We start from the raw sequence: 57,671 nt of genomic DNA, 5'->3' as shown, positions 1-57,671 counted from the left end.
ACCCCTAAGGCGAGGCCGAAAGGCGTAGTCGATGGGAAACAGGTTAATATTCCTGTACTTGGTGTTACTGCGAAGGGGGGACGGAGAAGGCTATGTCGGCCGGGCGACGGTTGTCCCGGTTTAAGCGTGTAGGTGTGTGTTCCAGGTAAATCCGGTTCACTCTAACACTGAGGCGTGATGACGAGGCACTACGGTGCTGAAGTGACAAATGCCCTGCTTCCAGGAAAAGCCTCTAAGCATCAGGTAACACGAAATCGTACCCCAAACCGACACAGGTGGTCAGGTAGAGAATACCAAGGCGCTTGAGAGAACTCGGGTGAAGGAACTAGGCAAAATGGTGCCGTAACTTCGGGAGAAGGCACGCTGGTGCGTAGGTGAAGTGACTTGCTCACGGAGCTGAAACCAGTCGAAGATACCAGCTGGCTGCAACTGTTTATTAAAAACACAGCACTGTGCAAACACGAAAGTGGACGTATACGGTGTGACGCCTGCCCGGTGCCGGAAGGTTAATTGATGGGGTCAACCGCAAGGTGAAGCTCTTGATCGAAGCCCCGGTAAACGGCGGCCGTAACTATAACGGTCCTAAGGTAGCGAAATTCCTTGTCGGGTAAGTTCCGACCTGCACGAATGGCGTAATGATGGCCAGGCTGTCTCCACCCGAGACTCAGTGAAATTGAACTCGCTGTGAAGATGCAGTGTACCCGCGGCAAGACGGAAAGACCCCGTGAACCTTTACTATAGCTTGACACTGAACATTGAGCCTTGATGTGTAGGATAGGTGGGAGGCTTTGAAGCGTGGACGCCAGTCTGCGTGGAGCCAACCTTGAAATACCACCCTTTAATGTTTGATGTTCTAACGTGGACCCGTGATCCGGGTTGCGGACAGTGTCTGGTGGGTAGTTTGACTGGGGCGGTCTCCTCCTAAAGCGTAACGGAGGAGCACGAAGGTCAGCTAATCCTGGTCGGACATCAGGAGGTTAGTGCAATGGCATAAGCTGGCTTGACTGCGAGCGTGACGGCGCGAGCAGGTGCGAAAGCAGGTCATAGTGATCCGGTGGTTCTGAATGGAAGGGCCATCGCTCAACGGATAAAAGGTACTCCGGGGATAACAGGCTGATACCGCCCAAGAGTTCATATCGACGGCGGTGTTTGGCACCTCGATGTCGGCTCATCACATCCTGGGGCTGAAGTAGGTCCCAAGGGTATGGCTGTTCGCCATTTAAAGTGGTACGCGAGCTGGGTTTAGAACGTCGTGAGACAGTTCGGTCCCTATCTGCCGTGGGCGCTGGAGAATTGAGGGGGGCTGCTCCTAGTACGAGAGGACCGGAGTGGACGCATCACTGGTGTTCGGGTTGTCATGCCAATGGCACTGCCCGGTAGCTAAATGCGGAAGAGATAAGTGCTGAAAGCATCTAAGCACGAAACTTGCCCCGAGATGAGTTCTCCCTGAGACTTTAAGTCTCCTGAAGGAACGTTGAAGACGACGACGTTGATAGGCCGGGTGTGTAAGCGCAGCGATGCGTTGAGCTAACCGGTACTAATGAACCGTGAGGCTTAACCTTACAACGCCGAAGATGTTTTGGCGTGAGAGAAGATTTTCAGCTGATACCAGATTAGATGTTAAGTCCGAAGGATTTTACGCAGCAGCAAGGCGGCAACTGAGACGAGACGACAGGAGCATACTGAAGTATGTGACTGTTGCGAGCGAAGGCAGCCAACGCAGAAGCGGCGTAAAAGACACAGGACGGAGCACAAAGAATTTGCCTGGCGGCAACAGCGCGGTGGTCCCACCTGACCCCATGCCGAACTCAGAAGTGAAACGCCGTAGCGCCGATGGTAGTGTGGGGTCTCCCCATGCGAGAGTAGGGAACTGCCAGGCATCAAACAAAGCGAAAGCCTCATGCGAAAGCATGAGGCTTTTTGCTATTCTTTTTCCCTATCGCCTGGCTTGCTGAAAGCATTGTTAATCCCTTAGCTTATAAGCCCGCCGCCGTAATGTATCACTATAAATTTGTCCGCCTGGTCATAATCTTAATTACTTACCTCCCTGGGCCAAAATGCGAGATCTATCACCTTTTGGACATAACAAAGATGTAACATCGCACTCTTTTGTCCACATTGAGCAGGGACGTTCGCTCTAAAAATAATACCTATTGTAAGCAGGAGTTACATTCTAATGGCTGAAAACAGCAAGAAAAACAGTGAATCGCTAACCAGCAGCGATACGCGTCGCCGGGTATGGGCTATCGTCGGCGCCTCTTCGGGGAATCTGGTAGAGTGGTTCGATTTTTACGTCTATTCTTTTTGCTCCCTCTATTTCGCGCACATCTTTTTTCCGCAAGGTAACCCTACCACCCAACTTCTTCAGACTGCCGGTGTCTTTGCCGCGGGTTTTTTGATGCGTCCTATCGGTGGCTGGTTATTCGGTCGTATTGCCGATCGGCACGGGCGTAAAAGATCGATGCTGATCTCCGTCTGCATGATGTGTTTAGGCTCATTGGTGATCGCGTGCTTACCGGGATATGAAACCATCGGAACTTGGGCGCCAGCATTGCTGCTGTTGGCTCGTCTCTTCCAGGGGCTGTCGGTCGGTGGTGAGTACGGCACAAGCGCGACCTATATGAGTGAGGTGGCAATAGAAGGGCGCAAAGGGTTTTATGCGTCATTTCAGTACGTTACCCTGATTGGCGGACAACTGCTGGCATTACTGGTTGTAGTGATCCTGCAGCAGGTGATGGAGGACTCGGAGCTTAGGGCCTGGGGATGGCGTATACCTTTCGCTCTGGGCGCTGCGCTGGCTATTGTCGCGCTCTGGTTACGCCGCCAGCTTGATGAAACCTCCCAGCATGACGTGCGTTCCCTGAAAGAAGCTGGTTCCATGAAAGGATTGTGGCGCAACCGCAAAGCATTTCTAATGGTGCTTGGCTTCACGGCCGGCGGCTCGCTCACCTTCTACACCTTTACCACCTACATGCAGAAATACCTGGTCAACACAGCTGGCATGCATGCGAACGTCGCCAGTGTCATCATGACCGCCGCGCTGTTCGTTTTTATGCTGATCCAGCCGATTATTGGTGCCTTGTCCGATCGTATCGGCCGTCGTACATCCATGCTGTTATTTGGTGGGCTGGCGACCGTCTGTACGGTACCGATCCTGACAGCACTGCACAGCGTCACCTCACCCTATGCCGCTTTCGCGCTTGTTATGCTTGCGCTGGTGATTGCCAGTTTCTACACCTCAATCAGTGGGATATTGAAAGCGGAGATGTTCCCGGCGCAGGTGCGCGCCCTGGGCGTTGGCTTATCTTACGCCGTGGCCAATGCGGTGTTTGGTGGCTCGGCCGAATACGTGGCGCTGTCGTTAAAATCAGTCGGTTTCGAAACGGCTTTCTTCTGGTATGTTACCGCTATGGGCGCAGTGGCATTTCTGGTATCGCTGATGCTACATCGCAAAGGGAAGGGCATACGGCTTTAACGTTCAGCCAGCTGCCACACGGCATAGCCCGTTGTGGCACCGGCAACATCCCAGGCGAAATCCTTCCAGCTCCAGCCGCTCCCCGCCGGGCGGCTGTCCCAAAGCTCCTTCGACGCACCAAGGCTTACCGAAAACATCACACCAAAAAGGGCACTGCGATCGCGGCTGATGCCCTGATGCTGCGCATACTCATTGCCTGCGGCTGAGAGCATCGCCGAGGCGAGAAAGTGCTGCGCTTTATCCTGGCCGCTCCAGCCATCGTTCGCCATATGGCTACAGCCGGTGAGTAAAAGGGTGCTTAACAGAAGGGCTTTGTTCATACACAGGGGCCTGAAAAAAAGCCCCGTCACAGGACAGGGCTTCAAGATTAGAGGATGCGGCTGATCAGTTTATCAATGCGGATACGGCGCAAGCGACGAATAAGCTTACGCACTTTCACCGGGTACTCGGCGATGCTTTGCAGATCGCGATAGTGATTCACCACCGTCGTATGGGTGCGGATAAGTTCCAGCTCTTTATCGCGCTGGGCCGCCAGCTGCTGTTTCGGATCGTGTATCAACACTGCGTTTTCCAGATCCAGACGCCATGCGCGCGGGTTGAGGTTATTCCCCGTCAGCAGCATCCACTCATCGTCGACCCACATCCCTTTAAGGTGATAACTGTTATCTCCATCTTTCCACAGGCGAACCACAAGCTGATCGGTATTAACGTAGTATTGCAGGCGGCTCAGGAAGCGGCGCAGGTTAATCTCATAGAGATAGGGCAGCGCGCCGATGATTTTAAACGGCTCATCTTCCGGTATAAAAAAGTCGTTCGCCGTTTTATCGCCAACAATAATCTCCACCTTTTTCCCGTCGCGCAGCAGCTGGATAATGTTACGAACCAGCACCGCCGGCAGGTTGAAGTAGGGAGTACAGATGGTCAGTTTCTGCTCGGCACAGGGCATAAGATGGAAAATGGTTTTATTAAGCAGGCTTGATTTTCCGAGACCGACCAGCGGCGTAACCGCAAGTTCATCGTTGCTGGCATTGCCTTCAAAATGGAACGAGGCATCGCGCAACGCCTGGCGGAACTGGCGAATATCGTTTTTAATTTCCGGGCTTTTTGGCCGCTCTGGATCGTCAAGACGATTAACGCCGCGCCCGTGGATCAGGTTGGACTCCAGCCAGCCGCGCATCACTTCCGCCATCTGCGTATTGCGGATCAGCTGATAGCGGTCATAGCGGTATTTATCATGCTGATGGAGGTAAACATCATTGAGGCTCGCGCCGCTATAAAGCACCGCGTCATCAATAATAAAGCCTTTAAAATGGAGAACGCCGAGAGCTTCGCGCGTATTGACCGGCACGCCATAAACAGGAACATCAACGCCGGGATTCTCCTGTGCCAGGCGGCAGTACCAGTCAGCGTTGGTGTTCGACGCCGCAGCGCCAATGCGGCCACGCTGAGCGCGATGCCAGTCAACTAGCACACGCACATCCAGCTCCGGACGCTGACGTTTTGCTTCATACAGCGCGTTCATCACGCCTTTCCCGCCATCGTCCTGTTCCAGATAGAGAGCGATGATATAGATTTGACGCGTCGCGCTCGCTATCCGGGCAAGCAACGTCTCCCTGAAATCGGCCGGTGAGTAGAAGAACTCTACCTCATCAACTGACTGAGAAAGCTTGGGGAGTTGGGCAAGGTGTTGTTGATGTTTATTACGCTTAAATTTTGACAACATCACAGTGCGTTTCTTCTCTGTTTATTGAAGGGTCTTCTGTACCATGCAGACGACATAAGCGGGCAATAATAACACCGTGTCCACTAAAGTGGTCAACATTTCCAGTACCTTACTCAGGATTGCGCCGTCGGTATCAGAGGAAGCGAAAGCCCTACAATCCCGTCTTCCAGCTGGATATCGACATCAAATCCCAGTTTACGCGCCAGCGTCACCATCCCGCGATTGTTGGGCATAGTAATACCATTCAAATGTTTAAGTCCGTGATCTCGCGTATAGGCGATGAGTTTTTCCAACAGACGCCGCCCAAGCCCGAGACCTTTTAAATCAGAACGCACCAACACAGAAAATTCGGCATCAACGTTATCAGGATCGGATATCGCACGGGTTACGCCGAGGATCTCTTCACCCTGCTCCGTGCGGCGTACTGCGACAAATGCCATTTCCCGATCGTAGTCGATTTGCGTCATATTCGCTAAATCATCATGGGTAAATTCATTGATCTCACTAAAGTAACGGTAATAAAGATCCTCTTTGGTCACCCGTGAGATAAATTGCTGCAGCAAAGGCTCATCCTCCGGCAGAATCGGGCGGAACAGGCAGTGCTCGCCGTTTTTCATCGTCACGTGCTCTTCGAGATATTGCGGATAGGGGCGGATCGCCAGCCGCGCTTCGCCATTTTCTCTGGCCGCTTCTAACGTCATTGAGACATCCAGCGCCGTGAATTCGCTGCCGGATGCCAGAAGAGGGTGGATATCGAGGCGCGCAATCTCCGGGCAATCAATAATCAGATTGGAGACCTGTACTAAAAACTGGCTCAGCCCGGCAATATCCAGCGAGCGCAAGGCGCTGCGGCCACGGATCTTTTTACGCTTAATAGCCTGAATCACCAGGTAGCGGGCGAGATTCATATTGAGCGGCGGTAATGCCACCGCAGCCTGGTCTTCCGCACGCCACTCGACACCGCCTTCACCCAGCATAATCAACGGGCCGAACACCGGATCGTGCTCCACCACTACACGCAACTCCTGCGCACCTGCGCGGTTCGCCATGCTCTGCACCTGCAAACCCTGAATACGCGCCTGCGGCCAGTTGAGCTTAACGCGCTCAATAATCGCATCCGCCGCCTGCTGCACCTCTTTGGCGGTGCGTAGATAGAGCATTACCCCCTGAACTTCAGATTTATGCGGGATATCCGGCGAGCGCAGCTTTAGCGCGACGGGGTAGCCAATCTGCTCGGCAATATGCACCGCTTCGGCACTGTCGCCCGCAATCCAGGTTGGCAGCGTTTGCAGCCCCCAGGCGCGCAAAATAGGCTGAACTTCATGGGTGTCGAGCGTCGTTGCGCCCTCGGCCAGCGCCTGTTGCAGCAGGCGCCGCGCATCGGCGGTATCTGCAGTCAGGCGCAGTGAAAGCGCCGGGGTTTCACGCAGCTGCTTCTGGTTACGCCGGTACTCAACCATATGCATAAAAGCGGTGATGGTTCCTTCCGGGGTACGGTAAGTCGGCAGCCCCGCTTCGCTAAAGAGCCGACGCGCCTCCTGCGATGAGAACTCGCCGCACCAGTTTGTTAGCACGGTGACATATTTACCGCGCGGGTGTTTTTTCAACACCTCTATCAATGACAGCGCACTTTCGCTACCTGGAGCCGCGGCGCTGGGCGCGTGAATTACCATCAACGCATCGTAATCGTGGCTATCGAGCAGGATGTTGAGCGCGGCGGCGTAACGTTCACTACTGGCATCATCGCGCAGATCGAGCGGGTTTCCGGCGGCGACAGACTCCGGTAGTGCAGCAGAGAGTTGCGCCAGCGTCTCTTCGCTCAGTGTCGCCAGCTTGCCATTGCGTGACCAGAGCTGATCCAGCGCCAGCGCTGCGGGCGCCGCACCGTTGCTGATAATCATCAGCCGCTCGCCGCGTAGCGGGCGCATATGGCTCAGCGTCTCAACGGCGGAGAAGAGTTCATGAGTATCCTGTACGCGCAGTAAACCGGCGCGCTGGATTGCCGCGTCCCAGGCGGGATCGAGCCCGGCATGGGCATGCAGCAAGCGCTGCGCTTCGGGGCTGCGGCCACTCTTGATCACCAGAATCGGTTTATTGCGCGACGCGCTGCGGGCGGCGGAGACAAAACGGCGCGCATCGCTGAGGTGCTCTAGATAGAGCAGGATAGCGCTGGTCTTGCTGTCGCGGGCCAGGAAATCGAGCAGCTCATCAACATCAATATCCAGGCTATCGCCGAGCGCAATAAAGTAGGAGAAACCCATCTCGCGCTGCTGTGCCCAGTCAAGAATGGTATTGGAGACGGCGGCGGACTGGGAAATAAATGCCAGCTTGCCGCGCGTGATCGGCACCGGTGAGAAACTGGCGTTCAGCCCCTGCCACGGCGCGAGTAGGCCTAAGCTGTTTGGCCCGAGCAGGCGCATCTGATAGCGGCCTGCGCAGGCGAGGAGATCGGCATGTTGTTCCGGCGGGGCAGAGAGAATAATGCAGGTTTTACACCCCTTTTCACCAAGCGCCTCCAGTAGCGCGAGGTTGCGTTTCGCATGGGTGCAGAGCACTGCGAGGTCGGGGGTAAAGGGGAGGCTTGCGACATCTGGCCAGGCAAGCACGCCCTGCACGGCTTTATAGGCGGGCGTGACCGGCAGTACCGGCCCGGCAAAGCCGCCGGCGAGAAGGTTGCGCATCATCAGAAAACCGGCGCGTTCCGGTTTCATGGATGCACCAATAACCGCAATCGAACGGGGACGTAATAACGCTTCCAACCCTCGCTGGCTCATACCGGCCTCCACAAATGAGTGACCCGATGATTTTAAACGCTTTCTTCCGCTTTTGCTGTGACGGTGGACGAATGATGCGGTTTCCCGGCCAGATAACGCTCACGAAACAGTGTGAAATGATCGCCCAACGCCTGCGCAGCGGCGTTATCACCCGCCAGATCAAGTAGCGCAATCGCCACTTCCGCCGTGCAATATTGATCCTCGGCGTGCGCTTCCCGCAGGCGATAGGCCGAAACCCGCGACAGATCGACGGAGATAACCGGCAAGGCATCAAGATAGGGGCTTTTGCGAAACATCTTGCGCGCCTCGGTCCAGGTGCCGTCGAGCATAATAAACAGCGGCGGTTTTCCCGCAGGAGGTGCGCTCAGTACCTGTCGTTCACTGCCAGCATAAGAAGCAGGGAAAACCACCATCGGTTGATAGGCATCGCTGGTGCATAAATCGATAAGATCCTGCGGCGGTTCGGTGCGCGACCACTGAAACGCCAGCGTATCGGGCAGGACATCGGCGATTAAACGCCCGGTATTACTCGGCTTCATCGGCTCGGTATCGAACATCACCAGGCAGAAGCGGCTGTTGGCAGCGGTTGGCTTTAAGGTCGCGCACAGGCAGTTGCGCAGCGGCAGCAGGCAGCGCTGACAGCGGCGGATGCGGTTACCGCGCGCGAGAAAAGGGCGGGTCGAGCGGGCAAGGCGCTCAGCGCGGAGTTTGAGAACGGCGTTATCAGTCATGGCGGTCGCACAGGAAAAACGCCATTGTCGCAGAGGTAAAAACGGGGCACAAGATGCGCCCCGATAGGATCAGAGAGATTCGTTCAGCCAGCTGTCGAACGGCGCTTTCGGCACCGCGCCGCTCAGCATGTCCACCACTTCGCCATTTTTAAACAGCATGATGGTTGGAATGCTGCGAATGCGAAAACGCGCGCTCAGTTCACGTTCCGCTTCGGTATTCACCTTCACAAAACGCACCTGGCCACTGCGCTCTTCCGCGACATCTTCAAAGATCGGCGCAAAGTTACGGCACGGGCCGCACCACGGCGCCCAGAAATCGACGACCACCGGCAGATCGTCTTTCAGGAGTTTATCGAGCGTTTCGCCGGTGGCGTTGATCACGTCGCCATCGAACAGCTCGTGCCCGCAACGCCCACATTTTGCAGCGTCATGCATGCGTTCTTGTGGGATACGGTTCAACGCCTGGCAGCTTGCACATACGGTATTCATAACTAACCTCAGGGAAGCGGTGGTACACAGCGGCATGATGCCGTTATGTTTCTACAATGTTACGTATTATTGATGTACAGGTTTTAAACAACAACGTGGTTTATTCGATGAGTACAATAGTCGCTGGCTTTTGAATGAATTAATGGCGAAGCGTCGGCACATCAGGTAATCTGCGCGCTTCGCGCAGCGCTGGTGGAGAAAAGCATGAACGATGAGTTAAAGAATAAGAGCGGCAAGGTCAAAGTGATGTATGTCCGCAGTGATGATGATTCCGATAAACGAGGTCATAACCCGCGTACCGGGAAAGGGCCTGCACGTACCGGAAACGCTTCCCGCAATGACAGAAGTCGCCCGGGCCGTGACGACAAGGGTCGTTCTGCACGTGATGACAAAGGTGGTCGTCCGCAACGCGATGAGAGAAGCCGCGCACCGCGTGACGACTACAGCGCGCGTGGTGATTCACCGTGGCGCACCATATCACGCGCACCTGGCGATGAAACGCCGGAGAAGCCGGACCACGGCGGTATTAGCGGTAAAAGCTATATCGATCCTGAAGTATTGCGCCGTCAGCGCGCAGAAGAGACGCGCGTGTATGGTGAAAACGCCTGCCAGGCGCTGTTCAGCAGCCGTCCGGATTGCATCGTGCGCGCCTGGTTTGTTCAGAGCGTCACGCCGCGCTTTAAAGAAGCGCTGCGCTGGATGGCGGCTAACCGCAAGGCCTACCACGTGGTCGATGAGCAGGAGCTGGCAAAAGCGTCCGGCACCGAACACCACGGCGGCGTCTGCTTCCTGATCAAAAAACGCAACGGTCTGAGCGTTGAGAAATGGGTGGCTAGCGCAGGTGATGAAGATTGCGTACTGGCGCTGGAAGATGTCGGCAACCCGCACAACCTTGGCGCGATCATGCGTAGCTGCGCGCACTTTGGCGTGAAAGGTGTGGTGTTGCAGGACGCGGCAGTGATCGAATCCGGCGCTGCGGTACGTACGGCAGAAGGCGGGGCGGAACACGTTCAGGCGATTACCGGCGAAAGCTTTGTCAGCGCGCTGGAAGCATTCCGTCAGGCGGGCTACGCGCTGGTGACAACATCCAGCCATAACGGCACGCCGCTGTTTAAAGCCGAGCTGCCGAAGAAGATGGTGCTGGTGTTAGGCCAGGAGCGTGATGGTATTTCTGATGAAACGCTGTCGCGCGCCGATCTGAGCGTCTCTATTGAGGGCACCGGCAACGTTGAAAGCCTCAACGTTTCGGTCGCAACCGGCGTGTTGCTCGCCGAGTGGTGGCGTCAGAATAAGGCGTAAGGCATGAAGGTCGGGCGGCGCGTGCCTTTACCCGACCTTACCTACATCTTAATCTAAACTACCCGCACTATTTCGTAGGCCGGATAAGGCGCAGCCGCCATCCGGCGCTTTCCCCCGCATACCCTTATTCGCTTTCCGAGGGCAGTTCCGGCATCCAGTTAATCGGCTTTTCGCCATGCTGCTCCAGCCACTCATTCGCCAGCACAAAATGATTACAGCCAAAAAAGCCGCGATGCGCCGAAAGCGGTGACGGGTGCGGTGCGGTCAGCACATGGTGGCGTTTTCTGTCGATAATCGCCCCCTTCTTCTGTGCATGCGATCCCCACAGCAAAAAGACCACGCCTTCACGGTGCTCGTTAATGAGGCTAATGACTTTATCGGTAAAGGTTTCCCAGCCGAGGCTGGCGTGGGAGTGCGCCTGCCCGGCGCGCACGGTGAGCACAGTATTAAGCAACAACACGCCCTGGCGCGCCCAGCTCTCAAGATAACCATGATTAGGGCGGGTAAAGCCCGGCACGGTTTTCTCTAACTCTTTATACATATTTAATAAAGAAGGGGGAACGGCGACGCCGGGCCGCACAGAAAAGGCCAGCCCGTGCGCCTGGCCGGGGCCATGATAGGGATCCTGCCCCAGGATGACGACTTTCACATCGCCGAGTTCGGTAAAACGAAAGGCGTTGAAGACATCTTTCTGCGGTGGATAGATCGTCGCGCCGGACTGGCGCTCAGCGGCCACGGTGTTAAGAGTGTTCACAAAGTAGGGCTGCTGTTTCTCTTCTGCCAGTACGTCATGCCATGTCAATGAAGTCGTCATCCCGATCTCCTGCAAAGTTGGTTTGCCGTAGCTTAACTGCTTCTTTCTCCAGAACAAAATCAGCCACGCTGGATTGCGCATCATGGCTAAAAAATAGTTGAATATTTACGTAAATTTTTAACATGGCGGATCGGCATAAATTGATATAAAACAAGAACAAACCCTAATAGCCATTTTTGCTGTATGGTTTTTATTGACTAAAATCAAAGAATGGCCCGGTACAGGCTGGTATATAAACAACCAGACAACAATGGTTTTACCAATTGGCCGGCCTGCGTCCGGTCAATCACCTAATCTGCCCAAGGGAGGCTATTCATGATTACTGGTATCCAGATTACGAAAGCGGCTAATGACGATCTGTTGAACTCATTCTGGCTGCTTGATAGCGAAAAGGGCGAAGCACGCTGCGTCTGCGCTAAAGCTGGCTTTGCTGAAGATGACGTTGTTGCGGTAAGTAAACTGGGCGACATCGAATACCGCGAAATTCCGATGGAAGTACAGCCGGAAGTGCGTGTTGAAGGAGGACAGCATCTGAATGTTAACGTGCTGCGTCGTGAAACGCTGATGGACGCCGTTGAGCATCCGGAAAAGTACCCGCAGCTGACAATTCGTGTTTCCGGTTACGCTGTGCGTTTCAACTCGCTGACGCCGGAACAGCAGCGCGACGTTATTGCCCGTACCTTTACTGAAAGCCTGTAAGCACAGGCAGCAATAAAAACGCCGGGTCTCCCCGGCGTTTTTTTTACTCTTCGCTCTTCTGCTGTTCGCTGCCTGCCGTGCTCGGCTTGCGGCGTTTACCAATATTTTTGGTATCGCGGTGGCGTTTCTTCACGCGCGGTTTCTCTTTATCTTTCTCTTTTTTCTTCTCTTCACGCTTCGCTAAGGCTTTCTTCGACGGCTTGCCGTTCAGCTTTTCACTTGGCGGACGGCTTGTCGGGCGCAGCTCATCGATGACGCGCGCTTTTAGCGGCTCTTCAACGTAACGGCCAATTTTGCCCAGCAGCAGGTGATCGTGCGCTTCAACCAGGGAAATGGCGATGCCTTTGCGCCCTGCGCGACCGGTACGGCCGATACGGTGCAGGTAGGTGTCACCGCTGCGCGGCATATCGAAGTTAATCACGTGGCTGACATCGGGAATATCAATCCCGCGCGCGGCAACGTCGGTTGCTACCAGCACGTTAACGCGGCCATCGGTCAGGCGTTTGATCGCTTCGTTACGCTTTATTTGCACCATCTCGCCTTCGAGATAGCAGTTATTAATGCCCGCTTCGCGCAGCCAGGTTGCCAGCTCATGCACACGCTCACGCTTGCGCACAAAGACGATAGTGCGGGTGGCTTCAGGCTGTTTCAGGAGATGTACCAGCAGGGCGGTTTTGTGTTGCACATCATCGGCACGGTAGTACCACTGATGGATCTTCTTACGTTCGCGGGTCGAAGGGGTTGCGGAGACTTCAACCGGATCTTCCAGCAGACGCTCGGCAAAATCTTTGATTGCGTCGCCTTCCAGCGTCGCAGAGAAGAGCATCGTCTGCTTGCGCCAGCGCGTTTCACCGGCAATGGTCTCGATATCCTGCGCAAAGCCCATGTCCAGCATGCGGTCCGCTTCATCAAGAATCAGCGTCTCGACCGCGCGGCAGTCGAAGTTCTCTTCTTTTATATACTGCAGCAGGCGGCCAGTGGTGGCGACCACGATATCCTGGTTTTCGCTGAACACTTCGGCGTGGTTCATATACGCCACGCCGCCGGTAATGGTGGCGATATCAAGATGGGTGTTAACCGCCAGTTCACGCGCGTGGTCGGCAACCTGCATTGCCAGCTCGCGGGTTGGCGTCAGGATCAGGATACGCGGCGGGCCGGATTTCTTACGCGGAAAGTCCAGAAGGTGTTGCAACGCCGGCAGCAAATAGGCTGCGGTTTTACCTGTCCCGGTGGGCGCAGAACCGAGGACATCACGCCCTTCAAGCGCAGGCGGAATGGCAGCTGCCTGGATAGCGGTTGGGCGTGTAAAGCCTTTATTCTGGAGCGCGTCCAGAAGGCTGTCGTCAAGTTCAAGTTCGGAAAAAGTCGTTACAGTCATGTTCTACCTCTGTGTGGGGCGCTGATTATAGACGTTACGGCTGCAATCTTCATCTGTTGTCTGCTTATCACTTTTCTGACGCTACGCTTTCCCCTATGCTACTGCGGTTTTCCGTTTTGAGGTTGTAAAGATGTCTCAGCCAAAGGCTCAGCTTCGCCGCGATGGCTTCACATTTAAATCTTTTTTTATCGCGCATGACCGCTGTGCCATGAAAGTGGGTACCGATGGCGTGATGTTAGGTGCCTGGGCCCCGGTCTCCCGTGCCCGTCATATTCTTGATATCGGTAGCGGCAGCGGCCTACTGGCGCTAATGCTGGCGCAGCGTACCGCAGCCGATGTCACTCTTGATGCGGTTGAGCTGGATGAGCAGGCGGCAGGACAGGCGCAGGAGAACGTGCAGGCATCGCCGTGGGCCGATCGCATTCGCGTCCACTGCGCCGATATTCACGCCTGGAGCCAGCAGAACACCGCACGTTTTGATCTGATTGTCAGCAATCCGCCCTATTTTGAAGAGGGGGTTAAGTGCGCCACGCCTGAGCGCGACCGCGCGCGTTACACCACCACCCTCGATCACCAGACGCTGCTGGAGATCGCTGCCACGCTTATCACCGAAGAGGGCTTTTTCTGTGTGGTGCTGCCGGTGGAGATCTGCGAAGGCTTTAGCGAGAAAGCGCAACAGCTCGGCTGGCATTTGCGTCTGCGCACCGATGTCGCAGAAACGGAAGGGCGCTTGCCGCACCGCGTGCTGCTGGCCTTCTCGCCGCGACAGGGCGAGCTGTTTGCCGACAGGCTGGTGATCCGCGGCGCGGATCAGCGCTATTCAGAAAGCTACAGCGCGCTGACCCAGGCTTTCTATCTCTTTATGTAGCTTTGCGGTGAGAGCACCGTCGGCCCCGATTCCGGCAGCTGATGCGGGTAATCGAGCGTGTAGTGCAGGCCACGGCTCTCTTTACGCATCATGGCGCAGCGCACAATCAGCTCCGCCACCTGCACCAGATTGCGCACTTCAAGCAGATTATTTGACACGCGGAAGTGCGCGTAATACTCGTCAATCTCCTGCTGCAACAAGTTAATGCGGCGTAACGCCCGCTCAAGGCGTTTGGTGGTGCGCACGATCCCGACGTAATCCCACATAAATAGCCGCAGCTCATGCCAGTTATGTTGCAGGATCACCCGCTCATCGGCATCGTCGACGCGGCTCTCATCCCACGCCGGTAGCTCGGGCACCCTTTCAACGTCTGGCATCCGGCAGACAATATCTTCAGCGGCCGACCAGCCATAGACCAGACACTCCAGCAGTGAGTTAGAGGCCATGCGATTAGCGCCGTGCAGCCCGCTGTAGCTCACTTCGCCCACCGCATAGAGACCATCCACATCGGTGCGTCCACGATCGTCAATCATCACCCCGCCACAGGTGTAGTGCGCCGCAGGCACAATTGGCACCGGCTCTTTGGTCAGATCGATGCCGAGGCCAAGCAGCTTCTCGTAAATCATCGGAAAGTGGTGGCGCACAAATTCAGGCGGTTTGTGGCTGATATCAAGATACATACACTCGACGCCGAGGCGTTTCATTTCATGGTCGATGGCGCGCGCCACGACATCGCGCGGGGCGAGGTCGCCGCGCGGGTCGAAGTCCGGCATAAAGCGCGTGCCGTCCGGGCGCTTCAGGTGAGCACCTTCACCGCGTAGCGCTTCGGTCAGCAGGAAGTTGCGTGCCTGTGGATGAAACAGCGCGGTGGGGTGAAACTGATTAAACTCCAGATTCGCCACCCGGCAGCCCGCGCGCCAGGCCATAGCGATGCCGTCGCCGGAGGCGATATCGGGATTAGTGGTGTATTGATAGACCTTCGATGCGCCGCCTGTGGCCAGTACTACCGCCTTTGCGCGACAGGTCTCCACCCGCTCTTTATTGCGGTTCCACACCCAGGCACCCACTACCCGGCGCGTACCAGGCAGGCCAATTTTGTCGGAGATGATCAGATCAACCGCATTGGTCCGTTCAAGCAGGCGAATGTTCGGATGGCTCATCGCCTGGCTTACCAGCGTGTTCTCCACCGCTTTGCCGGTGGCATCAGCGGCATGAAGAATGCGGCGATGGCTGTGCCCGCCTTCGCGTGTGAGGTGATAGCTGGCATCGCCGCTTTCACTCAGTTCCGTATCAAACATCACGCCCTGATCGATAAGCCACTGCACGCAGTTCCGCGCGTGGCTGGCAACAAACTCCGCCGCGTGGCGATCGACAATGCCAGCGCCGGCAATCAGGGTATCTTCAACATGGGAGGCGATGCTGTCAGTTTTATCAAACACCGCCGCAATACCGCCCTGCGCATAAAGTGTGGAGCCTTCGCTAACTGGCCCTTTGCTTAAAACAATAACGGAGTGCCGTGCCGCCAGACGCAGCGCAACAGACAGGCCCGCCGCACCGCTGCCTATCACCAACACATCACAGGAGAGTTCAGAAGTTGTTTGCATAGTGTGTTTAATTTACTAAACAGGTGTCGCCCGAGAATAGCACCACCCGTGCAGCAAATGCACATTTTTTTGTTTTGCGTATTAAGCACTAAACACGAGAGTTCTTATTGCCTATAGGCAAGCGATTAAAACCAGGAAAAAGCTGTTTGTTTACTAAGGTGTATTAAGGATGAAAAAAAAGCATTAGTGCGGTAATCTCTGGCGATCTTAAGGTCTTTTCTTTGAGAACAGGGTGCATCTGGTCGGCAGACTTATAATGAGTGATAACGAAAGTTCTGCGTAACTATGCACAAAAACAAAGGCGTGACGGAACTTTCTTACCGGTCTGCTCTCTAATTGGCTGCTTGCTCATAATGCAGTTTTGGAGTGGCGTTCTGGCTACGCGTGGAAATGGGTTTTGGGGAGACTTTACCTCGGATGAGCGAGCAGTTAACGGATCAGATTCTTGTTGAGAGGGTCCAGAAGGGAGATCAGAAAGCCTTTAACTTACTGGTGGTGCGCTACCAGCATAAAGTGGCGAGCCTGGTCTCTCGTTATGTCCCTTCAGGCGATGTGCCTGACGTAGCGCAAGAGTCCTTTATTAAAGCCTATCGCGCGCTTGATTCTTTCAGGGGCGATAGCGCTTTTTATACCTGGCTCTACCGTATTGCTGTGAATACAGCGAAAAATTACCTGGTTGCTCAGGGGCGCAGGCCGCCATCCAGCGATGTGGATGCAAATGAAGCGGAAAACTTCGAAAGCGGCGGCGCGCTGAAAGAAATTTCGAACCCTGAGAACTTAATGTTGTCAGAAGAACTGCGACAAATCGTTTTCCGCACTATTGAGTCGCTCCCGGAAGATTTACGTATGGCAATTACGTTACGGGAGCTGGATGGCCTAAGCTATGAAGAGATAGCCGTCATCATGGATTGCCCGGTGGGTACTGTTCGTTCTCGTATCTTCCGTGCGCGGGAAGCCATTGATAATAAAGTTCAACCGCTTATCAGGCGTTGACGATAGCGGGATACTGGAAAAGGTATTAGGCATGCAGAAAGAAAAACTTTCCGCTTTAATGGATGGTGAGACGCTGGATAACGAACTGCTCGGTGAGCTGTCCCGTGATCCAGAAATGCAGCGAACCTGGGAGAGTTATCACCTCATCCGGGATTCAATGCGTGGTGATACTGCCGACCTGCTGCATTTCGATATCTCTGATCGGGTCATGGCCGCGATTGAGAGTGACGCCGTGCAGTCTGCGACGCCGCTCATTCCTGAAGCGCAGCCGGCTCCGCATCAATGGCAGAATATGCCGTTCTGGCACAAAGTGCGTCCGTGGGCGAGCCAGCTTACCCAGATGGGCGTTGCGGCATGCGTATCGTTAGCGGTCATTGTTGGTGTTCAGCATTATAATGGCCAGGCTGAATCCCCCCAGCAGCCCGAAGCGCCAGTGTTTAACACGCTGCCGATGATGGGCAAAGCCAGCCCGGTTAGCCTGGGCGTTCCGGCTGATGCGACGGCAAGCGCCGGACAGCAGCAGCAGGTTCAGGAACAGCGTCGTCGCATTAATGCGATGCTGCAGGATTATGAACTGCAACGCCGCCTGCACGCTGAGCAGCTTCAGTTTGAACAGGCGCAGACTCAGCAGGCCGCTGTCCAGGTGCCAGGAAACCAAACCTTAGGAACGCAATCGCAGTAATGAAGCAACTTTGGTGTGCCCTCTCTTTTGTGGCTGCTGGTCTACTTTGCTCAACTAACGCCTCGGCTGATGTTTCATCCGGGGCGTTGTTACAGCAGATGAATGTAGCGAGCCAGTCCCTCAACTACGAACTCTCCTTTATCAGCATCAACAAACAGGGTGTCGAATCGCTGCGTTATCGTCATGCGCGTCTCGACAACCAGGCGCTTGCGCAGCTGCTGCAGATGGATGGCCCGCGCCGCGAAGTGGTGCAGCGCGGGAATGAGATCAGCTACTTTGAACCCGGGCTCGAGCCCTTCACGCTCAACGGTAACTACATCGTTGATTCGCTGCCGTCGCTGGTCTATACCGACTTCAAACGTCTTTCGCCTTACTACGACTTTATCTCCGTCGGGCGCACGCGCATTGCTGACAGGCTGTGTGAGGTGATCCGCGTCGTGGCGCGTGACGGTACGCGTTATAGCTACATTGTCTGGATGGATGAAGAGAGCCGGCTGCCGATGCGCGTCGATCTGCTCGATCGCGATGGTGAAACCCTTGAGCAGTTCCGGGTGATTGCCTTTAACGTCAATGGTCAGGTGAGCGATAGCATGCAAACGTTGGCGAAAGCGAGCCTGCCGCCGCTGCTCTCCGTGCCGACGGGCGACAAAGTGAACTTCAACTGGGTACCGTCATGGCTGCCGCAGGGCTTCACTGAAGTGGCCAGCAGCCGCCGTCAGCTGCCGACCGTCGATGTGCCCGTCGAGTCGCGTCTCTATTCTGACGGATTGTTCAGCTTCTCGGTCAACATCAACCGTGCGAATCAGAACAGCAGCGATCAGATGCTGCGCACTGGTCGACGCACCGTCAGCACGACCGTGCGTGACAACGCCGAAATTACCATCGTTGGTGAGCTGCCGCCGCAAACGGCAAAACGCATTGCCGATAACGTCAAATTCAGGGCTGCACAATGATTAAAGAGTGGGCAACTGTGGTCTCCTGGCAACAGGGTCAGGCGCTGGTCGAATGTGACGTGAAAGCCTCCTGCAGCAGCTGCGCCTCGCGCGCCGGCTGCGGCAGCCGCGTGCTCAACAAGCTTGGTCCGCAAACTACGCACACCATCGCCGTGCCCTGCGCTGAGCAGCTGGAGCCGGGGCAGAAAGTGGAGCTGGGCATTGCGGAAAGCAGCCTGCTTGGCTCCGCGGTTTTAGTCTATATGACGCCGCTGCTTGGCCTGTTTGTGATGGGCGCGGTGTTCCAGACGTTGTTTGATAACGATATGGCGGCTTTTTGCGGTGCCGTGCTGGGCGGTATTGGCGGTTTTCTGCTGGCGCGCGGTCTCTCACCGAAGCTTGCTACCCGTAGCGAATGGCAGCCAATTATCCTTAGCGTCGGCCTGCCGCCGAACCTTATTCGCGTCGATGACGCATCCACTGAAAGCCGCCCCTGATCCCGCCTGTTACCGCTTACAAAGTGTGGGCGGTTTGAGCATTTCCCCGCGTTGTGGTTGTAGTGTAGAATGCGGCGTTTCAGTACATTGACGTCAGGCGCGAACAGGCCTCTTAGTTACTCGTAAGGCATAAAATCTCACTCTATGAAGAATATTCGTAACTTTTCGATCATCGCTCACATCGACCACGGTAAATCGACGCTGTCTGACCGTATTATTCAGATTTGCGGTGGTCTCTCCGATCGCGAAATGGCAGCCCAGGTGCTGGACTCCATGGATCTTGAGCGCGAACGCGGCATTACCATCAAAGCCCAGAGCGTGACGCTGGATTACAAAGCCAGCGATGGCGAAACCTATCAGCTGAACTTTATCGATACCCCGGGCCACGTTGACTTCTCCTACGAAGTTTCCCGCTCGCTGGCCGCCTGTGAAGGCGCGCTGCTGGTGGTTGACGCGGGCCAGGGCGTGGAAGCGCAGACGCTGGCGAACTGCTATACCGCGATGGAGATGGATCTGGAAGTGGTGCCGGTGTTAAACAAAATCGACCTGCCGGCGGCCGATCCTGAGCGCGTGGCGGAAGAGATTGAAGATATCGTTGGCATCGACGCTACCGATGCGGTGCGCTGCTCGGCGAAAACCGGCGTGGGCGTACCGGACGTGCTGGAGCGTCTCGTACGCGACATCCCGCCGCCGGAAGGCGATCCGGATGCTCCGCTGCAGGCGCTGATCATCGACTCCTGGTTCGATAACTACCTCGGTGTCGTCTCGCTGGTGCGTATCAAAAACGGCACCATGCGCAAAGGTGAAAAAATCAAAGTGATGAGCACCGGCCAGGTCTATAACGCTGACCGTCTCGGTATCTTCACGCCGAAGCAGATTGACCGTACAGAGCTGAAGTGCGGCGAAGTAGGCTGGTTAGTTTGCGCCATAAAAGATATTCTCGGCGCGCCGGTAGGGGATACCCTGACCGCTGCCCGCAATCCGGCAGACAAAGCGCTGCCCGGCTTTAAAAAGGTGAAACCACAGGTTTACGCTGGCCTCTTCCCGGTTAGTTCCGATGATTACGAGAACTTCCGTGATGCACTCGGCAAGCTGAGCCTTAACGATGCCTCCCTGTTCTACGAACCGGAAAGCTCCACCGCGCTCGGCTTCGGCTTCCGCTGCGGCTTCCTTGGTCTGCTGCATATGGAGATCATCCAGGAGCGTCTGGAGCGTGAATACGATCTCGACCTCATCACCACAGCGCCGACCGTTGTGTATGAAGTGCAGACCACCAACAAAGAGGTGATCTACGTCGACAGCCCTTCCAAGCTGCCGCCGCTGAACAATATCGAAGAGTTGCGCGAGCCGATCGCCGAGTGTCATATGCTGCTGCCGCAGGAGTTCCTCGGTAACGTCATCACCCTCTGCATCGAGAAACGCGGTGTACAGACCAACATGGTTTACCACGGTAAACAGGTGGCGCTGACTTACGAAATCCCAATGGCGGAAGTGGTGCTCGACTTCTTCGATCGTCTGAAGTCTACCTCGCGCGGCTACGCTTCACTGGATTACAACTTCAAACGCTTCCAGGCCTCCAACATGGTGCGCGTTGATGTGTTGATCAACGGCGAGCGCGTCGATGCGCTGGCGCTGATCACCCACAACGATAACGCGCCGTATCGTGGGCGCGAACTGGTCGAGAAGATGAAAGAGCTCATCCCACGTCAGCAGTTTGATATCGCGATTCAGGCGGCGATTGGCAACCACATTATTGCCCGCTCGACCGTGAAACAGCTGCGTAAAAACGTGCTGGCGAAGTGCTACGGTGGCGACGTCAGCCGTAAGAAAAAGCTGTTGCAGAAACAGAAAGAGGGTAAGAAACGCATGAAGCAGGTCGGTAACGTTGAGCTGCCGCAGGAAGCGTTCCTCGCCATTCTCCATGTTGGCAAAGAGAGCAAATAACCTAAAGGAGTTGGCATGGCGAACATGTTTGCCCTGATCCTGGTGATCGCGACGCTGGTGACGGGTTTTTTATGGTGCCTGGATAAGTTTATTTTTGCACCGAAACGCCGTGAGCGTCAGGCCGCTGCGCAGGCAGCAACGGGCGATGCGCTTGATGCGAAGACGTTGAAAAAAGTCGGCCCGAAACCGGGCTGGCTGGAGACGGGTGCTTCGGTTTTCCCGGTGCTGGCAATCGTGCTGGTGGTGCGTTCATTTATCTATGAACCCTTCCAGATCCCGTCAGGCTCGATGATGCCAACGCTTCTGATCGGCGATTTTATTCTGGTGGAGAAGTTTGCCTACGGCATTAAAGATCCTATTTACCAGAAAACGCTGATCGAAACCGGTCATCCGAAACGTGGCGACATCGCGGTGTTTAAATATCCGGACGATCCGCGCCTCGATTACATCAAGCGCGTGGTCGGCCTGCCGGGCGATAAAGTGAGCTATGATCCGGTAACCAAACAGGTGACCGTGCAGCCAAATTGCAGTTCCGGTCAGGCGTGCGGCAACGCGCTGCCTGTTACCTACAGCAATGTGGAAGAGAGCGATTTTGTGCAGACTTTTGGCCGTCGTAACGGCGGCGAAGCGAGCAGCGGCTTCTTCCAGATGGCGAAAGGGCAGAGCATGGCGGATGGCGTTCGCCTCACCGAGCGTAAAGAGACGCTGGGCGACGTCACGCACCGCATTCTCAACGTGCCAATTGCGCAGGATCAGCTCGGTATTTACTACCGTCAGCAGAACCAGCCGCTGGCTACCTGGATTGTGCCGCCGGGTCACTACTTCATGATGGGTGACAACCGCGATAACAGCGCAGACAGCCGCTACTGGGGCTTTGTGCCGGAAGCGAATCTGGTTGGCCGCGCGACGGCAATCTGGATGAGTTTCGAAAAACAGGAAGGTGAATGGCCGACAGGCGTGCGCCTGAATCGTATCGGCGGAATTCATTGATTCAGCGGGGCGTAATTATTCTTATTGCGCCCCGAATTATTTCCAGGATTATTCCCTTCTTACTAACGACATCCCTCCTCGTTGCGTATAGAATATTCCCCCGAAGTTTAAGGCTGGCCCTCCGGGTGCCACAGCACACGAAAGCGCGTTGGTTCTTCAGGTCGGTTTCGTGTGCTGCATTGTTGACGCATTTATTTATTGGTAACGCATGAACCCCATCGTAATTAATCGGCTTCAGCGGAAGCTGGGCTACACTTTTCAACATCACGATCTGTTGCAGCAGGCTTTAACTCACCGCAGCGCCAGTAGCAAACATAACGAGCGTCTCGAATTTCTCGGCGACTCGATTTTAAGTTTTGTGATCGCCAATGCTCTCTATCACCGTTTTCCACGCGTGGATGAAGGGGATATGAGCCGTATGCGTGCGACGTTGGTACGCGGCAATACGCTGGCGGAAATCGCCCGCGAATTTGAGCTGGGCGAGTGCCTGCGCCTCGGGCCGGGTGAGTTGAAAAGCGGCGGCTTTCGCCGTGAATCGATTTTAGCGGATACCGTAGAGGCATTGATCGGCGGGGTATTCCTGGATAGCGACATCCAGACCGTGGAACAACTGATCCTCAGCTGGTATCAGACACGCCTCGACGAAATCAGTCCTGGCGATAAACAAAAAGATCCGAAAACGCGCCTGCAGGAGTTCTTGCAGGGTCGCCATCTGCCGCTGCCCTCCTATCTGGTGGTGCAGGTGCGGGGCGAAGCGCACGATCAGGAATTTACTATCCACTGCCAGGTCAGCGGCCTGAGCGAACCGGTGGTTGGCACGGGTTCCAGCCGTCGCAAGGCGGAGCAGGCTGCCGCCGAACAGGCGCTGAAAAAACTGGAGTTGGAATGAGCACTGAAACTGAAAACACCTACTGCGGATTTATCGCCATCGTTGGGCGTCCCAACGTCGGTAAATCCACTCTGCTGAACAAGCTGCTCGGGCAGAAGATCTCGATCACCTCCCGTAAAGCGCAAACCACGCGCCACCGTATCGTCGGCATCCATACCGAAGGGGCTTATCAGGCGGTCTACGTCGATACCCCGGGTCTGCATATGGAAGAGAAGCGCGCCATCAACCGCCTGATGAACAAAGCGGCCAGCAGCTCTATCGGCGACGTTGAGCTGGTGATCTTCGTGGTTGAAGGCACGCGCTGGACGCCGGATGACGAGATGGTGCTGAACAAGCTGCGCGACGGTAAAGCACCGGTGATCCTCGCGGTGAATAAAGTGGACAACGTGCAGGAGAAGGCCGATCTGCTGCCGCATCTGCAGTTCCTGGCGAGCCAGATGAACTTCCTCGACATCGTGCCGCTCTCTGCGGAAACCGGCACCAACGTTGATACCATTGCCAGCATTGTGCGCAAGCATCTGCCAGAAGCGATCCATCACTTCCCGGAAGATTATGTGACCGACCGCTCGCAGCGCTTTATGGCCTCGGAAATCATCCGTGAAAAGCTGATGCGATTCCTTGGCGCAGAGCTGCCGTACTCCGTCACCGTGGAGATCGAGCGCTTTGTTACCAACGAGCGCGGCGGGTATGACATCAACGGGCTGATCCTCGTTGAGCGCGAAGGGCAGAAGAAGATGGTGATTGGCAACAAAGGCGCCAAAATCAAAACCATCGGCATCGAAGCCCGTAAAGATATGGAAGATATGTTCGAAGCCAAAGTTCACCTTGAGCTGTGGGTCAAAGTGAAATCGGGCTGGGCCGATGACGAGCGCGCGCTGCGCAGTCTCGGTTATGTCGACGATCTCTGAGTAATACCGGATGGAGGGATGGCAGCGTGCCTTCGTTCTTCATAGCCGTCCCTGGAGCGAAACCAGCTTAATGCTGGACGTCTTCACGGAAGAGTCCGGTCGTGTGCGCCTGGTGGCCAAAGGCGCACGCTCTAAACGTTCCAACCTCAAAGGCGCTTTGCAGCCCTTTACTCCTCTGCTGGTACGCTTTGGCGGGCGTGGTGAAGTCAAAACCCTGCGCAGTGCCGAAGCCGTCTCACTGGCGCTACCGTTAAGCGGCATCACGCTCTACAGCGGTCTCTACGTTAATGAACTCATCTCCCGCGTGCTGGAGCATGAGACGCGCTTCTCCGAACTCTTTTTTGATTACCTGCACTGTATTCAGGCGCTGGCTGGCGTCAGTGGTTCGCCGGAGGCGGTGCTGCGCCGCTTTGAGCTGGCGCTGCTCGGCCATCTCGGTTACGGCGTCGATTTTCTGCACTGTGCGGGGAGCGGCGAGGCGGTGGAAGATGGCATGACCTATCGCTACCGCGAAGAGAAGGGCTTCATCGCCAGCGTGGTGGTCGACAACACTACCTTCACCGGGCGACACTTACGCGCACTCTCCGAGCGGGAGTTTCCGGACAGCGACACGCTGCGCGCCGCAAAGCGCTTTACCCGCATCGCCCTTAAGCCGTATCTTGGAGGCAAGCCGCTCAAAAGCCGGGAGTTATTCCGGCAGTTCGTCCCTAAACGCTAGCGGCAGGATCACAGACCAGGCGGGGCGAAGACCGCGCCGGAAATTTTGCAAAACTGAGGATTGTCATGGCTGAATTACTGTTGGGCGTAAACATCGATCACATTGCCACTCTGCGCAACGCGCGCGGCACCGCTTACCCGGATCCGGTGCAGGCGGCGTTTATTGCCGAGCAGGCGGGTGCCGATGGTATTACCGTCCATCTGCGTGAAGATCGTCGCCACATTACCGACAGAGACGTGCGTATCCTTCGCCAGACGCTGCACACGCGCATGAATCTCGAAATGGCCGTTACCGATGAGATGCTGGCGATTGCCTGCGAAACGAAGCCACACTTCTGCTGCCTGGTGCCGGAAAAGCGTCAGGAAGTAACGACCGAAGGCGGGCTGGACGTGGCCGGACAGCGCGACAAGATGCGCGATGCCTGCCAGCGCCTGGCACAGGCGGGCATTCTGGTGTCGCTGTTTATCGATGCCGACAACGCGCAGATCCAAGCCGCGGCGGAAGTGGGCGCGCCCTATATTGAAATCCACACCGGTTGTTACGCCGATGCTGAAAACGAGGCTGCGCAGGCGAAAGAGCTGGAGCGTATTGCCCATGCCGCAACCTATGCCGCCAGCCTCGGGCTAAAAGTGAACGCCGGTCACGGGCTGACCTACCACAATGTAAAAGCTATTGCCGCGATTCCAGAGATGCACGAGCTGAATATCGGCCACGCAATTATTGGTCGTGCCGTGATGAGCGGCCTGAAAGAGGCGGTGGCAGAGATGAAACGTTTGATGCTGGAAGCGCGCGCATAATGGCTATTTTAGGACTGGGCACCGATATCGTTGAGATCGCTCGCATTGAAGCGGTGGTCGCCCGCAGCGGCGATCGGCTGGCGAAACGCGTGCTCAGCCCTCATGAATGGGCACTCTACGAAGCGCACCAGCAGCCGGTGCGCTTTCTCGCCAAACGCTTTGCGGTTAAAGAGGCGGCGGCAAAAGCGCTCGGCACCGGCATTCGCAATGGTCTGGCGTTCAATCAATTCGACGTGTTTAACGATGAGCTGGGAAAGCCGAGCCTGCGCCTGTGCGGTGAAGCTGAACGGCTGGCAGCGCGGATGGGGGTGCGTTCAGTACATGTAACGCTGGCGGATGAGCGCCACTACGCCTGTGCGACGGTGATTATCGAAAGTTAGATTTTGTCTGCGTGGTGCAGCAGCACAAACTTATCCCACAGCTGCTCTTCACTCTCTTGATGTGCCGGATCTTTCAGGATGGTATTGGGGATCGGGCACACTTTCTGGCAGGTCGGTGTTTCATAGTGGCCCACGCACTCGGTGCAGCGGTCGCTGTTAATCTCATAAATGCTCTCGCCAAGCGAAATGGCCTCATTCGGGCACTCCGGCTCGCACATATCGCAGTTGATGCATTTTTTGGTAATTAACAGCGCCATCAGGAGAATCTCAGAAACAACACAAACAGGGCGGGCATTATACGATGATTGCCTGCTCAAACCAGTTTTTTTACCAGCTCCTCGCTGTGGCGAATACGCTCTGGCGCATGCTCCAGATCCTGCTGAACCAGCGCCATAAAGAGCAGATCCGTCAGCATCATCTGGGCACTGGTGGAGGAGATCGCCGCGCTGCGCGTCGCCTGCTCCTCCGCAATGGTGTAGAGCGAGTGGGTCGCGCGCTGTTGTAGTGCATTAGGGGTAAAGCCGGTGATCGCGAGGATCTTTGCCCCAACGCGTAACGCTTCGTCAGCCGCCATATTGATCTCGCGGCGTTCGCCCGAGTAGGAGACTGGCAGCAGCAGATCGCCCGGCTCCAGCGCCTGCACCGCCGCCAGTAGCGCGTGCATATCCTGTTCGACAATAGCGTTGAAGCCGATTTTCATCAGCTTCCAGCCAAAATTGCGCGCCACCAGGCCCGATGCGCCGATACCGGTCAGCACGATACGCCGCGATTCGCGCAGCAGGCGCACGCTCTCCAGCAGCTTCTCTTCGCTGTTCACATCCAGCGAGGCGTGCATCGCGCTCTGGTACTCTTTAATCAGCTTCTCGCCGACCACACGCAGGGCGTCATCGCCGCGAATTTTATTATGCACCGGCACGGAGTAGGGGTTGGGGCTGCTGGCTAGCGCTTCGCTGATTGCCAGCTTCATTGCCGGAAAGCCTTTGAACTCCATCTTCTGCGCAAATTTCACTACGCTCGACTGACTGACGCCCGCTTCCGCCGCCAGCTGCTGCGAGCTTAAATGGCGGGCGCGGTCAGGGTTTTCGAGCAGAAATTCCGCCAGCTTTTTATCACTCTGCGCAAGGCCGGGATAGCGCTGGCGAATGCGGATCAAACAGTTCATACGATCTCCGGGGTGTTCACGTAATTCACTGCCTGGTGCATTACGCGGATGAATTAACTATTCCATCCATGGGCGGTGATTATGAATTAAAAATTCTGGCAGCACAAAGTTTCTCCGCACGGCGTTTGATAGCGATCAACTGGAGAGGCCAGGTCCACTCGATTTCACCTGTGGGGCGCTCTCCAGACGGCGGATCGCCGGCACCAGACCCGCGCCAATGCAGGCGAGGATCACCACTAACGCCGAGGCGGTTAACACCGTTTCGCTACCAAAACGCATCGCCAGCGGCCCGGCTGCCAGTTCGCCCACCGGAATGGCAATAAACGATCCCATCGCGTCCCAGGCGTAGACCCGCGCCAGCTTCTCCGCCGGAATGTGAGTTTGTAGCGACTGCGCCCACGCCACGCCGAAGAGGCCGAAGACGATGCCGGCGCAAAAGAAGGCCGCCATCAGCCAGTTTGCCGGTGCCGCCTGGCCGAGCAGCCAGGTGGGCACGGCGCAGAACGCCATCAGCACCACGCCGATAAAGAGATCGCGCTTGGGTCGCCAGCGCAGCGCCAGGAACGAGCCGACAATCAGGCCCACACTCTGCGCGGCAATAATCAGCCCCCACTGGGCTCGGCCGAAAGCGCTGTCGGCAATCACCGGCCCGAGCACCATCACGATGCCGCTGAAAGCGGCGTTAATCAGGGTGAACTGCACCACCACCGACCAGACCCAGGGACGGCTGGCGAACTCTTTCCAGCCGTCGCGCAGATCCTGCAGGATATTGCTCGTCGCCTCTGCGGCCTTAATCGCACCGATGCGAATGGCGTAATAGAGCGGTGCCGAGGCGGCAAAACCGAGCGCATCAATGGCCAGCCCCCAGCCGGGACCGACCGCGCTGGTCAGGATACCGCCGAGCGAGGCTCCGATGACTGTTCCGCTGTAAATCCCAAGTTGTAACAGCGCATTCGCTTCACGGCGCAGGTGAACAGGCACCGTTTGCGGTACCAGCGCCGAGGAGGCGGGAAGGGCAATGCCCGCCGCTGCGCCATTAAGCGTACCGAGCAGGGCGAGCAGCATAACGCTGGCTGAACCATCAAGCACCAGCCAGGCGACCGCACCCTGCGAAAGCGCGGCGACAAATGAGGAAATGACCATCACGCGGCTGCGGGAGTAGCGATCCGCCAGCACGCCACCAATCAATAAAAAAGCGACGTTGAACAGCGAGCGTGCCGCCACCACCAAACCGAGATCGCTTGCCGAGCCGCCAATATCGAGCACCGCGAAAGCCAGCGCGATCGGCGCAATGCCGTTGCCCAGCACGGTAAGCAGGCGGGCAGAAAAGAGATAGCGAAAGGCTGGGATCTGCAAGGCGCGGCGCGGCGTTGTGCGGGTTGCTGGAGTCATTGTCACCTGTAGTAAGTAAGGGAGAGAGCGCGTGACGCGTATTATTGCAGGTATTGATAACAGGCTGTTACCGGAAAAGTGAGGATCTATCTGTTAGGCTAGTTGTAGTGTAATCGCCAAACGGAGCGTCCCGGCGATGGAGCGTTAACCCACAGAGGAATATCTTTTGGCTACCAGTGAACGCCGCGTTGTATTTTTTGACCTTGATGGAACATTACATCAGCAGGATATGTTCGGCACTTTTTTGCGCTATCTACTGCGACATCATCCGCTCAATGCGCTGCTTGTGCTGCCGCTGTTGCCGGTGATTGGCGCCGGGCTATTGATTAAGGGCCGCGCCGCGCGCTGGCCGATGAGCCTGCTGTTATGGGGCTGCACCTTCGGTCACAGCGAGCGCCATCTCAACGCCTTACAGCAGAAGTTCGCCACCTGGTTTCGCGGGCATGTCACGGCCTTTCCGGTGGTGCAGACGCGATTAACCAACTATCTGGCCGCCTCGGATGCGGATATCTGGCTGATCACCGGCTCGCCGCAGTCGCTGGTGGAGCAGGTCTATTTCGACACCCCCTGGCTACCACGCGTCAATGTTATCGCCAGCCAGATGACCCGCGGCTACGGCGGTTGGGTGCTGACGATGCGCTGCCTCGGGCATGAGAAAGTCGCGCAATTAGAGCGAAAAATCGGTACGCCGCTGCGTCTCTACAGCGGCTATAGCGACAGTAAACAGGACAACCCGCTGCTCTACTTCTGCCAGCACCGCTGGCGGGTTACGCGCCGTGGCGAACTGCAACAGCTTGAGTAGTGTCGAACGTATTAGGGGTGTGTATAATGCGCCCCGCCTGAATTACTGGAGTTTATACCTTTGTCCAATCCCGAACTGACTCACGAACACTGGATGCGTTATGCGCTTACGCTGGCGAAGCGCGCCTGGGAAGAGGGCGAAGTGCCGGTGGGCGCGGTGCTGGTGTATAACAACCAGGTGATTGGCGAAGGGTGGAATCGCCCGATTGGCCGTCACGATCCCACCGCGCACGCGGAGATTATGGCGCTGCGCCAGGGTGGGCTGGTGCTGCAAAACTACCGGCTGATCGACACCACGCTCTATGTGACACTTGAGCCATGCGTGATGTGCGCAGGTGCCATGGTGCATAGCCGGATCGGCCAACTGGTGTTTGGCGCGCGGGATGCGAAAACCGGTGCGGTAGGGTCGTTAATGGATGTGCTCCATCACCCGGGGATGAATCACCGGGTCGAGTTTACCGAAGGCGTGCTGCGCGACGAGTGCGCGGCAATGTTGAGCGATTTTTTCCGCCAGCGTCGGCTGGAGAAGAAAGCCCTGAAAACTGGCAATGCCTGATGGCGGCTCCGCCTTATCAGGCCTGTGGGATAGTGCGCTTGCCTTTGTAGGCTGGATAAGCGCAGCGCCATCCGACGAACAATGCCTGATGGCGGCTACGCCTTATCAGGCCTACGGGGTAGTGCGCTTGCCTTTGTAGGCCGGATAAGCGCAGCGCCATCCGGCAGACAATGCCTGATGGCGGCTACGCCTTATCAGGCCTACGTGTAGGTCGTTTGCCTTTGTAGGCTGGATAAGCGCAGCGCCATCCGACGAACAATGCCTGATGGCGGCTACGCCTTATCAGGCCTACGGGGTAGTGCGCTTGCCTTTGTAGGCCGGATAAGCGCAGCGCCATCCGGCAGACAATGCCTGATAGTGGCTCCGCCTTATCAGGCTTACGGGGTAGTGCGCTTGCCTTTGTAGGCCGGATAAGCGCAGCGCCATCCGGCGAACAATGCCTGATGGCGGCTCCGCCTTATCAGGCCTGTGGGGTAGTGCGCCTGGATTTGTAGCAACGCCTTCAGCGGTTCACTTTCAGCTGCAGCGTATCCTGCGGTAAAACCGAATGGTGACCAAATGCCTCATCGACGGTCAATGCGCTGAAGGGCAGCACGCCATAGGTCGGCTGATCGAGCTCCTCGCTCGACACCGCTGGGTAGCTCTGCGCCAGCTTGAGCGTCCTGGCAAGCTCCTTCTCTTTTTCGAGCAGATAACCCACCAGGCTAATCTCATATTTACGAATATTCTCGACGTAGGCATACGCCTGATACCCGCGGGCATAGCCGTAGCGTAATTTACTGTAGTAGGCCTTCTGGCTTAACAGCGGTAAGCGCTGTTTCACATCTGCCCAGCTGTCCGGATTGCCTTTAGTCTTCACCGTCAGCGCGCGAGCATCAAGCATATGCGCATAACCCATGTTGTAAGCCGCCAACGCATACCAGATCTTCTCATCCTGCGGCACGCTATCCGGCACTTTGCTCATCATATCCTGCAGGTAGCGCGCGCCGCCGCTGATGCTCTGCTCGGCATCGGTTCTGTCACTCAGCCCCAGGCTCTGCGCCGTATTGCGGGTCAACATCATTAACCCGCGCACGCCGGTCGGTGAGGTGGCCTGGGCGTCCCAGTGCGACTCCTGGTATGAAATTGCCGCTAACAGCTTCCAGTCTATCTGCTGGGCATACTTTTCAAACAGCGGCTGCAACTCCGGCAGCACACTATCAACGGCGCGTAAAAAGGCACGGGTATCAACATAATCAAAGCCATCGCCATGCCCAAGATACTTCTCTTCGAGCCTTGCAAGGATCCCTTCGCCATTAATGGTATTGAAGAAATCGAGCATCGCCGCAGAGAGGGTATTGTCGTCGTCGCGCTTGCTGAACCAGGTGACGGGCTGCTCATCGGAGATATCAAGCGCCACCGCCAGCTCCGGGTGAACGCGCTGGAAGAGGCTGATCGCCACCGAATCGGCGACGGTATAACTCAGCTTGCCGTCGACCACTTGCTGAAGCAGAAGGGTGGTACCGAGTTTCTCATCCACCTTCCAGCTTAGAGTGGGGTACTTTTTCTCTTTTAACTCACGCAAATCGTCCAGCGCGACATGCCCCGGCGCAATGGTTAACTGACTCTCATTCACTTGCGCGAGCGTGCGCGGACGATAGCTGCCAACGCGATAGACCAGCTGTTGAGAAACCGAGTAGTAGACCGGCCCGGTCTGGTAGCTCTTCACCCGCTCATTGTTATAGACCAGCCCGGCGGCGAGCATATCGGCATTGTCATGATCGAGATCGTCAAACAGCTGGCTGATGTTCTGGCGCACGGTGATTTTAAGCTTCACGCCGAGATAGTCGGCAAACTGTTGCGCCAGTTCGTAATCGAGGCCGTAATTTTTGCCGTTGATAGAGGTGTAGGTAAGCGGCGTCGAAATGGTACTGACGCGCAGCTCCCCGCGTGCCTGGATAGCCGCGATGCGGTTATCGGCTTTGCCAAACCAGGGGACTGATGGCCACAGCGCCGCTGCCAACAGCAGAGTGACAATGCCGATGAGCAGATAATTAATCTGAAATCTTTTCAAGGAGTTAATTCTCTGCGCCGTACTTTGCCTCAAAAGGTTTTCGCAATCACAGCAAGGGGGTTGCTGTCGATTTAGCGGCATTCTGCGTAACAAAACGGCAGTTGGCAACAAATTACAGCATTCGGCCACAGCTATTGCTAAAAATCGTCGGCACTGTTTATTTCCACGCAAACGGTTTCGTCGCGCGCCAGGATTCTTTATAATGGCGCCCGTTTTCCCCTGGTGCACACTTTAAGCGTCCCCGACGCTTCGTAATCGAAGACGAGAGACTTATGATGGAAATTCTGCGTGGTTCGCCTGCCCTGTCCGCATTCCGTATTAACAAACTGCTGGCGAGGTTTCAGGCCACCAACCTGCCGGTGAGCAATATTTATGCCGAATATACTCACTTTGCCGATCTTAACGCGGCGCTCACCGAAGAAGAGTACGCCAGGCTCCAGCGTCTGCTGAAATATGGCCCAAGCCTTAGCAGCCACACCCCAACCGGAAAATTACTGCTCGTCACTCCTCGTCCCGGCACCATCTCTCCCTGGTCATCCAAAGCTACCGACATCGCCCACAACTGCGGTCTGGAAAAGATCAACCGCCTTGAGCGCGGCGTGGCCTACTACGTTGAAGCCACCAGCCTGACCGACGCCCAGTGGCAAGAGGTGGCGGCGCAGCTGCATGACCGCATGATGGAGAGCGTATTTAACGCTGAAGCGGACGCCGCGCGTCTGTTTGAGCACCATCAGCCTGCGCCGGTACAGAGCGTAGATCTGCTGGGTGAAGGCCGCCAGGCGCTGATCGACGCCAACCTGCGTCTCGGCCTGGCGCTGGCGGAAGATGAGATCGATTACCTGCACGACGCCTTTACGCGCCTGGGGCGCAACCCGAACGATATCGAACTCTATATGTTCGCCCAGGCGAACTCGGAGCACTGCCGTCACAAAATCTTCAACGCTGATTGGGTGATTGATGGGCAGCCGCAGCCGAAGTCGCTGTTCAAAATGATTAAAAACACCTTCGAGAAGACGCCGGAGTTTGTGCTCTCTGCCTACAAAGATAACGCGGCGGTGATGGAAGGATCCGCTGTCGGTCGTTTCTATGCCGATCGCGCTGAAGGTCGCTACGATTTCCACCAGGAGCCGACCCATATTTTGATGAAGGTGGAGACGCACAACCACCCGACCGCCATTTCACCCTGGCCGGGCGCGGCAACCGGCTCCGGCGGCGAGATCCGTGATGAGGGCGCGACCGGGCGCGGCGCGAAGCCGAAAGCAGGCCTGGTGGGCTTCTGCGTTTCCAACCTGCGTATTCCCGGCTTCGAGCAGCCGTGGGAAGAGGATTTCGGCAAGCCGGAGCGCATCGTTACCGCGCTTGATATCATGACCGACGGCCCGCTGGGCGGCGCGGCATTTAACAACGAATTTGGCCGTCCGGCGCTGAATGGCTACTTCCGTACTTATGAAGAGAAGGTCAACAGCCACAACGGCGAAGAGCTGCGCGGCTACCATAAGCCGATCATGCTGGCAGGCGGGATCGGCAACATCCGTGAAGATCATGTGCAGAAGGGCGAGATCGTGGTCGGCGCGAAGCTGATCGTGCTCGGCGGCCCGGCGATGAATATCGGTCTTGGCGGCGGTGCTGCCTCGTCAATGGCGTCCGGCCAGTCTGATGCCGATCTCGACTTCGCCTCTGTGCAGCGCGATAACCCGGAGATGGAGCGGCGTTGCCAGGAGGTGATTGACCGCTGCTGGCAGTTGGGCGATGCCAACCCGATCCTCTTTATTCACGATGTCGGCGCGGGCGGTCTCTCTAACGCCATGCCGGAGCTGGTGAGCGATGGCGGCCGCGGCGGCCGCTTTGAGCTACGCGATATTCTGAGCGACGAACCGGGCATGAGCCCGCTGGAAATCTGGTGTAACGAATCCCAGGAGCGCTATGTGCTGGCGGTGGCGGCGGATCAGCTGCCGCTGTTTGATGAACTCTGCCGCCGCGAGCGCGCACCTTATGCGGTGATTGGCGACGCGACCGAAGAGCAGCACCTAACGCTGAACGACAGCCACTTTGATAACCAGCCGATTGATATGCCGCTGGATGTGCTGCTCGGCAAAACGCCGAAGATGACACGCGATGTGGCAACCCGGCAGGCGGCCGGTGACAGCTTCAACACCTACGGCATTACCGTCGCTGACGCGGTAAACCGCGTGCTGCACCTGCCGACCGTGGCGGAGAAAACCTTCCTTGTCACCATCGGCGACCGTACGGTTACCGGTATGGTGGCGCGCGATCAGATGGTCGGCCCGTGGCAGATCCCGGTAGCCAACTGCGCGGTGACCACCGCCAGCCTGGATAGCTACTATGGCGAAGCGATGGCGCTCGGCGAACGCGCTCCGGTGGCACTGCTCGACTTTGCCGCTTCGGCGCGTCTGGCGGTCGGCGAAGCGTTGACCAACATCGCGGCGACGCACATCGGCGACATCAAACGTATCAAACTCTCCGCCAACTGGATGGCCGCAGCAGGTCACCCGGGTGAAGATGCCGGTCTCTATGCGGCGGTGAAAGCGGTGGGCGAAGAGCTGTGTCCGGCGCTCGGTCTGACCATCCCCGTGGGTAAAGACTCGATGTCGATGAAGACCCGCTGGCAGGAGGGTAGCGAGCAGCGCGAAATGACGTCGCCGCTGTCGCTGGTGATCACCGCCTTTGCCCGCGTTGAAGATGTGCGCCACACCGTAACGCCGCAGCTCTCAACCGACGACAACGCCCTGCTGTTAATCGATCTCGGCAAGGGCAGCAACGCGCTTGGCGCAACGGCACTGGCGCAGGTTTACCGCCAGCTGGGCGACAAACCGGCGGATGTGCGTAACGTCGAACAGCTGAAAGGCTTCTATGACGCGATTCAGGTGCTGGTGGCAGAGAGAAAACTGCTGGCCTATCACGACCGCTCCGACGGCGGCCTGCTGGTGACGCTGGCCGAGATGGCCTTTACCGGCCACTGCGGCGTGAATGTCGATATTGCTGCGTTGGGCAACGATCGTCTGGCGGCGCTGTTTAATGAAGAGCTGGGCGCGGTGATTCAGGTGCGGGCAGAAGATCGCGAGGCGGTGGAGAGCGTGCTGGCGGCCTACGGTTTAAGCGACGTTGTGCACTATCTCGGCCGCGCGGTCGAAGGCGATCGCTTTGTGATTGAAGCGGACGGCCAGCCGGTGTTTAGCGAAAGCCGCACCACGCTGCGTATGTGGTGGGCGGAAACCACCTGGCAGATGCAGCGCCTGCGCGATAACCCGGAGTGCGCGGATCAGGAGCATGAGGCGAAAGCCAACGACAACGATCCGGGCCTCAACGTGAAGCTGACGTTTGATATCAACAACGATATCGCGGCACCGTTTATTGCCACCGGGGCGCGACCGAAAGTCGCCGTGCTGCGTGAGCAGGGCGTTAACTCCCACGTTGAGATGGCTGCGGCATTCCACCGCGCCGGGTTTGATGCGGTTGATGTCCACATGAGCGATCTGCTGTCCGGTCGCCGCGGTCTTGATAACTTCCACGCGCTTGTCGCCTGTGGCGGCTTCTCTTATGGCGATGTGCTGGGCGCAGGGGAAGGCTGGGCGAAATCGATCCTCTTTAATGAGCGCGTGCGCGACGAGTTCGAAACCTTCTTCCACCGTCCGCAAACTCTGGCGCTGGGTGTCTGTAACGGCTGCCAGATGATGTCGAACCTGCGTGAGCTGATTCCGGGCAGCGAACTGTGGCCGCGCTTTGTGCGTAACCACTCCGATCGCTTCGAGGCGCGTTTCAGCCTGGTGGAGGTGACGCAGAGCCCGTCGCTGCTGCTCAATGGCATGGTCGGGTCGCATATGCCTATCGCCGTCTCGCACGGTGAGGGGCGTGTCGAAGTGCGTGACGCCGCCCATCTGGCGCAGCTTGAAAGCAAAGGGCTGGTGGCGCTGCGCTATGTCGATAACAGCGGCAGCGTGACCGAGCGCTACCCGGCAAACCCGAATGGCTCGCCGAACGGTATTACCGCTGTGACCAGCGAAAGCGGGCGCGTCACTATCATGATGCCGCACCCGGAGCGCGTTTTCCGCACCGTTGCCAACTCCTGGCACCCGGAAAACTGGGGCGAAGATAGCCCGTGGATGCGCATCTTCCGCAACGCGCGTAAGCAGCTTGGCTAAGCCGTTATCGCAGTAAACAGGCCCTCTTCCTTAACCGGGAAGGGGGCTTTTTTGATCTAACGGCAAAAGTGTCTGCTTTTCCCGACATCAGAGGATCACCACTGTCTCTAAATGGAGACATTTATCTTATTGATTTTAATGCTAATGATTAACGTGCTGAGAGAGTGTTGCTAAATAGCGACAGGGCGGTGAAATGTTGCGCACTTCACAAATATAAAAAATAATATTAAAGTCTATGATAATCAATAGATTAAAATATTTAGTGGCAACCTGGCATAGTACGTGCATAATTATAGCCAGTGGCTCATTCACCCTCTTATGTCAGCCCCTTCGGGACGCGCTACATAAACTTTCGAATGACGCACTTAAAGGTGCCTGCCGTCCACCTGCTGATCATTGCATAGCTTTATCAGACATCGGGCGAAACGTCGAGTTAGGCACCGCCTAATTACATAACAAAGCCGGGCTTTTGCCCGGCTTTGTTGTTCTTTACCCCGCCACTCAGCTAGCATCTCTGTACCTTACCCTGCGAGAGTACTGCCTTGAAACGCTGGCCCGCTTTTCCCCGCTCCTTACGCCAACTGGTGATAATGGCGTTCCTGCTTATTTTACTGCCGCTACTGGTGTTAGCCTGGCAAGCATGGCAGAGCCTGAATGCCCTCAGCGCCCAGGCGCTGCTAACCAACCGCACTACGCTGATTGACGCCCGTCGCAGTGAGGCGATGACCAATGCTGCGCTGGAGATGGAACGCAGTTATCGCCAGTACTGCGTGCTGGATGACGCCACCCTTGAGCGGGTCTATCAGAATCAACGCAAGCGCTACAGCGAAATGCTGGATGCCCACGCCGGCGTTTTACCCGATGACCGGCTCTACCAGGCGCTGCGCCAGGATCTGAACGATCTCGCGCAGTTGCAATGCACCAACAGCGGCCCGTCGTCCGCCGCATCTGCGCAGCTGGAGGCGTTTGCGGCGGCGAATACGGAAATGGTGCAGTCGACCCGCGCCGTCGTCTTCTCGCGCGGGCAGCAGCTCCAGCTGGAGATTGCCGAGCGCGGCCAGTTCTTTGGCTGGCAGGCGCTGGTGCTCTTTCTGGTCAGCCTGGCGCTGATGCTGCTTTTTACCCGCATGATTATCGGCCCGGTAAAGGGCATCGAGCGGATGATCAACCGGCTGGGAGAGGGGCGACCGCTGGCGCAAAGCGTGGTGTTTAACGGCCCGCGCGAACTGCGCTATGTCGGCGAGCGCATCATCTGGCTGAGTGAACGGCTGGCATGGCTTGAGTCGCAGCGCCACCAGTTTTTGCGCCATATCTCCCATGAGCTAAAAACGCCGCTTGCCAGCATGCGCGAAGGGACTGAGCTGCTTGCTGACCAGGTAGTCGGGCCGCTGTCGCCGGAGCAGAAAGAGGTGGTTGAGATCCTCGACGCCAGCAGCCGCAATCTGCAAAAATTGATTGAACAGCTGCTTGATTACAACCGCAAGCTGGCCGGCGGCTCGGTTGTGCTGGAAGCGGTGGAGCTGGCGCCGCTGGTGGAGATGGTGCTCTCAGCCCACAGTCTGCCAGCGAGAGCTAAAATGATGCATACCGAGATAGCCCTCGATGCGACGACCTGTCAGGCAGAGCCAATGCTGTTGATGAGCGTGCTGGATAATCTTTACTCCAACGCGGTGCACTATGGGGCTGAATCCGGTACCATTCGTCTGCACAGTTATAGTACCGGCGCACGGTTGCGCATTGATGTAGCGAATACCGGCACCCCGATCCCCGAGGCGGAGCGCGAGATGATTTTTGAGCCCTTCTTTCAGGGAAGCCATCAACGAAAAGGCGCGGTTAAGGGCAGCGGGCTGGGGTTGAGCATCGCCAGAGACTGTATCCGCCGAATGCAGGGTGAACTGTATCTGGTGGCGGACAGCAGGGACGGTGTCTGTTTCCGTATTGAGCTACCGCTCGTCGCGCCGGAAAAACCAACACAATGAATATAAATCTGGTGAGTATGTCGCATCTCTTTTCCCGCGTGGTCAACGCGATGACACAGCAATCGGGCTGGCTGCGCGCGCTTCCTTGCCTGCTGCTGGCAGGCTGCGTGACACAAACGCCGCAAAGCGCCATTCATGATAATAAAAAACCGCAGCTTCCCGATCGCCAGCTGGCCGACTTTTTATTAACGGATTGCAACGATATCTGGACCCTCTCGGGACAGAGCGTTGAGAGTAATCCGCTGTTCTGGCTGCGCGGTATGGATTGCGCCCAGCGCTTGTCGCCAGCGGCTGCACGGGCTGAAGCGCGGTCATGGTCCGATAATACCTGGCAGGCGAACTTCCGCCGCGGCATTTTGCTCTCGAATGCCAAAATCTCTCCGCTCGAACGCCGCGACTATACCGAGCGCCTTGATGCCTTAAGCCCGGCGATCCCGGCGCAGGTGCGCCCGCTGTTTGAGCTCTGGCGCGATGGCGAAAAAGCACAGTTGCAGTTAGCCGAAGAGCGCAGCCGCTACAGTAAATTGCAGCAATCTGCCGACAGCGAGCTGGACAGACTGCGCGGCGAGCAGCAGTTCCTGCATGAGCAACTTGATACCACTACCCGCAAGCTGGAAAACCTCACCGATATTGAACGGCGTCTCTCCATTCGCAAACCGGCTCCCACCGATATGCCGGACAGCGCCCATCCGGCGAAAAGCGATGCCGAGCAGCAGCAGGAGGCGAAACCATGACCAATCGCAAACCGGCACACCTGCTGCTGGTGGATGACGATCCGGGCCTGCTGAAACTGCTCGGGCTGCGCCTGACCAGCGAAGGCTACAGTATTGTCACCGCTGAAAGCGGGCAGGAGGGGTTACGCATTCTCGCCCGTGAGAAGGTTGACCTGGTGATAAGCGACCTGCGTATGGATGAGATGGATGGCATGCAGCTCTTCGCCGAGATCCAACGCCTGCAGCCAGGAATGCCGGTGATAATTCTGACCGCGCATGGTTCCATTCCTGATGCTGTTGCCGCCACGCAGCAGGGGGTCTTCAGCTTTCTCACCAAACCGGTAGATAAAGACGCGCTCTACAAAGCTATCGACGATGCGCTGGAGCACAGCGGCTCCGCCAGTGACGATCAGTGGCGCGAAACTATTGTTACCCGCAGCCCATTGATGTTGCGCCTGCTTGAACAGGCGCGGATGGTGGCGCAGTCGGACGTCAGCGTGCTGATTAACGGCCAGAGCGGCACCGGTAAAGAGGTGCTGGCGCAGGCGATCCACAATGCCAGCCCACGCAGTAAAAATGCCTTTATCGCCATCAACTGCGGCGCGCTGCCGGAGCAGCTGCTGGAATCAGAACTCTTCGGTCACGCGCGCGGGGCGTTTACCGGCGCGGTAAGCAGCCGGGAAGGGCTGTTCCAGGCGGCAGAGGGCGGGACACTGTTTCTTGATGAGATTGGCGATATGCCGATCCCCTTACAGGTCAAACTCCTGCGCGTATTGCAGGAGCGCAAGGTGCGCCCGCTCGGCAGCAACCGGGATATCGATATCAATGTGCGCATTATTTCGGCGACGCACCGCGATCTGCCAAAAGCGATGGCGCGCGGCGAGTTTCGTGAAGATCTCTACTATCGTCTCAATGTGGTGAGCCTGAAGATCCCGGCGTTGGCGGAGCGCGCGGAGGATATTCCGCTGCTTGCTAACCACCTTCTGCGCCAGTCGGCGGACCGCCATAAGCCGTTTGTGCGCGCTTTTTCCACCGATGCGATGAAGCGGCTGATGACCGCCAGCTGGCCCGGTAACGTGCGCCAGCTGGTGAACGTGATTGAGCAGTGCGTGGCGCTCACCTCGTCGCCGGTGATCAGCGATGCGCTGGTCGAGCAGGCGCTGGAAGGGGAGAACACCGCGCTGCCGACCTTTGTTGAAGCGCGTAACCAGTTTGAACTCAACTACCTGCGCAAGCTATTGCAAATCACCAAAGGCAATGTGACGCACGCCGCGCGGATGGCGGGGCGCAACCGCACCGAGTTTTATAAACTGCTCTCGCGCCATGAACTGGATGCCAATGACTTTAAAGAGTAAAGGCGAAATGATTATGGTACTGTGAGCAACCGATTACGATGCAGCAGACTGGCAAGAGCGTGTAAGGAACGACCATGAAAAAGATTGATGCGATTATTAAACCTTTCAAACTGGATGATGTGCGTGAAGCGCTGGCTGAAGTCGGCATCACCGGGATGACGGTAACGGAAGTGAAGGGTTTTGGTCGCCAGAAAGGCCACACCGAACTCTACCGTGGCGCAGAGTATATGGTGGATTTTCTGCCGAAGGTGAAGATTGAGATCGTGGTGGGCGACGACATTGTCGACACCTGTGTCGATACCATTATCCGTACCGCGCAGACCGGTAAAATTGGCGACGGCAAAATCTTCGTCTTTGACGTTGCGCGCGTAGTGCGTATCCGTACCGGCGAAGAAGACGACGCCGCCATCTGATCTTTCGCCCTCACCGCGCACGGTGAGGGCAGCCTGCTTACAGCACCTTGTGCGGCCCAAAACACTCATAGTGAATGCGATCGCTTCCCACACCCAGCGTCACCAACTGCTCTGCTGCGAACTGCATAAATGCCACCGGCCCGCAGAGATAGAACTGCATCTCCCCGTCGCTCAGCCGATCTTTCATCTTTGCAAGCGCCATCAGTCCGGTGCTGTTAAACCGCGCGGCCTGCTCATCCGCTGCGTTTGGCTGGCGATACCAGACATGCTGATAAAAGTGCGCCAGGCTGGCACCCAGCTCGCTTACCTCATCGGTAAAGGCATGCACATCGCCGTTTTCCGCCGCATGGAACCAGTTAACCTGCGCGCGGTGATGGCTGTGCGCCAGATGGTGCAGCATCGCCAGCATCGGCGTCTGGCCCACGCCTGCGGAGATGAGCGATACCGGCGTTTGCGGGCTGACATCAAGGAAAAAATCGCCTGCTGGTGCGGCAAGCCAGAGAATATCGCCAGGCTTCGCTTTATCGTGCAGCCAGTTTGAGACCTGACCGCCCGCTTCACGCTTCACCGCAATTCGGTAGCTTTTGCCGTTCGGCTCGCGGGTGAGAGAGTACTGGCGGATCTCCTGATGGGGAAAACCTTCCGGTTTCAGCCACACGGCAAGGTATTGACCCGGCCGGTAATCGGCGACCGGCTGGCCGTCGACCGGCTCAAACTCAAAACTGGTGATCAGCGCACTGCGCGGCACTCGCTCCACCAGGCGGAACGCACGCGTCCCCTCCCAGCCCCCTTTTTTATCGGCGTGCTCGCGGTAAATCTCCGCTTCACGATTGATAAATACACCCGCCAGCACGCCGTAAGCTTTGCCCCACGCGTCCAGCACCTCTTGCCCCGGCTGGAACATCTCATCAAGGGTTGCCAGCAGATGCTCGCCGACGATGTCATATTGCTGGGGCTGGATCTGGAAGCTGGTGTGCTTCTGGGCAATTTTTTCAACGGCGGGCAGCAGGGCGGAAAGATTGTCGATATTCGCGGCGTAAGCGGCAATGGCGTTAAACAGCGCTTCACGCTGATCGCCATTGCGCTGGTTGCTCATATTGAAGATCTCTTTAAGCTCGGGGTTGTGCTGAAACATCCGTTCGTAGAAGTGAGCGGTCAATTTCGGGCCGGTAGCAGCGAGCAGTGGGAGAGTGGATTTAACGGTAGCGATGGTCTGAGCGTCGAGCATGATGGCATCCTTCTGAACATACATTTTTAAAGTTGTATTTTAAATGCATCTTATAGCCGCTGGCATCAATTTGTAAAGGGCGTAATGAAAGAGGGGTTATCGAATGTGAAGAAGTTGCATCACAAAGCTGAAAAGAAATCCCTTTACGGGGCGAAGGTCGTTATTGCTCAAAGCCTTGTGTGGCGGGCAGCCAATCGTTTGCGCAAAAACCTTTGTCAAGACCTGTTCTCAGAATATTAATCAGTTATACTGTCAGCCGTCCCCGAAATCGGGCCCTCATTGAGAGTTGTTTTTGTTAGCTGAGTCAGGAGATGCGGATGTTAAAGCGTGAAATGAACATTGCCGATTATGATGCCGAATTGTGGCAGGCTATGGAGCAGGAGAAAGTACGTCAGGAAGAGCACATTGAACTGATCGCCTCCGAAAACTACACCAGCCCGCGCGTTATGCAGGCGCAGGGATCTCAGCTGACCAACAAATATGCCGAGGGTTACCCGGGCAAGCGTTATTACGGCGGCTGTGAATATGTCGATATCGTTGAACAGCTGGCAATTGACCGCGCGAAAGAGCTGTTTGGCGCTGATTACGCCAACGTTCAGCCGCACTCTGGCTCACAGGCTAACTTCGCTGTCTACACCACGCTGCTGGAGCCGGGCGATACCGTGCTTGGTATGAACCTGGCGCACGGCGGTCACCTGACTCACGGCTCTCCGGTTAACTTCTCCGGCAAACTCTACAATATCGTTCCTTACGGCATCGATGAAACGGGCCACATTGATTACAACGAACTCAATGAGCAGGCGCAAAAACACAAGCCGAAAATGATCATCGGCGGCTTCTCTGCTTACTCCGGCGTGGTTGACTGGGCCAAAATGCGCGAAATCGCTGACAGCATCGGCGCGTACCTGTTTGTCGATATGGCACACGTTGCCGGTCTGATTGCTGCAGGCGTCTACCCGAACCCGGTTCCGCATGCGCACGTTGTTACTACCACTACCCACAAAACCCTGGCGGGTCCGCGCGGCGGCCTGATCCTGGCGAAGGGCGGCAGCGAAGAGCTGTACAAAAAACTGAACTCTGCCGTCTTCCCTGGTGGCCAGGGCGGCCCGCTGATGCACGTTATCGCCGGTAAAGCGGTGGCGCTGAAAGAGGCGATGGAGCCGGAGTTCAAAACCTATCAGCAACAGGTTGCGAAAAACGCCAAAGCGATGGTGGAAGTGTTCCTTGCACGCGGCTACAACGTCGTTTCCGGCGGTACTGATAACCACCTGTTCCTGCTGGATCTGGTTGATAAAAACCTGACCGGTAAAGAAGCAGATGCTGCGCTGGGCCGTGCCAACATCACGGTGAACAAAAACAGCGTGCCGAACGATCCGAAGAGTCCGTTTGTCACCTCCGGTATCCGTATCGGTAGCCCGGCGGTAACTCGTCGCGGCTTCAAAGAAGCTGAAGTCAAAGAGCTGGCAGGCTGGATGTGCGACGTGCTGGACAGCATCAACGACGAAGCGGTGATTGAGCGCACCAAACAGAAAGTGCTGGATATCTGCGCCCGTTTCCCGGTTTACGCATAAGTTTCCGACATCAAACAAGCCCGCTTCCTGTGAAGCGGGTTTTTTTTGCCTGCTCGCCAGCGATGCATTCCGCCCGGCGCGTTTTAATGTTGCAAAACCTGCGCTTAGGCAAATTTGTTACCTGATTGTTGCTTGCCAGGCCAGGCGTTTGCCGCCAGACTAACGCTTCGATTCAGGAGGAAATCATGGTTCTGCAGTCAACGCGCTGGCTGGCGCTCGCTTATTTCACCTACTTTTTCAGTTACGGCATCTTCTTACCCTTCTGGGGTGTCTGGCTCAAAGGCGTTGGGTTAACCCCGGAAATCATCGGTATGCTGCTTGGTGCTGGTCTCGTTGCCCGTTTTCTCGGTAGCCTGTTGATTGCCCCGCGCGTAAGTGACCCCTCCCGTTTAATCACCGCTCTGCGCGTGCTGGGTCTGGCTACGCTAATCTTTGCGATGGCCTTTTACGCCGGAAGCCATGTCGCCTGGCTGGCGGTGGTGATTGTCGGCTTTAACCTCTTCTTCTCGCCGCTGGTGCCGCTGACGGATGCGCTGGCAGGCACCTGGCAAAAACAGTTTCCAATGGATTATGGCCGCGTCAGGGTGTGGGGATCGATCGCCTTTGTGATTGGCTCAGCGCTGACTGGCAAGCTGGTGAGCCTCTACGATTACCGGGCGATTCTGGTGATGCTGTCGCTGGGCACGGCCTCAATGCTACTCGGCATGCTGCTGCGCCCGACGATCCTGCCGCAGGGTGAAAACCGCCAGCAGGATGGCGCGGGCTGGCCCGCCTGGCGCAGCTTGATTATGCAGAACTGGCGCTTTCTCGCCTGCGTCTCGTTGTTGCAGGGCGCGCACGCGGCCTATTACGGTTTCAGCGCGATCTACTGGCAGTCGGTGGGCTACTCTGCCTCAACGGTAGGCTATTTGTGGTCGCTCGGCGTGGTGGCAGAAGTGGTGATTTTTACGCTCAGCAACCGTCTCTTCCGCCGCTTCAGCGCGCGCGATCTGCTGCTGCTTTCGGCGGTTTGCGGGCTGGTTCGCTGGAGCCTGATGGGCTGGACCACTGCGCTGCCGTGGCTGATTGTCGCGCAGATCCTGCACTGCGGCACCTTCACGGTTTGCCACCTGGCGGCGATGCGTTACATCTCAGCTCGCCAGGGGAGCGAAGTGATTCGACTCCAGGCGGTCTACTCTGCCGTGGCGATGGGGGGAAGTATTGCCCTGATGACGATGATCGCCGGGTTCCTCTTTGAACATCTGCACCAGGGGCTGTTCTTTATTATGGCGTTGCTGGCACTGCCAGCGCTGGTCCTGCGTCCAACGGTCGCCGCGCAGAAGGGGAGCCCTCAAGCATAATGCGAATATGCTCCTGCTGTTGTTCGCTAAGCAGCCCGTCGGTGTGGATCAGCGGCGCGGAGAAGAGCGGCAGGGGCGTGGTGTAAGGGGTGATGATAAGCGTCACATCCTTCGGCGCGCCCTCTTCGCGGAAGCTCTCCAGCGGCAAATAACGAATGGTGAGCGGCAGCAGCGTTAACTCGCGCAGCTGCTGCTCAATCTCCTGCTCTCTGGCGCTGTCATCGCCGGTAATCAGCATCAGCTGCTTCTCATGCAGATCGGTTTCCTGCATCAGCCAGGCCCCGAAAATCACCGCAACCAGTCCCGCCTCCTCATCGCTAAAGCGCAGCCCATACTCCGTTTCCAGCCCCTCCAGCACCGTGCGGGTGGTGCGCATCAGGCGCGGATAGAGCTGATTGATCTCTGCCGGCAGTGTGTTATCAATGCCAATGCCGAACAGGCTGCGATCCAGCGCCTGGGCGAGGTGGATATAGAGCTGATTGGTCAAACCCTGTTCGTCGCTGAAATGCATACCGGAGAGCTGATGGAAGTGGGCAATCATCTGGCTGATGGCCAGGCGCAGGCGGTGATCCTGCTGATGATCGTCATGGCTCGGATCGGGCGTGCGCACCAGCATAAAGAGCAGGGCTAAAAAGAGGTGTTCATTCTCATGAGCCGTTGCAGCGACGCGGCGCTGCCAGTGGCGCACGATATCCTGCGCCACCAGATACTCGGCGCGCATCTGCGCCCACGCTTGCTGAACCGGGTTAAACTCTGGCGAATGGCCGCTATGATGCTGCAACAGGCAGTACTGTAAATAGAGACCCAAAAACTGGCGATCTCGGCTCTCAAACGAGCGTTTCAGGCGGCGCGAGCAGAGGTTGATCAACGCATGCAGATTAATATCGTCATAGAGTGTGCGCGCAATGCCCTGCTGTTTAAGTGCCGTTTTTAATGCGGGCGTAAAGTGTTCAGTTATGAACTCCGGGCAGAGGCGCAGGGCGCGGCGCAGCCAGTGCAGCAGGCATAAGCGCTGATCGAGCGGCGTGCCTTCGATGCGGTAGCCGCCATCGTCGCAGGGTACGATGGAGAGGCGATGGTAAAGTTGAATCTCGCTTTGCGTCTCCGCAATATCCTGCAGGGCCACGGCATCATCGACGCCGTTAATGGCGATGATATTTTCCATGGTGATACCTTGCCCCGGCAGGGAAAGCAGGAGCAGCACCTGGCAGCGACGCTGCGGGCTGGAGAGCACAGATGGTGGGGTCAGCGTCATGGTCATCTGTCAGTGTCCAGTTAGGGTTGGGAAAAAGGGCTATTTGATAAGCGTAGTTAAAGGTATCTTGAGCGACAGCGCAGCCGCCGCATTTTCGACCAGGAATGCCGGGGAGCATCACAGAATTTTTCACGTGAGGAAGAGATGCAATTAGTTAAACAGTGGGTATTGGGGCTTTTTCTCGCACTTTTATCGTTTTCTCTTATGGCGCACCCGCACAGCTTTATCGTGATGAAGACGCAGTTGGTTGGCGAAAACGGTCAATTTACCGGCCTGAAAATGCGCTGGACGATGGATGAGATCACCTCCGCTGACCTACTCTACGACGCCGGTAACGCAAAGCCCGGCGAGGAGATCTGGAAAAAGCTGGCGGCGGAAGTGATGGCAAACGTGCTTGGTCAGCACTACTTCACTGAAGTGTGGCATAACGGGCAGAAGGTGAAGTTCCTCAACCGCCCGACCGAATATGGCCTCGCGCGGGAGGCGGACCAGGCGGTACTGACTTTTATCCTGCCGCTGGCCGAGCCGCAGCCGCTGAAGGGGCAGAAATACACCTTCTCGACCTTCGATCCCACCTATTACGTGGATATGCGCTACGACAAGGAGCGCGATATCACGCTGCCCGCAGCGCTGCAATCGAGCTGTAAAACCACGCTACATACACCGAAACCCGGCGAAGAGGTGCTGAGTTACGCGCAGTCGCTGGATAAGAACGATGCCCCGGAGGAGGATATGGAACTGGGTAAAAAGTTTGCTCAAACGGTGACGCTGCTATGTCAGTAATCAGCCAACAGATAGCGCGCAAACGGCGCCTATTGCAGTGGTGGCCGCTGCTGCTGTTTATGGTGGTTGCCGTGCTCGGAGCACTCTGGCTCTGGCAGGCGTGGCCGCAGGTGGTGATGAGAAGCGCGCTCTGGCAGCGTGAAGTGAATATCCAGATGAGCACGCTGCTGAAGGCGGTGGCTGAAAACCCGACCAAAGCGGGTGGCACGCTGCTGCTGTTCAGCTTTGTCTATGGCGTGCTGCATGCGCTGGGGCCAGGCCACGGCAAAGTGGTGATCACCACCTGGCTTGCAACCCACCCTTCAAAATTAAAACCCGCTATTGGCCTGACGCTGGCGTCCTCTCTGCTCCAGGGGCTGGTGGCGATTTTACTGGTGGTTGTGGTGCTGAGCCTGCTGGCGCTGCCCGCCCGGCAGTTGCACCTCAGCGGCTACTGGCTGGAGAAGGGGAGTTATCTTCTGGTCGGCGTGCTGGGGCTGCTGCTCTGCTGGCGCGCGCTGAAACGCCTGCGTCAGCTGTTGCATACGCCAAAGTTTCGCGCCTTTACGCCACATCATGTGCATCACGACAACTGCGGGTGCGGTCATCAGCATCTGCCAACGCAGACGCAGCTGCAAAGCGGCGGCGACTGGCGCGCACGGTTGATGATTGTTTTATCGATGGGTATGCGGCCCTGCTCCGGCGCCATTATGGTGCTGCTGTTCAGCAAAGTGATTGGCGTCTTCGCCTGGGGCGTGGCCTCTGCGCTGGCGATGGCGGCCGGGACGTCGCTGACCATCAGCGGGCTGGCGTTGCTGGTGCACGGTTTTCGCCAGCTGGCGGTGAAGTTGAGCGGTAAACGCGCGCCGGTGCTGTGGCGGCAGATTGGCTGGACGACGCTGGCGTTAGCGGGTGGTGTGGTGCTGGTGAGTGCGGCAGTAGTGATGTGGATGAGCGCACTCCCGCCTGGCGGCGGATTACGCCCGTTTTAATCGAGGACGGATACGAGGTACTGCTTTTGTTGCCGGATGGCGGCGTGAACGCCTTATCCGGCCTACGAACTGCGGGTGCGGCATTTGTTGCCGGATGCGGCGCAAGGCCTTATCCGGCCTACGTGTGGCGGGGTGCTGCTGTAATGCAGTGGGTTCTGCTTTTGTAGGCCTGATAAGCGCAGCGCCATCAGGCAATTCACAAAACCCGGCCTGCGAGCAGATTAACGCTTCAGCGCGTCGCTCAGCTCTTCACGCATATTTGCCAGCATCGCTTTCACCACGCGCGGGTTACCGGCAACGATGTTACCGGTCAGCATGTAGTTATGACCACCGGTGAAATCGCACACCAGACCGCCCGCTTCGCGAATCAGCAGTTCACCTGCGGCGAAATCCCACGGCTTCAGGCCAATCTCAAAGAAACCATCAACGCGACCGGCGGCAACATAGGCCAGATCCAGCGCGGCAGAACCGGTACGACGGAAGTCCGCGCATTCGGTAAAGAGTTTGCCAATGATGTTGATATAGGTGGTTGCGTGCTGCTTCGCCTTGAACGGGAAGCCGGTCGCCAGAATGGTGCCGTCCAGATCGCGAGCGGTGCTGCCGCGCAGACGGTAGCCGTTGAGCTGTGCGCCCTGGCCACGGGTCGCAGTGAAGAGTTCGTTACGCATCGGATCGTAAACGACCGCAACTTCGGTGCGACCTTTAATACGAACGGCGATAGAGACCGCGAAGTGCGGCAGGCGTTTGATGAAGTTAGTCGTGCCATCCAGAGGATCGATAACCCATTGTACATCCGGGTCGGTGCCTTCGTGCTCGCCACTCTCTTCGGTGATGATGGTGTGTTGCGGGTAAGATTTGCGGATGGTGTCGATAATTACCGCTTCAGCAGCTTTATCAACGTTAGTCACGAAATCATTGCTGCCTTTCTGGCTGGTCTCTACGGTGTCAGGTGTTTCGTAGTTTTTGGCAATTAAATTACCCGCCTTGCGCGCAGCACGCACGGCGATATTCAGCATCGGATGCATCGATATCTCTCACTGGATGTTAAAGAACGGAAAACGGCGCGTATCATAGCAGCGAATTCGAATTATGTCTCAGCTTTATGATAGTATCCGGCAATATTCTTTAGCCGTAGAAAACCTATGCTGCAAAATATCCGTATTGTCTTAGTTGAAACCTCCCATACCGGTAACATGGGCTCCGTTGCCCGTGCCATGAAAACCATGGGCTTAACCAATCTCTGGCTGGTTAACCCGCTGGTCAAACCCGATTCACAGGCTATTGCGCTCGCCGCAGGTGCCAGCGATGTGATCGGCAATGCGCAGATCGTTGACACCTTAGATGAAGCCTTAGCCGGTTGTAGCCTGGTGGTTGGCACCAGCGCGCGTTCACGCACGCTGCCGTGGCCGATGCTCGATCCGCGCGAATGCGGTCTGAAAAGCATCGGCGAAGCGGAACACGCGCCGGTGGCGTTAGTGTTTGGCCGCGAGCGCGTTGGGCTGACCAATGAAGAGTTGCAGAAGTGCCACTATCACGTGGCGATTGCCGCCAACCCGGAGTACAGCTCGCTGAACCTGGCGATGGCGGTGCAGGTAATCGCCTATGAAGTGCGCATGGCGTGGCTGGCAAAGCAGGAGAGCGATGCGCCGAGCGCAGATCAGGAAGAGACGCCTTATCCGCTGGTTGACGATCTCGAGCGCTTCTACGGTCACCTTGAGCAGACGCTGCTCTCTACCGGTTTTATCCGTGAAAGCCACCCCGGCCAGGTGATGAATAAACTGCGCCGTCTCTTCACTCGCGCCCGTCCGGAGAGCCAGGAGTTGAACATTCTGCGTGGCATTCTGGCGTCGATTGAGCAGAAGCAAAAAGGGTAATTCAGGCAACAAACCCTGTCCTGGCGGGCGGTTAAGCGAAGCGGCGAATACTTGACTAAAACAGTCAACTAAATAGTTGACCATTTTAGTCAGGAATGTCAGACTTGCATCTGCTATGCAACGTTAACATTTTAATAATAAACCCCGGGCAGGGGCGAGTTTGAGGCTTGTAAGACATGAGACTGACATCTAAAGGGCGTTATGCCGTGACCGCAATGCTGGACGTTGCGCTCAACTCCGAATCGGGCCCGGTGCCGTTGGCTGATATTTCCGAGCGTCAGGGAATTTCCCTCTCCTACCTGGAGCAGCTCTTTTCCCGCCTGCGTAAAAACGGCCTGGTTTCCAGCGTACGCGGTCCCGGCGGTGGTTATCTGCTGGGCAAAGATGCGAACAGCATCGCTGTCGGCGAAGTGATTAGCGCCGTTGACGAATCTGTCGATGCGACCCGTTGCCAGGGTAAAGGTGGCTGCCAGGGCGGCGATAAGTGCCTGACCCACGCGCTGTGGCGCGACCTGAGCGATCGCCTGACCGGATTCCTGAACAACATCACCCTCGGTGAGCTAGTGAATAATCAGGAGATCCTCGACGTCTCCGACCGTCAGCACAGCAACGAATCCCATCGTAACACCCGTGGCCAGGACGCGATCGACGTTAAGCTGCGCGCATAATAATTAAACTGAATTCAGAATCGGGCCAGGGCATCGACTGATGCCCTGTTAACACGGTCGTACATCCAGCCGGTTGCCTGATTCCTTGCATTAGAGCGATGTACGGAGTTTAAAGAGCAATGAAATTACCGATCTATCTCGACTACTCCGCAACCACGCCGGTGGATCCGCGTGTTGCCGAGAAAATGATGCAGTTTCTCACCCTGGACGGGACCTTTGGTAACCCTGCTTCCCGTTCGCACCGTTTCGGCTGGCAGGCTGAAGAGGCGGTAGATATCGCCCGCAACCAGATTGCTGAACTGGTCGGCGCTGACCCGCGCGAAATCGTCTTCACCTCCGGTGCAACCGAATCCGACAACCTGGCGATTAAAGGTGCTGCCAATTTCTACCAGAAAAAAGGCAAGCACATCATCACCAGCAAAACCGAACACAAAGCCGTGCTGGACACCTGTCGCCAGCTTGAGCGCGAAGGGTTTGAAGTGACTTACCTCGCCCCGCAGCGCAACGGCATTATCGATCTGAAAGAACTTGAAGCGGCGATGCGTGACGACACCATCATCGTCTCTATCATGCATGTGAATAACGAAATCGGCGTGGTGCAGGATATCGCGGCCATCGGCGAAATGTGCCGTGCGCGCGGCATTATCTACCACGTTGATGCTACCCAGAGCGTTGGCAAACTGCCGATCGATCTGAGCCAGCTGAAAGTCGATCTGATGTCTTTCTCCGGTCATAAAATCTACGGTCCGAAAGGTATCGGCGCGCTCTACGTACAGCGTAAACCGCGTATCCGTATCGAAGCGCAGATGCACGGCGGCGGTCACGAGCGCGGCATGCGTTCCGGTACTCTGCCTGTTCACCAGATCGTCGGCATGGGCGAAGCTTACCGTATCGCGAAAGAAGAGATGGAGAGCGAAATGGCGCGTCTGCGCGTGCTGCGCAACCGTCTGTGGAACGGCATCAACGATATCGAAGAAGTCTATCTGAACGGCGATCTTGAGCACGGCGCACCGAACATCCTCAACGTCAGCTTTAACTACGTTGAAGGCGAGTCGCTGATCATGGCGCTGAAAGATCTGGCTGTCTCTTCTGGTTCAGCCTGTACCTCTGCAAGCCTGGAACCGTCCTACGTGCTGCGCGCGTTGGGCATGAATGATGAACTGGCGCACAGCTCCATCCGTTTCTCTTTAGGGCGTTTCACCACTGAAGAAGAGATTGACTACACCATCGAGCTGGTCCGCAAATCCATCGGCCGTCTGCGCGATCTCTCTCCGCTGTGGGAGATGTTCAAGCAGGGCGTGGATCTCGAATCCATCGAATGGGCTCATCATTAATTTTAGGTTGCGCACACAGGAGAATAAAAAATGGCTTATAGCGAAAAAGTAATCGATCACTACGAAAACCCGCGCAACGTTGGCTCGTTCGACAACGGCGACAACAGCATCGGTAGCGGCATGGTTGGCGCACCGGCGTGTGGCGATGTGATGAAACTGCAGATCAAAGTTAACGATAAAGGCATTATCGAAGACGCGCGTTTCAAAACCTACGGCTGTGGCTCCGCCATCGCGTCCAGCTCGCTGGTCACCGAGTGGGTGAAGGGCAAGTCTCTGGACGAAGCGCAGGCGATCAAGAACACTGATATCGCCGAAGAGCTGGAACTGCCGCCGGTTAAAATCCACTGCTCTATCCTGGCAGAAGATGCGATTAAAGCCGCGATTGCGGATTACAAAAGTAAACAAGACGCGAAATAAGGCAGGAGGTTGTTGTCATGTCCATTAGCCTCAGCGACAGTGCCGCCGCGCGAGTAAATGCCTTCCTGGCCAACCGTGGTAAAGGGTTTGGCCTGCGCCTGGGGGTGAGAACCTCCGGTTGTTCTGGTATGGCTTACGTGCTGGAATTTGTCGACGCACCGAACGATGAAGATACGGTGTTCGAAGACAAAGGCGTGAAGGTAGTGGTTGACGGCAAAAGCCTGCAGTTCCTCGACGGCACTCAGCTGGACTTCGTAAAAGAAGGCCTCAACGAAGGGTTTAAGTTCACCAACCCGAACGTGAAAGATGAGTGCGGTTGTGGCGAAAGCTTCCACGTCTAATCGCCTCTGACGATGACCCCACCGCAGCTGCCTGCGCGTGGGGTTTGTTACGATTGCATACCCGGAATTGTTATGGATTACTTCACCCTCTTTGGGTTGCCGGCCCAGTACCCGCTCGACACCCAGGCACTGGCCACGCGTTTCCAGGATCTGCAACGGCAGTTCCACCCCGATCGCTTCGCCAGCCAGCCGCAGTCTGAGCAACTGGCCGCCGTACAGCAATCCGCGACCATCAATCAGGCCTGGCAAACCCTGCGTCATCCGCTGACGCGCGCAGAGTATCTGCTCTCGCTCCATGGCTTCGATCTGGCCTCTGAACAGCACACCGTGCGCGACACCGCTTTCCTGATGGAGCAGCTGGAGCTGCGCGAAGAGCTGGATGAGATTGCCCAGGCTGAAGATGCCGCCCGTCTGGAAGCATTTCAGGCGCGCATCAAAGGCATGTATGACGCACGTCACCAGCAGATGGTTGAACAACTTGATGCACAAGCGTGGGAGACGGCGGCGGATACCGTGCGTAAACTACGTTTTCTCGATAAACTGCGCAGCTCAACAGAACAACTCGAAGAAAAACTGCTCGGTTTTTAAATTTCTGGAAGCACATCATGGCCTTATTACAAATCAGTGAACCGGGTCTGAGCGCCGCGCCGCACCAGCGTCGGCTGGCGGCAGGCATCGACCTCGGGACCACCAACTCGCTGGTGGCGACGGTACGTAGCGGCCAGGCGGAAACGCTGGCCGACAGCGCGGGGCGCCATCTGCTCCCCTCTGTCGTCCACTATCAGGCTGAAAGCCACGTGGTTGGTTTTGATGCGCGCAACAACGCCGCGCTCGATTCGGTCAACACCATCAGCTCGGTAAAACGCCTGATGGGCCGCAGTCTTGCCGATATCCAGGCGCGCTACCCGCACCTGCCGTGGCAGTTTCAGGCGAGCGAAAACGGCCTGCCGATGATTGTCACCCGCGCCGGTCTGGTTAACCCGATCCGCGTCTCCGCCGATATCCTCAAAGCCCTTGCCGCCCGCGCGCAAGAATCGTTGGCTGGCGAGCTGGATGGCGTCGTGATCACCGTGCCCGCCTATTTTGATGACGCTCAGCGCCAGGGCACCAAAGACGCCGCGCGTCTGGCGGGCCTGCACGTGCTGCGCCTGCTGAACGAACCGACGGCGGCGGCGATCGCCTACGGTCTCGACTCCGGTAAAGAGGGCGTCATTGCCGTCTACGATCTGGGCGGCGGTACCTTTGATATCTCGATTCTGCGCCTGAGCCGCGGCGTGTTTGAAGTGCTGGCCACCGGCGGTGACTCTGCGCTTGGCGGCGATGATTTCGACCACCTGCTGGCGGACTTTATCTGCGAGCAGGCGGGCATCTCCGAACGGAGCGACGCCCGTCAGCAGCGCGAACTGCTGGACGCGGCAATTGCCGCCAAAATCGCTCTGAGCGATGCCGACCGCGTGGCGGTCAATGTGGCGGGCTGGCAGGGTGAAATCACCCGTGAACAGTTCGACGCGCTGATTACGCCACTGGTAAAACGCACGCTGCTCTCCTGCCGCCGCGCCCTGAAAGATGCGGGCGTCGAAGCGGACGAGGTGCTGGAAGTGGTGATGGTCGGCGGGTCGACCCGCGTGCCGCTGGTGCGCGAACGTGTCGGCGACTTCTTTGGCCGCACGCCGCTCACCTCCATCGACCCGGATAAAGTGGTCGCCATTGGCGCGGCTATCCAGGCCGATATTCTGGTTGGCAACAAGCCGGACAGCGAAATGCTGCTGCTGGATGTCATCCCGCTGTCGCTGGGGCTGGAGACGATGGGCGGCCTGGTCGAGAAGGTGATCCCGCGTAACACCACTATTCCGGTGGCGCGCGCGCAGGAGTTCACCACCTTCAAAGATGGGCAAACCGCAATGTCGATCCACGTGATGCAGGGCGAGCGTGAACTGGTGAGCGACTGCCGCTCGCTGGCGCGTTTCTCACTGCGGGGCATCCCGGCGATGCCGGCGGGCGGGGCGCATATTCGCGTCACCTTCCAGGTGGATGCCGATGGCCTACTGAGCGTCACGGCGATGGAGAAATCGACCGGTGTCGAAGCCTCCATCCAGGTAAAACCCTCTTACGGGCTGACCGACGGTGAAATCGCCGACATGATTAAAGACTCCATGAGTTTCGCCGAGCAGGACGTGAAAGCGCGCATGCTGGCGGAACAGAAAGTGGAAGCCGCGCGCGTGCTGGAGAGTGTGACCAGTGCGCTCGCCGCGGATGCCGCGCTGTTAAGCGCCGCAGAGCGGGCGGAGATCGACGAGGGGGTCGCGCAGCTGCGCGCGGTTGCCGAGACCGATGATACCGACGCTATCGAACACGCCATTAAAAATGTAGATAAACAAACCCAGGAATTTGCCGCGCGTCGTATGGACCAATCCGTACGCAGCGCATTAAAAGGCCATTCCGTCGACGAGGTTTAATATGCCTAAAATTGTTTTTCTGCCTCATCAGGACCTCTGTCCGGATGGCGCAGTTCTGGAAGCTAAGAGCGGTGAAACGATTCTGGATGTCGCCCTGCGCGGCGGCATTGAGATTGAACACGCCTGTGAAAAATCCTGCGCCTGCACCACCTGCCACTGTGTGGTGCGTGAAGGGTTCGACTCGCTGCCGGAAAGCAGCGAAGACGAAGATGACATGCTGGATAAAGCCTGGGGTCTGGAGCCGGAGAGCCGTTTAGGCTGCCAGGCGCGCGTCACCGATGAAGATCTGGTGGTCGAAATCCCGCGTTACACCATCAACCACGCGCGGGAGCACTAAGATGGGGCTGAAGTGGACAGACAGCCGTGAAATCGGCGAGGCGCTGTATGACAGCCGCCCGGATGTGGACCCGACCACCGTACGTTTCACCGATATGCATCAGTGGATCTGCGAGCTGGAAGAGTTTGATGACGATCCGGCGGCATCGAATGAAAAAATTCTTGAAGCGATTCTGCTAGTCTGGTTAGACGAAGCAGCATAATCATCAAACGGGCTGCCTTCGGGTGGCCCGTTTTTATGGACACAACCGTTGGCCGGAGCAGGCGTCTGCCCTCCGGCGAGTGTGAAAAGGATAAAAAGAATGACAGAAGCTATGAAAGTCACCCTCACCACGCAGCCCGCTGACGCGCGCTGGGGTGAAAAAGCAGCCTACAGCATCAACAACGACGGCATCGCACTGCACTTAACCGGCAAGGACGATCTGGGGCTGATTCAGCGCGCGGCGCGCAAAATCGACGGCCTCGGCATCAAACACGTAGCCCTGAGCGGCGAAGGGTGGGATGCGGATCGCAGCTGGGCGTTCTGGTCTGGCTATAAGGGGCCAAAAGGGACGCGTAAGGTTGAGTGGGCGCAGCTGGATGAAGCGCAGCAGAAAGAGCTGGATAGCCGCCTGAAAGTGATCGACTGGGTGCGCGACACCATCAACGCCTCGGCGGAAGAGCTAGGGCCGGAGCAGCTGGCACAGCGCGCGGTCGATCTGCTCTTCAGCGTTGGCGGCGACAATGTGTCTTACCGCATCACCAAAGGTGAAGATCTGCGCGAGCAGAACTACATGGGGCTGCATACCGTAGGGCGCGGCTCCGAGCGTCCGCCGGTGCTGCTGGCACTCGATTACAACCCGACCGGTAACCCGGATGCGCCGGTCTACGCCGCGCTGGTGGGCAAAGGCATCACCTTTGATACCGGCGGCTACAGCCTGAAGCAGAGCGCATTTATGGATTCGATGAAATCCGATATGGGCGGCGCGGCGCTGGTGACCGGTGCGCTGGCATTTGCCATCAATCGCGGCCTGAACAAGCGCGTTAAGCTCTGGCTCTGCTGTGCTGACAACATGGTCAGCGGCAATGCGTTTAAGCTGGGCGATATTATTCACTACCGCAACGGTAAAAAAGTTGAGGTGATGAACACCGACGCGGAAGGGCGTCTGGTGCTGGCGGATGGCCTGATTGATGCCTGCGCGCAAAAACCGCAGCTGATTATCGATGCCGCGACCCTGACCGGGGCGGCGAAAACTGCGCTGGGCAATGATTACCATGCGCTGTTCAGCTTTGATGACGCGCTGGCGGGCCGCCTGCTTAACAGCGCGGCGGCGGAAAACGAGCCGTTCTGGCGTCTGCCGCTGGCGGAGTTCCACCGTCACCAGCTGCCGTCCAACTTTGCCGAGCTGAACAACACCGCCAGCGCGGCCTTCCCGGCAGGGGCGAGCACCGCCGCCGGTTTCCTGTCGCACTTTGTGGAAAACTATCAGCAGGGCTGGCTGCATATCGACTGCTCGGCGACCTACCGTAAATCCGCCGTTGAGCAGTGGGCCGCCGGTGCGACTGGGTTGGGTGTGCGCACCGTTGCCAATCTGTTGACCGCCGAGTAAGCGGTGTGCCGGATGGCGCTGCGCTTATCCGGCCTACAAAAGCCGCACCTTGCGAAATGTAGGCCGGATAAGGCGTTTACGCCGCCATCCGGCAAGAAAGCGGCCCCGGAGCTACAGATTGCCGCCGGATACGTAGGCCGGATAAGGCGTTTACGCCGCCATCCGGCAATACGCGAAACCCGGGCGCGATGACGCACGAAAACGAACCAGAGATCCTATGTCCGAAACGAAAAACGAATTAGAAACCCTGCTTGAGCAGGCGGCGACCGAACCCGCTTACCGTCCGGCCTTTTTCCGCACGCTGCTCGACTCTACCGTCTGGGTGCCAGGCAACGCCGCAGAAGGCGAAGCGGTGGTGGAGGAGAGCGCGCTCGATATCCAGCACTGGGAAAAAGATGACGGCACTTCGGTGATCCCCTTTTTCACCTCCCTCGCGGCGCTGCAACAGGCGATCGACGACGAGCAGGCTTTTGTGGTGATGCCCGCGCGCACGCTGTTTGAAATGACCCTCGGCGAAACCCTGTTCCTTAACGCTAAGCTCCCGACCGGCAAAGAGTTCACTCCGCGTGAAATCAGCCATCTGGTTGGCGAAGAGGGCAGCCCGCTCAGCCAGCAAGAGGTGCTTGAAGGCGGTACCGCGCTGCTGCTCTCGGAAGTTGCCGAGCCGCCCGCGCAGATGGTCGACTCCCTGACCACGCTGTTCAAAAGTATTAAAACCGTCAAACGCGCCTTTATCTGCTCCATCAAAGAGCAGGCCGATGCGCAGGCGAACCTGTTAATTGGCATCGAAGCCGAAGGCGATATCGAAGAGATCATCCATGCCGCGGGCAGCGTGGCGACCGATACGCTGCCGGGCGATGAGCCAGTTGATATCTGCCAGGTCGCCGAAGGCGAGAAGGGCATCAGCCACTTTATGCTGGCGCACATCACCCCGTTCTACGAGCGCCGCTGGGGCAGCTTCCTGCGCGATTTCAAAACCAACCGCATTATCTAACGTCTCAGGCGGTACGCCCCGTACCGCTTACCCCCCTAAATTCGTGGGGAATGTATTCAGCCCATCCCTGTGGTAGGGTGCGCTTTTACGTTTCTTTACGGTTAAGGTTATGGACAGAAAAACTCTGCTCTACTGCTTCGGCGTGCCCCTCTTATTGCTGGTTTATGCCTGCTGGCAAAACATTCGTATCGATGATGGCTATGTCTACCAGGTCACGCGATATGGCACCGTCGGGCACAGCGCGGCGGCCGATCTGCTGCGCCACTTTCTGTCGAAAGCCGGTATCTTTCTGTCACTGATGGCGCTGCTTGCCAGCACCAGCGCGGTGGCGCTCTGCTTCTACAGC

The 57,671-nt window shown here is 57.0% G+C and carries 52 protein-coding genes, 2 rRNA genes and 1 pseudogene (2 of these 55 cut by a window edge); 40 read left to right on the top strand and 15 right to left on the bottom strand.

Translation table 11 applies throughout. The features are described from left to right. The 3 genes from HF650_RS17860 to HF650_RS17850 all read left to right on the top strand — a co-directional run. Positions 1-1,562, top strand: a 23S ribosomal RNA gene (locus HF650_RS17860) (it extends 1,344 nt beyond the left edge of the window). Positions 1,563-1,763: 201 nt separating this feature from the next. After that, a 5S ribosomal RNA gene (rrf, locus tag HF650_RS17855) occupies positions 1,764-1,879 on the top strand. Between the two features lie 297 nt (positions 1,880-2,176). Beyond that, positions 2,177-3,475, top strand: coding sequence for an MFS transporter (locus HF650_RS17850; RefSeq protein WP_187799746.1), 1,299 nt, complete (start codon positions 2,177-2,179; stop codon positions 3,473-3,475). Here HF650_RS17850 and HF650_RS17845 read toward each other — a convergent pair. The 5 genes from HF650_RS17845 to trxC form a co-directional block, all read right to left on the bottom strand. Further along, complete coding sequence (locus HF650_RS17845; protein WP_187799745.1) at positions 3,472-3,795, bottom strand: YfiM family lipoprotein; 324 nt, start codon at positions 3,793-3,795, stop codon at positions 3,472-3,474. The genes HF650_RS17850 and HF650_RS17845 overlap by 4 nt on opposite strands. 47 nt (positions 3,796-3,842) lie before the next feature. Beyond that, positions 3,843-5,198, bottom strand: coding sequence for a CDP-diacylglycerol--serine O-phosphatidyltransferase (gene pssA / locus HF650_RS17840; protein ID WP_187802741.1), 1,356 nt, complete (start codon positions 5,196-5,198; stop codon positions 3,843-3,845). Between the two features lie 113 nt (positions 5,199-5,311). Continuing rightward, entirely contained in the window at positions 5,312-7,972 is a 2,661-nt protein-coding gene (pat, locus tag HF650_RS17835; protein ID WP_187799744.1) for a protein lysine acetyltransferase, read from the bottom strand. A gap of 32 nt (positions 7,973-8,004) precedes the next feature. Then, entirely contained in the window at positions 8,005-8,703 is a 699-nt protein-coding gene (locus HF650_RS17830) for a tRNA-uridine aminocarboxypropyltransferase (RefSeq protein ID WP_187799743.1), read from the bottom strand. Between the two features lie 69 nt (positions 8,704-8,772). Then, positions 8,773-9,192 (bottom strand): thioredoxin TrxC, encoded by a 420-nt coding sequence (gene trxC / locus HF650_RS17825; RefSeq protein WP_187799742.1) that lies wholly within the window; start codon positions 9,190-9,192, stop codon positions 8,773-8,775. A gap of 204 nt (positions 9,193-9,396) precedes the next feature. Between trxC and HF650_RS17820 the strand changes: the two genes are divergently transcribed. Beyond that, positions 9,397-10,491 carry a tRNA/rRNA methyltransferase gene (locus tag HF650_RS17820; protein ID WP_187799741.1) on the top strand — a complete coding sequence of 365 codons (1,095 nt, stop codon included), beginning with the start codon at positions 9,397-9,399 and terminating at the stop codon, positions 10,489-10,491. Positions 10,492-10,615: 124 nt separating this feature from the next. Here HF650_RS17820 and ung read toward each other — a convergent pair whose 3' ends face one another. After that, entirely contained in the window at positions 10,616-11,305 is a 690-nt protein-coding gene (gene ung / locus HF650_RS17815; protein ID WP_187799740.1) for a uracil-DNA glycosylase, read from the bottom strand. A gap of 315 nt (positions 11,306-11,620) precedes the next feature. Here ung and grcA point away from each other — a divergent pair, with 315 nt between their 5' ends. After that, a complete protein-coding gene (gene grcA, locus HF650_RS17810) occupies positions 11,621-12,004 on the top strand; it encodes an autonomous glycyl radical cofactor GrcA (RefSeq protein ID WP_023481164.1) in 384 nt (127 codons plus the stop codon). A gap of 43 nt (positions 12,005-12,047) precedes the next feature. Here grcA and srmB read toward each other — a convergent pair whose 3' ends face one another. Further along, positions 12,048-13,382 (bottom strand): ATP-dependent RNA helicase SrmB, encoded by a 1,335-nt coding sequence (gene srmB / locus HF650_RS17805; RefSeq protein ID WP_187799739.1) that lies wholly within the window; start codon positions 13,380-13,382, stop codon positions 12,048-12,050. A gap of 130 nt (positions 13,383-13,512) precedes the next feature. Here srmB and HF650_RS17800 point away from each other — a divergent pair, with 130 nt between their 5' ends. Next, positions 13,513-14,250 (top strand): tRNA1(Val) (adenine(37)-N6)-methyltransferase, encoded by a 738-nt coding sequence (locus HF650_RS17800; RefSeq protein WP_187799738.1) that lies wholly within the window; start codon positions 13,513-13,515, stop codon positions 14,248-14,250. Here HF650_RS17800 and nadB read toward each other — a convergent pair. Further along, on the bottom strand, positions 14,235-15,854 hold the full coding sequence (gene nadB, locus HF650_RS17795; protein WP_187799737.1) for an L-aspartate oxidase: 1,620 nt from the start codon (positions 15,852-15,854) through the stop codon (positions 14,235-14,237). The genes HF650_RS17800 and nadB overlap by 16 nt on opposite strands. Positions 15,855-16,271: 417 nt before the next feature. Between nadB and rpoE the strand changes: the two genes are divergently transcribed. From rpoE to acpS, 11 genes are all read left to right on the top strand, one after another. Then, the gene (rpoE, locus tag HF650_RS17790; RefSeq protein ID WP_042716751.1) at positions 16,272-16,847 is read left to right on the top strand and encodes an RNA polymerase sigma factor RpoE; all 576 of its coding nucleotides are present in this window, start codon (positions 16,272-16,274) and stop codon (positions 16,845-16,847) included. Positions 16,848-16,878: 31 nt separating this feature from the next. Then, on the top strand, positions 16,879-17,529 hold the full coding sequence (gene rseA / locus HF650_RS17785) for an anti-sigma-E factor RseA (protein ID WP_187799736.1): 651 nt from the start codon (positions 16,879-16,881) through the stop codon (positions 17,527-17,529). Then, entirely contained in the window at positions 17,529-18,482 is a 954-nt protein-coding gene (rseB, locus tag HF650_RS17780) for a sigma-E factor regulatory protein RseB (RefSeq protein ID WP_023481233.1), read from the top strand. The genes rseA and rseB overlap by 1 nt, the downstream gene beginning before the upstream one ends. Beyond that, positions 18,479-18,958: a SoxR-reducing system protein RseC gene (rseC, locus tag HF650_RS17775; RefSeq protein WP_187799735.1), complete on the top strand. Its 480-nt coding sequence runs from the start codon at positions 18,479-18,481 to the stop codon at positions 18,956-18,958. Before rseB ends, rseC begins: the two co-directional genes overlap by 4 nt. Before the next feature lie 144 nt (positions 18,959-19,102). Continuing rightward, positions 19,103-20,902 carry a translation elongation factor 4 gene (gene lepA, locus HF650_RS17770; protein ID WP_187799734.1) on the top strand — a complete coding sequence of 600 codons (1,800 nt, stop codon included), beginning with the start codon at positions 19,103-19,105 and terminating at the stop codon, positions 20,900-20,902. Positions 20,903-20,917: 15 nt separating this feature from the next. After that, positions 20,918-21,892 carry a signal peptidase I gene (gene lepB, locus HF650_RS17765; protein WP_023481224.1) on the top strand — a complete coding sequence of 325 codons (975 nt, stop codon included), beginning with the start codon at positions 20,918-20,920 and terminating at the stop codon, positions 21,890-21,892. A 208-nt stretch (positions 21,893-22,100) separates the two neighbouring features. Continuing rightward, positions 22,101-22,781 carry a ribonuclease III gene (rnc, locus tag HF650_RS17760; protein ID WP_076768826.1) on the top strand — a complete coding sequence of 227 codons (681 nt, stop codon included), beginning with the start codon at positions 22,101-22,103 and terminating at the stop codon, positions 22,779-22,781. Next, positions 22,778-23,689: a GTPase Era gene (gene era / locus HF650_RS17755; protein WP_187799733.1), complete on the top strand. Its 912-nt coding sequence runs from the start codon at positions 22,778-22,780 to the stop codon at positions 23,687-23,689. Before rnc ends, era begins: the two co-directional genes overlap by 4 nt. 10 nt (positions 23,690-23,699) lie before the next feature. Then, positions 23,700-24,407, top strand: a complete 708-nt coding sequence (recO, locus tag HF650_RS17750; RefSeq protein WP_187799732.1) for a DNA repair protein RecO — start codon at positions 23,700-23,702, stop codon at positions 24,405-24,407. Positions 24,408-24,472: 65 nt separating this feature from the next. Beyond that, positions 24,473-25,204 carry a pyridoxine 5'-phosphate synthase gene (pdxJ, locus tag HF650_RS17745; RefSeq protein WP_187799731.1) on the top strand — a complete coding sequence of 244 codons (732 nt, stop codon included), beginning with the start codon at positions 24,473-24,475 and terminating at the stop codon, positions 25,202-25,204. Continuing rightward, positions 25,204-25,584: a holo-ACP synthase gene (gene acpS / locus HF650_RS17740; protein ID WP_187799730.1), complete on the top strand. Its 381-nt coding sequence runs from the start codon at positions 25,204-25,206 to the stop codon at positions 25,582-25,584. The genes pdxJ and acpS overlap by 1 nt, the downstream gene beginning before the upstream one ends. On the opposite strand, the gene HF650_RS17735 is transcribed toward acpS, so the two are convergent. From HF650_RS17735 to HF650_RS17725, 3 genes are all read right to left on the bottom strand, one after another. Further along, complete coding sequence (locus tag HF650_RS17735) at positions 25,581-25,841, bottom strand: YfhL family 4Fe-4S dicluster ferredoxin (protein ID WP_187799729.1); 261 nt, start codon at positions 25,839-25,841, stop codon at positions 25,581-25,583. The two genes, acpS and HF650_RS17735, sit on opposite strands and share 4 nt — an antisense overlap. A 56-nt stretch (positions 25,842-25,897) precedes the next feature. Beyond that, the gene (locus tag HF650_RS17730) at positions 25,898-26,746 is read right to left on the bottom strand and encodes a MurR/RpiR family transcriptional regulator (protein WP_187799728.1); all 849 of its coding nucleotides are present in this window, start codon (positions 26,744-26,746) and stop codon (positions 25,898-25,900) included. A gap of 135 nt (positions 26,747-26,881) precedes the next feature. Next, on the bottom strand, positions 26,882-28,138 hold the full coding sequence (locus tag HF650_RS17725) for an MFS transporter (RefSeq protein WP_187799727.1): 1,257 nt from the start codon (positions 28,136-28,138) through the stop codon (positions 26,882-26,884). A 166-nt stretch (positions 28,139-28,304) separates the two neighbouring features. On the opposite strand from HF650_RS17725, the gene yfhb reads away from it, so the two are divergent. Then, positions 28,305-28,940, top strand: coding sequence for a phosphatidylglycerophosphatase C (gene yfhb, locus HF650_RS17720; RefSeq protein ID WP_187799726.1), 636 nt, complete (start codon positions 28,305-28,307; stop codon positions 28,938-28,940). Between the two features lie 60 nt (positions 28,941-29,000). After that, complete coding sequence (tadA, locus tag HF650_RS17715) at positions 29,001-29,495, top strand: tRNA adenosine(34) deaminase TadA (protein WP_187799725.1); 495 nt, start codon at positions 29,001-29,003, stop codon at positions 29,493-29,495. 502 nt (positions 29,496-29,997) lie between these two features. Here the strand turns inward: tadA and mltF are convergent. Beyond that, entirely contained in the window at positions 29,998-31,548 is a 1,551-nt protein-coding gene (mltF, locus tag HF650_RS17710) for a membrane-bound lytic murein transglycosylase MltF (RefSeq protein WP_223284200.1), read from the bottom strand. 272 nt (positions 31,549-31,820) lie between these two features. Here mltF and purL point away from each other — a divergent pair, with 272 nt between their 5' ends. The 5 genes from purL (at position 31,821) to glnB (ending at position 40,168) form a co-directional block, all read left to right on the top strand. Then, entirely contained in the window at positions 31,821-35,708 is a 3,888-nt protein-coding gene (gene purL / locus HF650_RS17705) for a phosphoribosylformylglycinamidine synthase (protein WP_187799723.1), read from the top strand. Between the two features lie 542 nt (positions 35,709-36,250). Next, positions 36,251-37,687 (top strand): two component system sensor histidine kinase QseE/GlrK, encoded by a 1,437-nt coding sequence (gene qseE, locus HF650_RS17700; protein ID WP_187799722.1) that lies wholly within the window; start codon positions 36,251-36,253, stop codon positions 37,685-37,687. Beyond that, positions 37,684-38,421 carry a two-component system QseEF-associated lipoprotein QseG gene (qseG, locus tag HF650_RS17695; protein WP_187799721.1) on the top strand — a complete coding sequence of 246 codons (738 nt, stop codon included), beginning with the start codon at positions 37,684-37,686 and terminating at the stop codon, positions 38,419-38,421. The genes qseE and qseG overlap by 4 nt, the downstream gene beginning before the upstream one ends. Further along, positions 38,418-39,755: a two-component system response regulator GlrR gene (gene glrR, locus HF650_RS17690; protein WP_023481176.1), complete on the top strand. Its 1,338-nt coding sequence runs from the start codon at positions 38,418-38,420 to the stop codon at positions 39,753-39,755. Before qseG ends, glrR begins: the two co-directional genes overlap by 4 nt. A 74-nt stretch (positions 39,756-39,829) precedes the next feature. Further along, positions 39,830-40,168, top strand: a complete 339-nt coding sequence (glnB, locus tag HF650_RS17685; RefSeq protein ID WP_023481188.1) for a nitrogen regulatory protein P-II — start codon at positions 39,830-39,832, stop codon at positions 40,166-40,168. Between the two features lie 37 nt (positions 40,169-40,205). Here glnB and hmpA read toward each other — a convergent pair whose 3' ends face one another. Continuing rightward, a complete protein-coding gene (gene hmpA, locus HF650_RS17680) occupies positions 40,206-41,396 on the bottom strand; it encodes an NO-inducible flavohemoprotein (RefSeq protein ID WP_187799720.1) in 1,191 nt (396 codons plus the stop codon). Between the two features lie 317 nt (positions 41,397-41,713). On the opposite strand from hmpA, the gene glyA reads away from it, so the two are divergent. Both glyA and HF650_RS17670 read left to right on the top strand, forming a co-directional pair. Beyond that, the gene (gene glyA / locus HF650_RS17675) at positions 41,714-42,967 is read left to right on the top strand and encodes a serine hydroxymethyltransferase (RefSeq protein WP_187799719.1); all 1,254 of its coding nucleotides are present in this window, start codon (positions 41,714-41,716) and stop codon (positions 42,965-42,967) included. Between the two features lie 185 nt (positions 42,968-43,152). Continuing rightward, complete coding sequence (locus HF650_RS17670; RefSeq protein ID WP_187799718.1) at positions 43,153-44,307, top strand: 3-phenylpropionate MFS transporter; 1,155 nt, start codon at positions 43,153-43,155, stop codon at positions 44,305-44,307. On the opposite strand, the pseudogene csiE reads toward HF650_RS17670, so the two are convergent. Beyond that, a pseudogene (csiE, locus tag HF650_RS17665) lies at positions 44,297-45,568 on the bottom strand (stationary phase inducible protein CsiE); the annotation flags it as partial. The gene HF650_RS17670 and the pseudogene csiE overlap by 11 nt on opposite strands. Before the next feature lie 138 nt (positions 45,569-45,706). Here csiE and HF650_RS17660 point away from each other — a divergent pair. Both HF650_RS17660 and HF650_RS17655 read left to right on the top strand, forming a co-directional pair. Then, on the top strand, positions 45,707-46,345 hold the full coding sequence (locus HF650_RS17660) for a DUF1007 family protein (protein ID WP_187799716.1): 639 nt from the start codon (positions 45,707-45,709) through the stop codon (positions 46,343-46,345). Beyond that, positions 46,336-47,316 carry a nickel/cobalt transporter gene (locus HF650_RS17655; RefSeq protein ID WP_187799715.1) on the top strand — a complete coding sequence of 327 codons (981 nt, stop codon included), beginning with the start codon at positions 46,336-46,338 and terminating at the stop codon, positions 47,314-47,316. The genes HF650_RS17660 and HF650_RS17655 overlap by 10 nt, the downstream gene beginning before the upstream one ends. A 221-nt stretch (positions 47,317-47,537) precedes the next feature. Here the strand turns inward: HF650_RS17655 and suhB are convergent, their stop codons facing one another. Next, positions 47,538-48,341, bottom strand: coding sequence for an inositol-1-monophosphatase (gene suhB, locus HF650_RS17650; protein WP_187799714.1), 804 nt, complete (start codon positions 48,339-48,341; stop codon positions 47,538-47,540). 117 nt (positions 48,342-48,458) lie between these two features. Between suhB and trmJ the strand changes: the two genes are divergently transcribed. From trmJ to HF650_RS17590, 12 genes are all read left to right on the top strand, one after another. Continuing rightward, on the top strand, positions 48,459-49,190 hold the full coding sequence (trmJ, locus tag HF650_RS17645) for a tRNA (cytosine(32)/uridine(32)-2'-O)-methyltransferase TrmJ (protein ID WP_187799713.1): 732 nt from the start codon (positions 48,459-48,461) through the stop codon (positions 49,188-49,190). A 176-nt stretch (positions 49,191-49,366) separates the two neighbouring features. After that, on the top strand, positions 49,367-49,858 hold the full coding sequence (iscR, locus tag HF650_RS17640) for a Fe-S cluster assembly transcriptional regulator IscR (RefSeq protein WP_023481145.1): 492 nt from the start codon (positions 49,367-49,369) through the stop codon (positions 49,856-49,858). A gap of 119 nt (positions 49,859-49,977) precedes the next feature. Further along, complete coding sequence (iscS, locus tag HF650_RS17635) at positions 49,978-51,192, top strand: cysteine desulfurase (RefSeq protein WP_023481252.1); 1,215 nt, start codon at positions 49,978-49,980, stop codon at positions 51,190-51,192. A gap of 30 nt (positions 51,193-51,222) precedes the next feature. Next, the gene (iscU, locus tag HF650_RS17630) at positions 51,223-51,609 is read left to right on the top strand and encodes a Fe-S cluster assembly scaffold IscU (protein ID WP_023481244.1); all 387 of its coding nucleotides are present in this window, start codon (positions 51,223-51,225) and stop codon (positions 51,607-51,609) included. 17 nt (positions 51,610-51,626) lie between these two features. Beyond that, positions 51,627-51,950 carry an iron-sulfur cluster assembly protein IscA gene (gene iscA / locus HF650_RS17625; RefSeq protein WP_023481184.1) on the top strand — a complete coding sequence of 108 codons (324 nt, stop codon included), beginning with the start codon at positions 51,627-51,629 and terminating at the stop codon, positions 51,948-51,950. 72 nt (positions 51,951-52,022) lie between these two features. After that, on the top strand, positions 52,023-52,538 hold the full coding sequence (gene hscB, locus HF650_RS17620; RefSeq protein ID WP_187799712.1) for a co-chaperone HscB: 516 nt from the start codon (positions 52,023-52,025) through the stop codon (positions 52,536-52,538). A gap of 17 nt (positions 52,539-52,555) precedes the next feature. Further along, a complete protein-coding gene (gene hscA, locus HF650_RS17615) occupies positions 52,556-54,406 on the top strand; it encodes a Fe-S protein assembly chaperone HscA (RefSeq protein ID WP_187799711.1) in 1,851 nt (616 codons plus the stop codon). Position 54,407: 1 nt separating this feature from the next. Then, entirely contained in the window at positions 54,408-54,743 is a 336-nt protein-coding gene (gene fdx / locus HF650_RS17610; protein WP_039079657.1) for an ISC system 2Fe-2S type ferredoxin, read from the top strand. A 1-nt stretch (position 54,744) separates the two neighbouring features. Next, positions 54,745-54,945: a Fe-S cluster assembly protein IscX gene (iscX, locus tag HF650_RS17605; protein ID WP_023481246.1), complete on the top strand. Its 201-nt coding sequence runs from the start codon at positions 54,745-54,747 to the stop codon at positions 54,943-54,945. Positions 54,946-55,044: 99 nt separating this feature from the next. Beyond that, entirely contained in the window at positions 55,045-56,331 is a 1,287-nt protein-coding gene (pepB, locus tag HF650_RS17600; RefSeq protein ID WP_187799710.1) for an aminopeptidase PepB, read from the top strand. Positions 56,332-56,548: 217 nt separating this feature from the next. Further along, positions 56,549-57,325, top strand: coding sequence for an enhanced serine sensitivity protein SseB (gene sseB, locus HF650_RS17595; RefSeq protein WP_054803488.1), 777 nt, complete (start codon positions 56,549-56,551; stop codon positions 57,323-57,325). Between the two features lie 109 nt (positions 57,326-57,434). After that, a protein-coding gene (locus HF650_RS17590) for a M48 family metallopeptidase (protein WP_187799709.1) crosses the window boundary here: on the top strand, positions 57,435-57,671 show its beginning. Its footprint extends 1,761 nt past the window's final position; 237 of the gene's 1,998 nt are visible here — the first part of the coding sequence; its start codon is at positions 57,435-57,437; its stop codon lies off the right edge, out of view.

It is taken from the genome of Kosakonia sp. SMBL-WEM22 (assembly GCF_014490785.1).
Classification (GTDB): Bacteria; Pseudomonadota; Gammaproteobacteria; order Enterobacterales; family Enterobacteriaceae; genus Kosakonia.
Note: the sequence above shows the minus strand (reverse complement) of the source record. Positions and strands in the feature narration are given on the sequence as shown.

Excerpts from the sequence above, each read along its gene's own strand:
- HF650_RS17845 (WP_187799745.1), bottom strand. The coding sequence starts at position 3,795 with ATGAACAAAGCCCTTCTGTTAAGCACCCTTTTACTCACCGGCTGTAGC.
- purL (WP_187799723.1), top strand. The coding sequence starts at position 31,821 with ATGATGGAAATTCTGCGTGGTTCGCCTGCCCTGTCCGCATTCCGTATT.
- srmB (WP_187799739.1), bottom strand. The coding sequence starts at position 13,382 with ATGACTGTAACGACTTTTTCCGAACTTGAACTTGACGACAGCCTTCTG.
- rnc (WP_076768826.1), top strand. The coding sequence starts at position 22,101 with ATGAACCCCATCGTAATTAATCGGCTTCAGCGGAAGCTGGGCTACACT.
- HF650_RS17730 (WP_187799728.1), bottom strand. The coding sequence starts at position 26,746 with ATGAACTGTTTGATCCGCATTCGCCAGCGCTATCCCGGCCTTGCGCAG.
- iscU (WP_023481244.1), top strand. The coding sequence starts at position 51,223 with ATGGCTTATAGCGAAAAAGTAATCGATCACTACGAAAACCCGCGCAAC.
- hscA (WP_187799711.1), top strand. The coding sequence starts at position 52,556 with ATGGCCTTATTACAAATCAGTGAACCGGGTCTGAGCGCCGCGCCGCAC.
- HF650_RS17655 (WP_187799715.1), top strand. The coding sequence starts at position 46,336 with ATGTCAGTAATCAGCCAACAGATAGCGCGCAAACGGCGCCTATTGCAG.
- fdx (WP_039079657.1), top strand. The coding sequence starts at position 54,408 with ATGCCTAAAATTGTTTTTCTGCCTCATCAGGACCTCTGTCCGGATGGC.
- iscX (WP_023481246.1), top strand. The coding sequence starts at position 54,745 with ATGGGGCTGAAGTGGACAGACAGCCGTGAAATCGGCGAGGCGCTGTAT.
- pat (WP_187799744.1), bottom strand. The coding sequence starts at position 7,972 with ATGAGCCAGCGAGGGTTGGAAGCGTTATTACGTCCCCGTTCGATTGCG.
- glnB (WP_023481188.1), top strand. The coding sequence starts at position 39,830 with ATGAAAAAGATTGATGCGATTATTAAACCTTTCAAACTGGATGATGTG.
- ung (WP_187799740.1), bottom strand. The coding sequence starts at position 11,305 with ATGACGACTTCATTGACATGGCATGACGTACTGGCAGAAGAGAAACAG.
- HF650_RS17830 (WP_187799743.1), bottom strand. The coding sequence starts at position 8,703 with ATGACTGATAACGCCGTTCTCAAACTCCGCGCTGAGCGCCTTGCCCGC.
- rseB (WP_023481233.1), top strand. The coding sequence starts at position 17,529 with ATGAAGCAACTTTGGTGTGCCCTCTCTTTTGTGGCTGCTGGTCTACTT.
- HF650_RS17735 (WP_187799729.1), bottom strand. The coding sequence starts at position 25,841 with ATGGCGCTGTTAATTACCAAAAAATGCATCAACTGCGATATGTGCGAG.
- HF650_RS17800 (WP_187799738.1), top strand. The coding sequence starts at position 13,513 with ATGTCTCAGCCAAAGGCTCAGCTTCGCCGCGATGGCTTCACATTTAAA.
- iscA (WP_023481184.1), top strand. The coding sequence starts at position 51,627 with ATGTCCATTAGCCTCAGCGACAGTGCCGCCGCGCGAGTAAATGCCTTC.
- qseG (WP_187799721.1), top strand. The coding sequence starts at position 37,684 with ATGAATATAAATCTGGTGAGTATGTCGCATCTCTTTTCCCGCGTGGTC.
- grcA (WP_023481164.1), top strand. The coding sequence starts at position 11,621 with ATGATTACTGGTATCCAGATTACGAAAGCGGCTAATGACGATCTGTTG.
- rseA (WP_187799736.1), top strand. The coding sequence starts at position 16,879 with ATGCAGAAAGAAAAACTTTCCGCTTTAATGGATGGTGAGACGCTGGAT.
- glrR (WP_023481176.1), top strand. The coding sequence starts at position 38,418 with ATGACCAATCGCAAACCGGCACACCTGCTGCTGGTGGATGACGATCCG.
- hscB (WP_187799712.1), top strand. The coding sequence starts at position 52,023 with ATGGATTACTTCACCCTCTTTGGGTTGCCGGCCCAGTACCCGCTCGAC.
- HF650_RS17660 (WP_187799716.1), top strand. The coding sequence starts at position 45,707 with ATGCAATTAGTTAAACAGTGGGTATTGGGGCTTTTTCTCGCACTTTTA.
- hmpA (WP_187799720.1), bottom strand. The coding sequence starts at position 41,396 with ATGCTCGACGCTCAGACCATCGCTACCGTTAAATCCACTCTCCCACTG.
- iscR (WP_023481145.1), top strand. The coding sequence starts at position 49,367 with ATGAGACTGACATCTAAAGGGCGTTATGCCGTGACCGCAATGCTGGAC.
- HF650_RS17725 (WP_187799727.1), bottom strand. The coding sequence starts at position 28,138 with ATGACTCCAGCAACCCGCACAACGCCGCGCCGCGCCTTGCAGATCCCA.
- pssA (WP_187802741.1), bottom strand. The coding sequence starts at position 5,198 with ATGTTGTCAAAATTTAAGCGTAATAAACATCAACAACACCTTGCCCAA.
- glyA (WP_187799719.1), top strand. The coding sequence starts at position 41,714 with ATGTTAAAGCGTGAAATGAACATTGCCGATTATGATGCCGAATTGTGG.
- suhB (WP_187799714.1), bottom strand. The coding sequence starts at position 48,341 with ATGCATCCGATGCTGAATATCGCCGTGCGTGCTGCGCGCAAGGCGGGT.
- HF650_RS17850 (WP_187799746.1), top strand. The coding sequence starts at position 2,177 with ATGGCTGAAAACAGCAAGAAAAACAGTGAATCGCTAACCAGCAGCGAT.
- lepA (WP_187799734.1), top strand. The coding sequence starts at position 19,103 with ATGAAGAATATTCGTAACTTTTCGATCATCGCTCACATCGACCACGGT.
- rpoE (WP_042716751.1), top strand. The coding sequence starts at position 16,272 with ATGAGCGAGCAGTTAACGGATCAGATTCTTGTTGAGAGGGTCCAGAAG.
- lepB (WP_023481224.1), top strand. The coding sequence starts at position 20,918 with ATGGCGAACATGTTTGCCCTGATCCTGGTGATCGCGACGCTGGTGACG.
- iscS (WP_023481252.1), top strand. The coding sequence starts at position 49,978 with ATGAAATTACCGATCTATCTCGACTACTCCGCAACCACGCCGGTGGAT.
- HF650_RS17670 (WP_187799718.1), top strand. The coding sequence starts at position 43,153 with ATGGTTCTGCAGTCAACGCGCTGGCTGGCGCTCGCTTATTTCACCTAC.
- pdxJ (WP_187799731.1), top strand. The coding sequence starts at position 24,473 with ATGGCTGAATTACTGTTGGGCGTAAACATCGATCACATTGCCACTCTG.
- HF650_RS17820 (WP_187799741.1), top strand. The coding sequence starts at position 9,397 with ATGAACGATGAGTTAAAGAATAAGAGCGGCAAGGTCAAAGTGATGTAT.
- rseC (WP_187799735.1), top strand. The coding sequence starts at position 18,479 with ATGATTAAAGAGTGGGCAACTGTGGTCTCCTGGCAACAGGGTCAGGCG.
- sseB (WP_054803488.1), top strand. The coding sequence starts at position 56,549 with ATGTCCGAAACGAAAAACGAATTAGAAACCCTGCTTGAGCAGGCGGCG.
- trmJ (WP_187799713.1), top strand. The coding sequence starts at position 48,459 with ATGCTGCAAAATATCCGTATTGTCTTAGTTGAAACCTCCCATACCGGT.
- recO (WP_187799732.1), top strand. The coding sequence starts at position 23,700 with ATGGAGGGATGGCAGCGTGCCTTCGTTCTTCATAGCCGTCCCTGGAGC.
- trxC (WP_187799742.1), bottom strand. The coding sequence starts at position 9,192 with ATGAATACCGTATGTGCAAGCTGCCAGGCGTTGAACCGTATCCCACAA.
- acpS (WP_187799730.1), top strand. The coding sequence starts at position 25,204 with ATGGCTATTTTAGGACTGGGCACCGATATCGTTGAGATCGCTCGCATT.
- nadB (WP_187799737.1), bottom strand. The coding sequence starts at position 15,854 with ATGCAAACAACTTCTGAACTCTCCTGTGATGTGTTGGTGATAGGCAGC.
- pepB (WP_187799710.1), top strand. The coding sequence starts at position 55,045 with ATGACAGAAGCTATGAAAGTCACCCTCACCACGCAGCCCGCTGACGCG.
- era (WP_187799733.1), top strand. The coding sequence starts at position 22,778 with ATGAGCACTGAAACTGAAAACACCTACTGCGGATTTATCGCCATCGTT.